Below are 57,671 nucleotides of genomic sequence, written 5' to 3'. Positions count from 1 at the left end.
CGCCGACCAGCCAGGCCGCCGCGTCCGCCGACCGGGCGAGCAGCGCCTCGGCGAGCGCGGCCGGGTCGTGGAAGTCCTCGCCGCGGAAGGCGATCGGACGGTGCGCGGGCGCGGCGGGCGGCGGTTCGGGCGCGGACGGCTGGGCCACCCGGTTGCGCACCACGTCCGGGCTGCCGCCGTTCAGCCACTCGCGGACCTGCGGCGCCGTCCAGCGGTCGGCCGGGTCCTTGGTGAACAGTCCCTGGAGCAGCAGCCGTTGGCGCGGGTCGGTGACGGCGGCGAGGTCCACCTCGTCGTCGATCAGCAGGCGCTCGTGCAGCGCCTCGTCGTTGACGAGGTCGCCGTCGGCGCGGCGGTAGCGGGTCTGACCGGTGAACACCTCGTAGAGGATGGTGCCCAGCGACCACCACGGGCCGGCCTGGTGGTTGCGTCCGATGAGCTGCTCGGGCGCCATGAAGGCGGCCGTGACCTGGAGGTCCATGAAGCTGCGGCTGGCGGTGAGCTTGGCGACGCCGCCGAAGTCGGCCACCACGAACTGGGGCTTCGCCGAACCCCGGGTGCGGACCAGGATGTTGGCCGGTTTGAAGTCCACCGGGTTGCGGTGGACGGTGTTCTGCCAGAAGTCCAGCAGGGCGACCAGTTCGCGGATGATCCGCTCGATCTCGCCGGGGCGGTCGAGCCGGCCGCGGTGGCGCAGCGAGGCGACGTGGTCGGCGAGGGTGACGGGGAGGTACTCCATCGCCATCCAGTCGCGGAGCACGCCCGCGTGTTCGACCCGGCCGTGGCCGAGGATCTCGGGGACGTGGCGGCGGAAGGCCGGGTCGCTGCCGAGGTGGGCGAGGAGTTCGGTGTCGGCCTCGACGCCGGGGTTGCCGACCTTCACGGCCGCGTCACCGACGGCGCCGGCGCCGTCGATGCGGCGGACGTGCCAGACGGTGCCCTCGCTGCCGGAACCGGCCTCGCCGAGGGGTTGGAAGCGGGCGGTGAGGGCGGTGGGGAAGGTGGCGGGGAGGCCGCTGCCGGGGGCGGGGGCGGGCGTGGGGGTGGCGGCGTTGACACGGGCGGTGGGGGGCGTCGCCGGGCCTGGGCGCTGGAGGCGGGTGCGGGGATCCGGGCGAGCGGGGGTGGCGGGGCCACGGGGGTTCTGGAGGCGGGTCGGCGGGCTGCCGGCGGGGGTGGTAGGCGCGGCAGGCGCGGGCGTGGCGTTCGCGCCGCCGGTGGCCGGACTGCCGGTGGCCGGGGCGCCGGGGCGCTGGAGACGGAGCTTCGCCCGGGACTTCGCCGGGCTGGAGTTCGCGGCAGGGGCCGGCGTGGGAGTGGCGGCACCACCGTTGCCGCCGGAACCGGTGGCGCGCTGCGCCCGGGTGGGCGGGCTCGCGGCGGGGGTCGCGCCGCCGTTCGTTCCGGGCTTCCTCGGTCCCTGGCTCGGGACCTGGCCCGCGCCCGAGCCCTGACCCGAGCCCTGACCCGTGCCCTGCCCCGAGCCCTGACCCGTTGCCTGGCCCGTGCCCTGGGCCTTCCCCGGTCCGCGTCCCTGCTTGCGGGTGGGCGGGCTCGGTTCCGGCGGTGTGTCGGCCATCGCGCCGTTCTCCTTCTCGCGCTCCCCGCTCACCGGGGAGCGCCGAACTCGTCTATCTCGATCACCTGGACGTCGATGTCCCGCGCGAACCGCAGCCGCTGCCCCGGTCCGACCCGGGTGGGGCCGGTGACCTGCACGCCGTCGACGAACGTGCCGTTGGTCGACCGCAGGTCCTCGACGTGCAGCTCGCCGTTGATCCAGCGCAGCCGCGCGTGGTGCCGGGAGAGCTGGTCGAGGCCGGCCAGGCCGGGGATCGCGGCGCAGTCGGGCTCGTCGCGGCCGATGGCCAGCCCGCCGCCGCCGCGCTGCTGCTCACCGCGAACCGGCAGCAGGGCCCCGGCGATCACCAGGGCGAGCCGGACCACCGGCTGACGGGACGGCTGCCGGGCCGGCTGCTGAGGCTGCTGCTGGGGCTGCTGCGCCGGCTGACCGGCCGGCCGCCGGGCCTGCGGTCGGCCCTGCGGCCCGCGCGGCTGCCCCTGCGAAGCCGCCGCGGGCGCGGCAGGCCCGGCGGACGCAGCAGGCCCGGCGGGCGTGACCGGCGTCGCCGGGGTCTCGGGCGGCGCGTCCTGGGCCGGGTCGTAGCGCTCCAGCTGCTCGAACACGTGCACCTGGCAGTACCCCCGGGTCGGGGAGGTCGGGCACTCCCCCGGGGCGCCCACCGGGCAGCGGTAGATCACGGTCGCCACGAGGTCTCCCGCAGGGTCACACCGCGCCGGACCAGCTCGCGTTCGATCCGGCCCAGGTCCCCGGGACGCGGCACGCCGATCACCCGGACCTCGCCCTCGGTCACCTGGACCTGGAGTTCCGGCCGCTCGGGCCGGTGGTCCAGGTAGGGCGCGTAGCGCTCGCGGCCGAGGGCCGTCCGCAGGTCGAGCCGCTGGTTGGCGGAGCCGCGCCAGGCGAGCCGGGTGGGCTGTCCGGCCCGGTAGCGGCCGGTGATCACCGCGTCGGCGCCATCCAGGGCGGACGCGGTCGCCGGGTCGGCGGCCAGCTCCTCCGGTTCCCAGCCGGTGTACACCAGCAGGTCGGCGGCCCGGGCGGCGGCCGAGCCCGCGCGCCGGCGTTCCTCGTCGGCGGCGGCGAGCAGCGCGGCGAGCGCGGGGGCCTGGGCCAGCGGTTCGCCGCCGCTGACGGTGAGGCCGTCGATGCCGTCGGCGAGCGCCGCCCGCCAGAGCTCGGCGAACCGCCCGACCGTCAACTCCCGCCCGCCGGCCGGGTCCCAGGTGTGCCGGGACATGCAGCCGGGGCAGGCCAGCGGGCAGCCCTGGAACCAGACGCCGAGCCGCCGCCCGGGGCCGAGCGAGGTCACCGGCCGGTACACCTGGGCGACCCGGGCGGCATCCGCGCCGCCGTTCAGCCCGGCCAACGCTCGACCTCCAGCCGGTAGCCGCCGCCGTCCCCGTCGCCCTCCACCGACAGCACCTCGATCCGCTCGCCGCGCCGGGGCGGGGTCCGGAAGACCTCCTTGGCCAGCGGGTTGACCAGGGCCGACTCGACGGCGGTCAGCACGCCGCGGCCGCCGTGGTCGAGCCGGCGGGTCGCCTCGACCCGCAGCACCTCCCAGGCGTCGTCGGAGAGCGTCAGCACGGCGCCGTGGACGTCCAGGAGCCGGCCCGCCACCGAGGCGATGGCCTTGTCCAGGATCTGCGGCACCCACTTGTCCTGCATGAAGTCCATCGGGATGAAGTTGTCGCCGAACCGGTTGCGCAGCTCGGGCCGCTTGATCTGGTCGTTGAAGAACAGGTCGAAGGCCTCGCGCAGGGCCTGACGGACGATCACCGGATCGTCGTGGCGAGTGAGTTGGCGGCGGCTCTCGCGCGGGGCCTCCTGGGTGGGTTCGGTGGCCTGCTCGACCGCCGGCCCGGCCGCCGTCGCTCCGGCGGCGTCCTCCGGCTCCGCGCGGGCGGCCTTCGGCGGGTCGCCCTTCACGGTGGCGGTGACGCCGAGGTTGGAGGTGAAGATCAGCACGCACTCGGTGAAGTAGACGGTGGCGCCGCGGCCGTCGGTCAGCCGGCCGTCCTCCAGGATCTGCAGGAAGAGGTCGAACAGCCGCGGGTTGGCCTTGTCGATCTCGTCGAAGAGCAGCACGCTCATCGGGTTGGCCCGCACCGCGTTGGTGAGTTCGCCGCCCGCGTCGTGGCCGACGAAGCCGGGCGGGGCGCCGATCAGCCGGTCCCGGGCGTGCTCCTCGGCGAACTCGCTCATGTCGAAGCGGATCGGCCGGGCGTCCTTGCCGAGGATCATCTCGGCGACGCCCTTGGCGAGTTCGGTCTTCCCGACGCCGGTCGGGCCGGAGAGGAAGAGGGTGCCGCGCGGGCGGCTGGGCGAGCTGGACGCCTGCGCGCCGTTCAGCCCGGCCGCCGAGCGCATGAAGATCTCCAGGGTGCGGCGGACGGCGTGCGGCTGCCCGATCACCTTGCCGTTGAGGAAGTCCTCGCCGGTCGCGATCCGTTCACGCAGCGCGGCGGTCGCCCACGGGTTGTCCAGCACGCCGATCCGGTAGAGGCGGGCCGCCTCGTCCAGCCGCTGGACCGGCAGGTTCCGGTCCAGGGCCATCCGGCCGATCGCCATCACCTCCGAACTGCCCATGCCGTGCGAGGAGTCGGCGAGCGCCTTGGCCGCCGCCGCGGTCTCGGCCCGGTCGATGGCCGGCCCTCCGGTCGCCGCCTGGTAGCGGGCCAGGCCGCCGACGACGTGCCGGGCGGCGGCCAGCCGCTGGTCGTGTGGCGGCTGCGGCACGTTGATCACCCGCACCGCGCGGCTGCCGACCGCGAACTCCCCCGGCAGCTCCTCCTGCCGCTCCACCACCCAGAACACCGTGTTGTACGGCGTCACGGCGCTCGCCCCGTGCACCGGGCGGGCGGTGTGGCCCAACTCCTCCGCGGCGGCGAACAGTCGGGCCGCCTCCCCGGCGACCGGGGCCTGCGGCGAGCCGAGCCGGCCGGCGTACGGGATGACCAGGCCGATCGGCGGGCCGGGGTGGCGGACCACGCCGACCATCGCGTCGCGCAGCCGGTCCAGCATGTCCGACTCGTCCTCGTCCGCGTCACCGCCGGAACCGGAGCCGGAACCGCCGCCGGAGCCGCCGCCGGAACCCGATCCGGAACCGCCCTCGCCGCCCCGGCGCCAGCGCTCGTCGCGCTCGGCGAACTCCCGGATCACCTGCGGGATCTGCTCGATCGTCGCGCTCAGCCGCAGCAGGGCGATCCGGTCGTTCACCTGGTCGTAGAAGGCCAGCGAGCCGTAGCCGCGCGCCACGCACAGCGACTCGATCACCCCGCCGAGGGTGTACGGCGCCACGGTGGTGCTGGTGCCGGCGGCGTGGTCGTCGGGCAGCAGGTACTGGTCGCGGACGTTGCCGGTGAGCAGCACCTGCGGGTAGACGGTGAGCGCCATGTCCAGTTCGCGGATCCAACTGGGCGTGGTGGGGGTGGGGTTGTCGTCGTCACCACCGGCGGCCGGCTGCTGGGCCGGGCCGTCCTTGGACATGTTCGGCTGCTGCGGCTGCTCCGGTTGCTCGGACTGCTTGGGCCGCCCAGGCTGCTGCGGTTGCTCATCGCTCACGTCGGCGCTCCTGCTGCTGCCTGGCGGCGGCGGTCGTGCCGCTGCCGCGCCGGTTCTTGCGGCGGCGCGGGGTCGCGGCGCCGGGCGGTTGCGGCCACGCGTCGCCCGGGACGAGGCCGGCGGCCAGCATGCCGGGCGCCATCGTGGCGGTCCGCTCCAGCCGGACGCCCTGCTGCCGGACGTCGTCCTCGATGGCGGGCAGCTGCTCCTCGCAGAACCACTGCTGGACCAGTTCGTCCCGCTCCTCGACGCCGTCCTCGTCGCCCTCCCCGCTCCCGGCGACGTCCGCGCCGTCGGTGCGCCGGACGACGGCGGTGGACAGCGTGGCCCGGTCCGGCGCGAGCACCAGGCGGAGCCCGTACCCGGCGGCCGGCGGTTCGCCGTCGGCCCTGCCGTCCGCCGCACCGTCCGCCGCGCCGTCCACCGCGCCCCGGCCGGGCTCCGGGTCGCCGAACGGCACCACCACCTCGCCCTCCTCGGCGAGCAGGTCCTCGAAGTCCTCGCCCACCAGGTAGTCCCGCTCGCGCAGCGCCTCGGCGAGCGCCGCCGCCACCGGCGCCCGGTTGCGGCGCGCGTCCGCCCGGGCCACCGCCGCCTCCACGGCGGGCCGCAGGTAGGCCGGGTCCTCGGCGGCGGCGAGGTCGGCGAGCAGCCGGTCCCGCTCGGCCGGCTCCGCCTCGCGGGCGAGTTCGGACAGCGCGGCCCGCAGTTCGGCCCGCTCCTCCGCGCGGGCGCGGCGCTGGACCGAGTGCTGGACCAGCGCGGCCAGGTCGGTGAGCGTCGTCCGCACCTCGGACACGGAGCCGGCCGCCTTCAGCGCGCGCACCAGCCCCGCCACCCGTTCGAGGTCGGCCGGGTCGCAGCGGGGCACGTCGCGGTCGAGCACGGCCTGCGCCTCGGCGAGCGCGCCGGAGCGGACCCGTTCGGTCCGTTCGACCCGCTCCGCCTCGGCGGCCTCGGCGACCTGCCGGGCCCGGTCGGCGGCCTGGGCGGCCGCAGCGCGCACGTCCGTACGCGCCGGACGCGGACGTTCCGGTTCGACCACCGCCTCCGGCAGCACCGCCGACCAGACGTCCTTCACCGCCTCCGCCAGCTCGCCGGCCGCACGCGCGTTCGCCGCCTTCGCCCGCTCCACCGCCCGCGCCAGCTCCGCCTCGTCCGCCCCGGCGGAGACGGTGACCGTCTCCACCGCGACCCGGGTCGTCCGGTACGAGCGGCGCAGCTGCTTCGCCTCGCCGCGCAACTCCTGGGCCTGCTCGTTCAACTCCCCGAGCCGGGCGCGCAGCTCGGCCCGCCGCTCCTCGGCCCGCCGCAGGTTCTCGGCCCGCTGGGCCTCGGCGGCCAACTGGGCGCGCAGCCGCCGACGGCGCTCGGCCTCCTGGTCGACATAGGTCCACCCGTATCCCGCGGAACTGCTCACCGGCCGCCTTCCGAGCGCGAGTCGTGACGTGGGGCGCCGACCGACCGGGAGTTACGGCACCGGTCCGGTACACCTCACGCGCGCCACCGGGCCGGTGCGGGCCGTGCCGACCGGCCGACCGCGTGCGATGAGCGCGCGGCACGACGACCGCGCGCGAAACCGGAACCGCCCCCGAGGTGCTGCTGAGCACCCATCATGCCGCAGATCACCGGCAGGCGTTCCACCTTTGCGAATCCGGGATCACCACCCACGGCGCGCCCCGGCACGCTACATTGACCCACGGCCGGACGGTACGGACCGAGGCGACCGAGGCAGGGGGGGTGACGGACGATGGCGTTGGCCGATCTGCTCGGCATCCTGTGGGAGCAGTGGGACGAGGTGCAGCAGTACCTCGACGAGCCCACCCGGGCCCGGATCCAGGAGCTGCTCGACGCGCCCGGCGCCGACCCGGAGCGGACCGCGCGCAGGATCGCCCGCCTGGTGAACACCGCCGTCCCCGAGGGGCACCCGATCCGGGCCGCCCTCGACGACTCGGTCCGCTACTCGCGCGGCTCGGCCGCCGCGCGGATCTCCCCGGACGACCTGGCACGGCGGATGCGGGCCCTCGTCGTGCCCGCTGCCGTTCAGGCATCCGACCCGCCCGTGACGCCGCCCGCCGACGCCGACGACTGGCTGCTCGACGCCGACCACGTCACCGCCGCCGACTACCGGGCCGACGGCCACGACCCCGCCGACCCCGACCTCATCCGGCTGACCGACCGCCAGGGCACCGTCCGCCTGCCGTCGTTCCAGTTCGACGGCGCCTCCGGCCGTCCGCTGCCCCTCGTCGTGGCCGTCAACCGGCTGCTCGACGCCGACGACGACCCGTGGGGCGTCGCCGACTGGTGGCTCGGCGCCAACGCCTGGCTGAACGCCGTCCCCGCCCGCCTGCTGGGCACCCCCGGCGAGCGCTCGCTGCTCGCCGCCGCCCGCGCCGAGATCGCGGAGTGGTGACCGCATGCCCGACGTGAAGGTCCCCGCCCCGACCGTGCGCGCCACCCCGCACCGCGAACTGCTGCCCGCCGGCACCGTGCTGTACCGGGTGTACTCCGCCGCCTACCCGGCCACCGCGTTCAACCCGAACCCCGCCGACGACCACTACCAGGGCGGCCGGTTCTGCTCCTACGAGGGCGACGGCGAGCGACTGCCCTACCTGTACGCCGGGTTCTCGGAGCGGACGGCCGTGCTGGAGACGCTGGTCCGCAGCCTGCCGTTCGACGACGGGGGCTGGCGACGGATCCGGCGGGCGGCCGTGCGCGGCCGGGTGCTGTCGCGGATCGAGACCACCTGCGACATCCCGCTCGTCGGCCTGCTGACGCCGGACCAGCTCGCCGCCGTCCACCAGGACGAGTGGCTGATCCACTGCACGCCCGACGAGTACCCGCGCAGCCGCCGCTGGGCGGCCTGGATCCGCGGCCAGGCGCCGTGGGCGCAGGGCCTGAAGTGGCCGTCCAAGCGGGACCTGGGGAGCCCGGCGTGCATCCTCTACGAGCGGGACGGCGCCGGCGCCCTCGTCAAGCCGGCCGGCCCCGAGCCCGTCCCGCTGGACACGGCCGAGGGTGCCGAGCTCCTCAACGGCCTCCTCGCCCCGCTCCACACCAGGGTCGACCCGCCGCGCCGGTAGGTCGGGCCCGGCCGTCAGTCCTGGTCCGGCTCCTGTTCCTGTCCCTACTCCTGCTCCGACTCCGCCGGTTCGTCGGCGCGCTGGTCCTCGGTGTGACCGGCCCGCCAGTAGCCCATGAAACAGACGGCCCGGCGGTCGAAGCCGCGTTCGCCGACGAGGTGGCGGCGGAGGGCCCGGACGGCGGCGGACTCGCCGGCGATCCAGGCGTACGGCGTGCCCGACGGCAGGACCGCCGCGCGGACGGCCTCGGGGAGGGCGAGGGCCCGCGGGTCGCCCCGGTGCAGCCAGCTGATCGTGGTCGCGGGGCGGTCGGCGGGCAGGTAGCCGTGCTCGCCCGGGCCGTCGACCTCGGCGAACACCCGGACGGGCAGGCCGGCGGGCAGTTCGTCGAGGATCGCGGCGATGGCGGGCAGGGCGGATTCGTCGCCCGCCAGCAGCACCCAGTCCGCGCCGGCCGGCGGGTGGAACTCGACGCCGCCGGCCTCCTCGATCGCCGGGCCGCAGACCGTCACCCGGTCGCCGGGGGCGGCCGTCATCGCCCAGCGGGAGCCGGGGCCGTGGTCGCCGTGGACGGCGATGTCGATGTCGAGCTCGTCCGGGTCGCGGCGCTGCGCGCGGACGGTGTAGGTGCGCAGCACCGGGCGGACGGCGGGGTCCATGGCCCGCCAGTTCTGGTACCAGGTGAAGTCCTCCTCGCCGTCCGGGACGAGCGGTTCGGTCTGTCCCGGCAGCGGGAGGAGGAGTTTGATCCGCTGGTCGAGGCCGCCGTTGACGAAGCCGGCGAGGCCGGTGCCGCCGAGGGTGACGCGGGCCATGTGCGGGGTGATCCGGCTGGTCCGCAGGACGTGGAGCGGGAAGAGCAGGAAGCGCGCGGGGGCGGCGGTGCTGGTCAGGGCCGTCTCCTCTCACCTTGGTCAGGTCAGGGCAATTTAGGTAAGGCTAACCTACCTGACGGGAAGTTCGCCCCCGTTCGACGGCCCCGCCGTCGCGGATGTGCAGGATCAGGTCCGCGCCGGCCACCGTCGCCTCGTCGAGCGGGAAGTAGCCCTGCTCGGGGGTGGTGTCGGTGCGGACGCCGCTCCGGGGGACGTCCGAAGCCGCCGTCAGGGACCAGCCGGGGTCCGCGTCCGCGTCGCGACTCTGCAGGAAGCCCTCGTAGGTGTCCGGGGCGGGGTCGGTGAGCCCGACGGCGTTGCTGCGTCCGAGACTCCCGGCCACGAACAGGTACTCCTCGCCGCCCGTCGCCAGGGCGGCCAGGATCCGGCCGGCGCCGTACCAGGTCACGTCCTGCTCCCCCATCGTCCAGACGGTCGGGTTGCGTTGGAGGTGGCCGTTGTGGGCGAAGACCAGGGTCCCGCCGCGCGCGGCCTCCACGCTCCTGATGTCGAGCAGGTTCCGGGCCATGAGCTCGTCCCGGACCGCCAGCAGTCCGGCGATCCGGGCGGGCAGCTCCAACGGGCGGGCGGCCTGCCGGTGGTAGCGGAGCAGCCCGATCCCCGCCGTCAGATGCGTCCTCGCCCGGAGCCAGCGCGCCCGCGAGGCGGCCGACTCGATCCGCTCCGGCGCGCGGGCGTGCAGCAGGCCGTCCAGGTCGTCGGCGAGCGCCCGCAGCCGGTCCGCCCCGGCCGTCGCGCCCGGGGACTCCGCCGCGTCCAGCACCGCCTCGGTGCGGCTCCACCGCTCGTCGTCCCCGGCCGGGCCCGCGAGGTCCAGGTCGAGCCCCAGGTAGTCGCGGACGTGTTCGAGGTACGGGCGCGGGGCGGGCGCGCGGTCCCACTCGGTCGGGGCGTCGAAGCCGTGGAACGCGACCCGCTCGGCCGGCGGCCGGTCCCGGTTGTGTGCGCGCAGCCAGGCGACCAGCCCTCGGTTGGCGTCCAGTTCCCCGAACTCGTGCGAGAAGCCCGTCCGCATCACCTCGTCGAGCGACCCCACGCCCTCCCGCACGTAGTCGTCGACGGCCAGCGCCGCCACCCGGTCGGTCTCCAGGGCGATCGACCGGAAGCCGCGCTCGACCAGCCGGGCGAACAGGTCGTTGCGCACCCACCCGAAGGCCGGCTCCCGGTGGGTCGGCTCACCGAACGCCACCAGTCCGCATGAGGAGGGCACGAGGTCTCTGCTGTCCTGAGTCATGAGGCTCAAGCGTATCCTTGAAAGACCGTTTGAGACTTTTCGAGTCTCGGCCCCGGGATCAGGGAGAAAAGTCTCAAAGTGGCTGACAGAGTGGCCGATGAACCGGTGGCGACCAGGCTGCGGCCGGCCGACCTCGCGCGGGAGCACGGGCTCTCCCCGCAGGCGGTCCGCAACTACGAGCGGGACGGCTTCCTCCCGCCCGCCGAACGCACACCCACCGGGTACCGGATCTACACCGCCGTGCACGCGGCGGCCCTGCGCACCTTCCTCGCCCACGTCCGGGCGTACGGGCACGCCACCGCCGGGGAGATCATGAACGCGGTCCACGACGGGCGGCTCGACGACGCCCTGACCGCCATCGACCACGGGCACGGGCGGCTGCTCCGCGACCGGGAGACCCTCGCCGCGGTCCGCAGCGCCCTGGACCACCTGCGGGACGCCGGGTCACCACCCCCGGCCGCCGGCGTCCTCCCCCGGAGCATCGGGGAACTCGCGCACCGGCTCGGCCTGACCCCGGCCACCCTGCGCACCTGGGAGGCCGCCGGCATCCTCGCCCCCGCCCGCGACCCCGCGACCGGGTACCGGGTCTTCCGCGCCGACGACGTCCGCGACGCCGAACTCGCCCACCTGCTGCGCCGCGGCGGCTACCGGCTGGACGCCATCGCCACCGTCGTCGAGCAGGTCCGGACCGCCGGCGGCACCACCGCCCTCACCGCCGCGCTCACCGACTGGCAGGCCCGGCTCACCGCCCACGGCCTCGCCATGCTCGACGCCGCCGCCCACCTCGGCCGCTACCTGAACCCGGCCTGACCGCGGCCCCACGACGGCCCGACCGCCCGACAGTCAGACCCGGTCCAGCGGACGGTGCGGCCCGTCCGGCAGCTCCACCTCGATCGCGTCGCCGGGGCGCACCACACCACCCGTCCGCACCACGCCCATGATCCCGGCCTTGCGGACGATGTTGCCCGCCCCGTCCCGCCCGACCACCTGCTTCAGCAGCCCGTCCCGGAAGGCGTCGATCTGCCGGCACGGGTTGCGCAGCCCGGTGACCTCCACCACCGCCTCGGCACCGATCCGCAGCAACGCGCCCACCGGCAGCCCCAGCAGGTCGACACCGCCGGTGGTGATGTTCTCGCCCAACTCCCCGGGCGCCACCGCGAAGCCCTGCTCCCCCACCTCCGCGAACAACTCCTCGTGGATGAGGTGGACCTGCCGCAGGTTCGGCTGCGTCGGATCCTGCGCCACCCGCGACCGGTGCCGGACCGTCACCCCGGCATGCACGTCCCCCTCGACCCCGAGCCCCGCGAGCAGCGTGATGCTCGCCCGGTTCGGCTTGGTGAACGCATACTCCCCGTTGCTGCTGACCGCCGTGACCGCGCCACCCATACCGCGCCAACCCCCCTGCTCGGAACGATGATCCACCTCACCACCCTAATCAGTCGGTGGACCGCTCCCGGTAGGGGCTGTGCATGATGAGCCGGCGGATCTCCAGATCCTGCTCCAGGTACTCCATCCGGCGCTCCCAGAAGTCGCGCAGGTGCGGCAGGGCGAGGTGGGCCTCCAGGTCCGCCTCGCTGCGCCAGACCTCGTAGAAGACGAAGACGCCCGGAGCGCCATGGTCCTCGTGGAAGTGGTACTCCAGACAGCCGGGCTCCCGGCGGGTCGGTTCGACGAAGGACAGCAGCAACTGCCGCAGGTCGTCGACGCGTTCGGGCTTGGGGCGGGCGGTCCCGACGAGGGTGAACGGCTGGTCCACGGGGATGTCCTTCCAGAGGTATGAGACTTTTCGTACCTACGGCACGCTAGGCCACCCCAGAGGTACGATGCAAGTCGTACCTAGGAGGAGGTGGTGGTGATGCCCGACGACGAGGGGCACCCGGACACGGCGGAGATCGAACTCGGCAAGGTCCTGTCCGCACTCGCCGATCCACTGCGGCGGCGCGTCGTGCGGGAGCTGGCGCTGGGGCCCGCCGACGACGCGCGGACCTGCAGTTCCTTCGCGCTGCCGGTCGGCAAGGCGACCGTCACCTACCACTTCCGCACGCTGCGCGAGGCCGGGCTGATCCGCCAGGTCCACCGGGGCAACAGCCGGATGGCCAGCCTCCGCCGCGCCGACCTGGAGCAGCGCTTCCCCGGCCTGCTGGCGATCCTGACGGCGGAGGACCGACCAAAGACGTAGGAAGACACCGGCCCGGCTCCCCCTGGTGGGAGAGCCGGGCCGGCACCGCACGGCTGTGGGTCACGGGGTCACGGAGCCGGGCTGAGCTTCTTCCACGGCCGGCCGCCGTTGGCCTCCGCCGTCCCGGGGGCGACCGTGGTGTACCACTGCGCGTACCAGTAGAAGCCCTGGTACTTCACGAACGCGGCCGTCGAGGCGGCCGGGTCGCCCGTGAGCAGGTGGGTCCCCCGGGTGGTGGCGCCGCCGGCGACCTCGATGTCGTTGCCGCCGGCGGAGCGCAGCTTGAACAGGCCGTTGTGCCTCGGTGCGCCCGGTGCCCCCTCGCTGCCGTTGTCGGCGATCGGGACGAGCTTCCACTTCTGCTCGTTCCGCCCGTCGCACGGGAGCGAGGCGAGGTCCTGCCGGGCGGCGGTCGCGGTCAGACACCGGCCGCCGCTGCCGACCGTGTAGAGCCCGCCGCCCGCCGGCTGGACGCGCCAGTACTGGTTGGGGTTCTGCTCCATCGCCTCCACCAGGTGCGCCCGGGACTGGTCGGGGTAGTTGTCGATCATCATGGGCTTCCCGGCCGGGCTGTCGCCGTACTCGAACTGCCAGCCCTTGTCGCCCTTGTCGTACATCCGCCACAGCCGTCCGCCGTCGGGCCGGTAGACCTGGCCCGGCCGCCAGTCGGGGGCCTGGCAGGAACTGCCCTCACCCGGGGCGGGCGGGGTGACGGTCCGGACGTCGCGGCGCCGGTCCCCGGTCGAGCCGAACTCGCGCCCGCCGATCCGGAAGGTGACGTTGGACGGTCCGGTGACCGGCAGGTAGTACTTCAGGTCGATGTCCCGGGACTTGCCCGGCGCCAGGTCCTCGCAGTAGCCGAGGGTGATGGTCAACCGGTGGAAGTCCCCCTTCAGCCCGCCCGCGTTGGGGCCGGTGTGACCGGGGACGAGGCCCTTCAGCGGCTTGTAGTCGTTGTCCTTGACCACCGGCGGCGTCGAGGTGGGCAGGTCGAACGTGATCTCGGTGCCCTGGGCGAGGGTGACCCCGCTGTCGTTGGTGATCCGCAGCTTCGGCTGGACGGGGTAGAAGTCGTCCTTCCCGGTGGGGAATTCCACCAGTTCCGCCTTGACGTCGATCACCTCCGCCGGCTGGGGCCGCCCGCCCGCCTTGGTGTTGCCGGCGGCGCCGGCGCCCTTGAGCGCGTCGTCCAGGCGGGTGGTCAGGTCGTAGCCCATCCCCCACTCCCCGCCGGGCCGTCGGGCGTAGTCGCCGGCGAGCTCCCAGATCATCGCGCCCCCGATGCCCTTGTCCACGATGTACTTCGCCTTGGCGTCGATCGACTTCTCGTTCTCGGTGGAGAGGAACACCTTCTTGCTGTCGTTCCACAGCCAGGACGCCTGCAGGGCGTCGGAGTACTTCTCGGCGTAGCCGCCGGTCAGCTGCCCGGACGGCAGGTTGGTGTCCACCCCGTAGGAGCGGAGGTAGCCGGGGGTGCGGCCGTCCTGGAGGTTCCTGGTGTGCCACAGCGGGTTGGACCCGGCGCCGACCTCGCGGCCGTTCTCCAGGTCGTGCCAGACGTTGTCGATGCCGACCGCGCCCAGCCCGCAGGACTGCGCGTTGGCGGGGCCGCGGCCGCCGGTGCCGAGCGGGCACTGCGACTGGTCCGGCATCGCGGCCGTCCCCCACAGCCCGTCGGTACCGCCCCGGACGTCACGCCAGCCGCGCGAGTAGTACGGGATGCCGAGGTTGATCCGGCCGGCCGGCAGGGCGCCGCGGTAGTAGTGGTAGGCCCAGTCGGTGTTGAAGTAGCCGGTCTTCTGGAAGTCCTTGGTGTTGGGGGCCTGGTCGTCGTAGATCCCGGCGTCCGCCAGCTCGTTGTCCCGCCCGTCGTCGTAGAGCGGGGCCTGCGGCCCAACGAACTTGTTCCAGGAGCCGTGCAGGTCGTAGCTCATGACGTTGACGTAGTCCTGGTACTGGAGGGCCTGCCCGGCGTCGAGCCCGCGCACCAGGTAGCCGGAGGCGGAGCCCGCCGAAGTCAGCAGGTAGTAGCGGCCCTTGTCCGCGCCCGCTCGGTCGAGGCGCTCGCGCAGGGTCTTCATCAGCGCGTTGTAGCCCTGCTGGAGGCCCTTGCGGCGCGGGTTGGAGACGTCCCAGTCCAGCGGGTTGCCGGTGTCGGGCAGCGCGGTCGGGTACTCGTAGTCGATGTCGACGCCGTTGAACCCGTACCGGTCCAGGAAGGCGGTGACGGAGTCGGCGAAGGCGTCGATGCCGGGCTGGTTCACCGATCCGTCGGCGTTGGTGGTCATCGTGTGGAAGTTGCGGGTGTCGGCCCAGCCGCCGACCGAGATCAGTGTCTTCACCGCCGGGTGCTTCTTCTTGTAGGTGTTCAGCAGGTTGAAGTGCCCCTTGTACGGGAGCGACGGGTCCATGGCGTTCTTCTCGCCCGGCCAGGTCATCCCGGTCGCGGGGTTCGCCGGATCGTTCGGGTCGCCGATGCTGATCCGGTTGTCCTGGACCTTGGCGAAGGCGTAGTTGACGTGGCTGACCTTCGACCAGGGGATGTTCGACACCAGGTACTTCGGGTCGCCGTCGGCGCCCGCCCGCCATCCGGTGAAGTAGCCCACCACGCGCCGGGTGCGGCCGTTGCCGACCCACTCGCGGCCCGCGCCGTCGTACACGTCGCAGTAGCGGGCCGAGACGCCCGCGGTGGGCGTCATGCCCTCAGGGCGGCAGTCGCCCGCGGCGGTCGGCTTGCCGCCGCGGTCGTCCGGGGCGGCGTCGAACGGGTCGCCCGCGTCGCTGCCGCCGGGCGTGCCCACCGGGCGGGCGGCCAGCCGCCACTGCTGGGCGGGGCTGGCGGCGCAGTCCGAGATCTCCAGCTGCCGGGTGGTGTCGGAGCCGGGGACGGTCAGGCACCTGCCCGAGTTGGGGTTCTTCAACTCCTGGCGCGCGGTGTAGATCCAGCGCTGCGCGGGGCTCGCGTTGCACGTGTACAGCTGGACGGGTGTGCCGTTGCCGGTGCGCCCGCCGTCGACGTCCAGGCACTTGGCCAGCGACTGCAGCGACCCGTCCGCCGCCACCGTCCACGCCTGGCCGTCGGACCCGGCGCAGTCCGCCAGCCGCACCGGCGTCCGGTCGTCCCGGGTGCCGCCGCGCGGCTCCACGCACTTGTCGCCCAGCCCGCGGATCGTGCCGGTCTCGGTGCCGGTCCCGGCGTCCAGGAACTTCCACTGCTGGGCCTTGCTGTCGGCGGCACAGGCGGCGACGACGAGTGCCGCGCCCGCGGCCCCGGCGGTCAGGCAGCCGCCGTCGGCTGCGCTGACCAGGGTGTACCAGCCGGTGCCGGTGCCCTTCGCCTGCCACACCTGGTTGGCGTTGCCCTCCTGGACCTCGACCAGGTGGGTGGTGTGCGGCCCGGGGTCGTGGTCGACGACCATGCCCGGGGCCGTCGCGGCCGCGAGGCGCCAGCTGCCGCCGCCCAGCGAGCGCGTCACCCAGCGCTGGGCCGGACCGCCGGTGGGCTCCCGGGCCTGGACGCTCGTCCCCGCAGTGGTGTCGCCGCCGCTGAGGTCCACGGCCATACCGGTACCCGAACGCAGCTCCATCTGCTGGCCCTCGCGCGGGTTCGTGGCGGCGGTGTCACCATCGGCGGGGGTGAAGACGATGCCCTCCTGGTACTCGATCTTCCAGGTCTGCATGTCCTTCATACGGTCCTCGGAGCAGCCGAAGACGCTGACCCACTTCCCCTCCGAGGTATCCCGCCCCGGGTCCTGCGTCAGGCACTTGGCGGAGTCGCCGATGGTCAGTCTGACCTTGCCGTCGTCCGTCGGGACCACGGTCCAGCCGGCTTCGGCGTCGGCCAGGTACGTCCAGGTGCTGGCGCGGCCCCGGTCCAGGAAGCCGCCGTTGCGCTGCGACTGCAACGAGATCTTCGAGCCCACGTTGTGGAGCAGCCACCGCTGGCTGGGCTTCCCGAGGTAGGGGTTGGTGAGGAGGTAGCTGCCGGAGGCCTTCCCCTCGTCGTCCAGCACCTCGTCCGTGCGGGTGTTGCGCAGGATGACGATGCCTTCGCGCCTCGCGGAGGCATCGGGGGTGACGGCCATGCCGTCACCCGAGCCGGCGCAGGTGAAGATGTACTCCTTGGAGCCGGACACCGCCCTCCCGAACTCGGTCAGGCACCGCGACAACGCCTGCTGCCCGAACGCGTTGGGGTGGATGGCCTCCTGGGCGTCGCCCTGCCGCATGGTCGCCCACTTCTCCCAGCCCGGCAGGTAGGGGACCCAGCGCACCCACTCGGCCTTGTCCGCCGGCAGTGGGGCGCCGTTGCCGTTCGCGCTCGTCGCCTGCTGCGCGGTGTCGGCGCACAGCTCGTGGCCGGCGAACGCGTTCTGCACGTCCAGGAAGCGTGCCCAGGTCATCCCGGCCGCCTGCCGCAGCATCTCGCTGATCCGGGGCACGACGGAGGTGTGGGCCCAGTCCGCGTCGACCTTGAGGAACGGGCACCCGCCCGTCACATAGCGGCTCCGGTCGACCGTCCCGCCTTCCGAGGTCTGACCCTCGCCGTAACGCAGCGCGTTCTTGCCGGGAAGCACGTTCGGGTAGGACTGGAGCACCAGCTCGTAGTTCGACTGCCGGGCCTGGAGCATCGTGGCTCGGACCGCGGTCAGCGTCTTGACGATCTCGGCCCGGACGGTGTTGAGCCTGCCCGCGAACTCGTCCTCCTTGGCCCGGGAGCAGGGCTGTTTCAGGGTACTGTCGGCGACGAAGTAGGCCACCCCGCAGTTCGCGACGATGCCGCTGAAGTCCAGGTCGTTGCCGCCGATGGACACCACGACCAGACGGATGTCGTAGACGGCGGCGAGGTCGGCCAGTTGCTCGACCTGTGGCTTCTCCCCCTTGAACCCGTCGGAGAGGATGTTCTTGGTCGTCGCCCCGGAGCAGGCGAGGTTGAAGCGCCGCTCCGGCGGGACGTCCGCGTACTCCATCCCCTTGATCGGCGCCACGTCCGAACGATCGCACCGGTTCCCGTTGAAGTCGTAGGACGTCGCGTCGTACACACAGTCCTTCCCCGCCTGACACCGCGACCGCCGGTCGGTCCCCCAGACATCCCCCTCCGGTCCCGTCAACGCGTTCCCGGCCCAGCGGCCGCCCTCACCGGAGATGTAGCTGTCGCCCAGCGAGACGATGGCCGCCGGTCTCGTCGGAGCACAGCCCACCGCAGACGTGGACCCGGCGGTGGGGGGGGGGCGGGGGGGGGGGGGGGGGGCGGCGGGGGGGGGGGGGGCGCCCCCCCCCGCGCCGGCCGCCCCGGGGGGGGCGGGCCCCGGCCGCGGAGGCCGCCCCCGACCTGGGTACGACTGGCGCCAGCACGGGGACCGGGGGACCTGGTCGGTTGCAGACCTGACCCCGACCGCGCGGGTCGACGGCGAAGGAGACGGGGTAGTGATCGGAGCTCTCCATATACGTGAGGCGGCGCGCCGCGTACTGATGGCCGGCTTGCAGCCCGTGGGCGACCATGTAGTCGTATTCCGACTCAGGGTTCGGTACCTCGTACGTCGGGAGTCCGGAGTCGATGATCTGAGTCCCCGGCCCGCCAAGCCCCAGCGGAAGTGTGTCGGGCTCCCGGTTGAAATCGCCCATCACCGTCCACGAGGCCGCCGGACCTGGATACTTGTTCGCAACGGCCTGAACCAGGCCAGGGGCATCCGGGCCTCTTGGGGAGTCCGCGTGGATGTTGTAGAACCAAGCGTCATCGCGGCGGATACCGAACGCGGGGCGGGGATTGGCAACACCCCCCACCGCCGGAAGCACACCGACTGCGGCTGCCGCCCGATCACTGACCGTCACCAGCGCCCGGCCATTTCGAGGGGTTTCCAGGTAGTAGACGTAGTAGACACGGCCGTTCCGCGGGTGGGTCCACTGGTACGTGACGACGCGGAACGCGCCGTCCGCGTCGTCGTTCCATCCGGGTGTATCGGTGTCGAACCCCGGACGCACGAACTTCACGTCCGTCTGCACCATGCCGGGCGGCACGGTGTCGGGATGCTCCTGCAACGCGACCACGTGGTACCGGTCCAAGAGGTGGGGCAGGTCGTCGGGGTTCGACCATTTCGCCGTGCCCCCTTGCATGTTCCACGTCGCCACCGTGACATCTGTGATAGCGGCGGAAGCAGGGGGTGCGAACGTCGGGAGTGTCTGCGCGAGCACGGCGATCAGGGCGAGCACCAGAACGACGGCTATGCGCGCCGGGAAGGATCGCGTCATCGGCGACCCTTTCATTAACTGTGAACGTAGTTGACGGTCAAGCATTCCGCTTCTCATATCTCACAGCGCCTCATCAGTAGACGGGGTGTCAAGTGACGATCGATCGAAGCAGCGGGCGGTATACGTCTCGTCAACACGGGGCGGAGCTTCAAGGAGGGCACCCGCTCCTCACAGCGGCAGTCGGACCGGAAGGTCGCTCCTGCCGACCCGGCCCCGGGCACTGCGCCGCCCCAGTGGACACCCTTACCTCTGTCTTGGTATCGCGGTCGGGGTCGGGCGACTCCTTCCACGTCTTGGTGCATTGAAAGGCGTCGCCGTGGTGGGCGAGCCGGCAGCGTAGCGCCGCACGGCCGATGCGGATCACACGGCTGTGGACCTCTCACCGGTAAGCGGCGAGTTCGCCGATGGACCAGCGGATGAAGGGTCAGCCGAGGCACAGGTGCGGGCCCAGGCCGGGTGCGGCCTGGGCCCGCTGGTCAGCCGTGGAAGGCGGGCCGCAGGAACGGGCGGTGTGCCGCGGCGGGGGCCGGTGTGGTCGGGAGGATGCGGCGGAGGGGGGACGGGGTGCCGCGTGGGGACCACTCGCGGGGGTAGCCGAGTGAGACCTCGTGGAAGGGGACGCCGTCGGTGCGGGTGGTGCGGGGAATGTGGAGGTGTCCGTAGACGACGGCGGCGGCGTGGAAGCGGCGGTGCCAGTCGGCGGTGCGCTCGGTGCCGCACCAGAGGGCGAACTCGGGGTGGCGCAGTACGTAGGTGGGGTCGCGGCGGAGCGGGAAGTGGTTGACCAGGACGGTGGGGAGGGCCGGGTCGAGGGCGGCGAGTCGGCCCTCGGTCAGCGCGAGTCGGGCCCGGCACCAGCTCTCGCGGTCGGGGAACGGGTCGGGGTGGAGCAGGAGTTCGTCGGTGCAGACCACCCCGGCGGCGTCCGCGGCGGCGAGCGCGGCCTCCTTGGTGGTGGTGCCGCGCGGACGGAAGGTGTAGTCGTAGAGCAGGAAGAGCGGCGCGACGGCGACCGGGCCGCCGGGGCCGGTCCAGACCGGGTACGGGTCCTCGGGGGTCACCACGCCGAGGCCGCGGCAGAGTTCGACCAGCGCCCGGTAGCGGGCGGCGCCGCGCAGTTGGACCGGGTCGTCGGGCAGGGTCCAGAGTTCGTGGTTGCCGGGCGCCCAGATGACTTTGGCGAAGCGGGAGTTGAGGAGTTCGAGGGTGCGGGCGACGTCCTCGAAGCGTTCGGCGACGTCGCCCGCGACGATCAGCCAGTCCTCGTCGGTGGCGGGGCGCAGGGCGGCGGCGACGGCGCGGTTCTCGGGGTAGCCGACGTGCAGGTCGGCGATGGCGAGCAGGTTCACGCACGCACCGCCAAGGGCTCGGTGGCGGCGAGGAGTTGGCGGGTGTAGGGGTCGGCGGGGCGGTCGAAGAGCCGGTCGGCTGGGGCGGTCTCGACGAGCCGGCCGTCCTTCATCACGGCGACCCGGTCGGCGAGGTGGCGGACCACGCCGAGGTCGTGCGAGATGAAGAGCAGGGCGAGGCCGAGGTCGCGGCGCAGGTCGGTGAGCAGGTCCAGGATCTGGGCCTGGACGGAGAGGTCGAGGGCGGAGACCGGTTCGTCGCAGACCAGCAGTTCCGGGACGGGCGCCAACGCCCTTGCAATGGCGACGCGTTGGCGCTGGCCGCCGGAGAGTTCGGTCGGCCGGCGGGTGAGCAGGGCGGTGGGCAGGCCGACCTGGTCGAGCAACTCGGCCACCCGGCGCCGCCGTTCGGTGCCGCGCGGCACGCCGGCGCGGGCGACGGCCTCGGCGACGACGCGTTCGACGGTGAAGCGGGGGTCGAAGGAGCCGAGCGGGTCCTGCTGGACGGCCTGGATCCGGAGCCGGTCGGCGCGGCGGCGGCGTTCGGTAAGTTCACTCCACGGGCGGCCGGCCAGTCGGACGGTGCCGGTGTCGGGGCCTTCCAGGCCGAGGACGATCCGGGCGGCGGTGGTCTTGCCGGAGCCGGACTCGCCGACCAGCCCGAGGGTCTCCCCCGGGTGGATCCGGAAGGAGACCTCGCGGACGACGGGGCGGCCGGCGTAGGACTTCCCGATCCGGTCGACGGCGAGGAGAGGGTCGGGGAGGAGGGGGTCCGGGAGGAGGGGGTCGGACCGCGAGTCGGATGGCGCCGGGGCGGGCGCCGGTTCGCGGACGGTGAGGGCGGCCGTGGCGGGGTGCCAGCAGCGCGCGCCGTGCGCGTCGACCGGGGGGAGGACGGTGCGGCAGGTCGGGTCGGCGGCGGCGCAGCGGGCCGCGTACGGGCAGCCGCCGGGTTCCGGGGCGGGCAGGCCGAGCGGTTCGGGGGCGAGCCGGGTGCCGCGGGTGCGGGCGCCGGGGACGGCGGCGAGCAGGGCGCGGGTGTACGGGTGGCGGGGGGCGGCGAGCAGGCGTGCGGTGGGGCCGGTCTCGACGATCCGGCCGCCGAACATCACCGCGACCCGGTCGGCGAGCCGGGCCACCACGGACAGGTCGTGGCTGATCAGCAGCAGGGCGGTGCCCTGGCGGCGGAGCTCGTCGAGCAGGTCGAGGACCTGGGCCTGGACGGTGACGTCGAGTGCGGTGGTCGGTTCGTCGGCGATCAGCAGGTCCGGCTCGGCGGCGAGCGCGGAGGCGATCAGGGCGCGCTGGCGCAGGCCGCCGGAGAGCTGGTGGGGGTACTGGGCGGCGCGTCGTTCGGGCTCGGGGACGCCGACGCGTTCGAGCAGCGAGCGGACCCGGGCGGGGGCCTCGTCCCGACCGGCCAGGCGGTGGACGCCCAGCGGTTCGGCGACCTCGGCGCCGACGGTGCGCAGCGGGTCGAGCGAGACCAGGGCGTCCTGGAGGACGAGCCCGATCCGGCGGCCGCGCACGCCCCGCCACTCGGTCTCGGTGAGCGCGGTGAGGTCGAGCCCGTCGAAGGCGAGCCGGCGGGCGGTGACGGCAGCGGGCGCGCGGCCGCCCGCCGCGGTGAGGCCGACCAGGGTGCGGGCGGTGACGCTCTTGCCGGAGCCGGACTCGCCGACCACGGCCAGGCACTCGCCCCGGTCGAGGGTGAGTGAGACGTCGCGGACGGCGTGCACGGGGCCGAAGCGCACGTCGAGGCCGTCGACGGCGAGCAGCGGCGTGGACGCGGCAGGGGTCGGCGACGGGAGCGACGGGGGCTCCGGGAGCGGCGGGGCGGCGGGCGTCATGCGTCGGTCCTCCGGGTGAAGCGGGCCTGGGCGCGGCGGCCGAGGACGTTGACGACCAGCGCGGTCGCGGTGATCGCGGCGCCCGGGAACACGCCGATCCACCAGGCGGTGGCGAGGAAGCGCCGCCCCTGGGAGAGCATCGCGCCCCACTCGGGGCTGGGCGGCTGCGGGCCGAGGCCGAGGAAGCTGAGCCCGGCCGCGGCGATCAGCGCGGTGCCGAAGCCGACGGTGGCGAGGACGAGCATCGGCCCGACGGCGTTCGGCAGCACGTGCCGGACGATCAGCAGCGGGCGCGGCAGACCGAGCCCGACGGCCGCCTCGACGTAGCCGGAGCGGCGGACCACCAGGGTCTCGGCGCGGACGATCCGCGCGTACCCGGGGACGAAGGCGATCGCGATGGCGAGCATGACGTTGAGCGATCCGGTGCCGAGGACGGTGACGGCGAGCAGGGCGAGCAGGATCGGCGGGAGGGCGAGCAGGACGTCGGCGAGCCGCATCAGCACCTGGTCGGCCCAGCGGCCGCCGAGGGCGGCGGCGAGGCCGAGCGCGGTGCCGCCGGTGATGGCGAAGGCGGTGGCGCCGAGGCCGAGCAGGAGGGAGGGCCGGGCGCCGTACAGGACGCGGGCGAGCAGGTCGCGGCCGAGCTGGTCGGTGCCGAACCAGTGCGCGGCGCCGGGCGGGGTGAGCGCCTCCACCGGGTGGGTGTCCACGGGTGAGGCGGAGGTGAGCAGGCCGGGGGCGAGGACGGCGAGCAGGAGCAGCGCGAGGGCGGCGAGGGCGGCCCCGAGCGCGAGGCGGCGGGCGAGCGGTGCACCGGGGCGGCGGCGGAGGAGCCGGGCGGGGTCGGCGGGCTCGGTGGCCTCGGTGGTAGTGGTCGGCTTCTCAAGGGTGGTGTGGGACATGGGAGTTCAGCCCGTCCTCAGTCGTGGGTCGATGACGAGGTAGAGCAGGTCGAGGAGGGTCGAGATCACCACGAAGACCAGCGCGGAGAGCAGCACCAGCCCGACCACCAGCGGCAGGTCCTTGTTGGTGGTCGCCTGGAGGGTGAGCGCGCCGATGCCGGGCCGGCCGAACACCGACTCGACCAGCACCGCCCCGCCGAGCAGCGACCCGGTGAGCCAGCCGGTCAGGGTGACCACCGGGACCGCGGCGTGCCGCAGCGCGTGCCGCCACACCACCGCCGCCGAACCGAGGCCCCGGGCCCGGGCGGTGAGCGCGAACGGCCGGCCGAGCGCCGCCTCCAGGCCCTCGCGGAGCACCTGGGCGAGCATCCCGGCCACCGGCAGGGCGAGCGTGACGGCGGGCAGCACGAGCGCGGCGAATCCGTCGTCCCCGGCGACCGGGAAGATCCGCAGCTGGAAGGAGAAGGCGGTGAGCAGCAGGATGCCGATCCAGTAGGAGGGACTGGAGACGGCGAGCAGTTCGGCGAACGAGCTGAGCGCGCGCAGGGCGGGCCGCCGGCCGGCCGTGGCGACGGCCGCGCCGAGCGCCAGCAGGACGGCCAACCCGAGCGCGGTGAGGCCGAGTTCGACGGTCGGTCCGAGCTGGTCGGCGATCAGGTCGACGACCGGGCGCTGGAGCTGGTAGGACTCGCCGAGGTCGCCGGTCAGCAGGTGGCCGAGGTAGGTCAGGTACTGGACGGGCACCGGCTGGTCGAGCCCGTACTGCTGCTGGATCGCGGCCTTCACCTCGGGGGTGGCGGCGGTGCCCGGGCCGAGCATGACGGTGACCGGATCGCCCGGGATCAGCTGGAGGGCGGCGAAGGCGACGGTGGCGGCGCCGAGCAGCACGGCGAGCGCGCCGAGCAGGCGGCGCACCGCCGCCCGCACCAGGCGGGCGGCGGTGGCCGCGCGGGCGGCGGTGGCCACCGGATCGGCGGCGGCCGGTCGAGCGCTGTCGGTGCTCACTTGGCGAGCCAGGCGCCGTGGAAGGCGAGCCAGGTGTTCGGGTCCGCCTTGAGGCCGCGCACCTTGACCGAGCTGCCGACCACGGCGGTCCGCACGTACAGCGGGACGATCAGGCCGAGCTCGATGGCCCGCCGCTGGGTCTTGGTGTAAACGTCCTGGCGGACGGCCTTGTCGAACGTCCCCTTGCCCGTCGTGGTCCACTCGTCGAGCTGGGCGTCCTGGTAGAAGGTGGCGTTCTGGCCGCCGGTGGAGGGCTTGCTGGCGCTGTGGAAGTACAGCCGCAGCACGTCCGGGTCGAAGCGGGCCCAGCTGTAGTCGGCGATGTGCTCCTTGCCGCCGTAGGTGTTGGCGATGAAGGTGCCGATGTCCAGCCGGGGCCGGGTCACCTCGACGCCGATCTTCTTGAGGTCCGCCTGGATGGCCTGACCGAGGGTCTCGCGCTGCTCGCGGACGTACTCGGCGGGCGGCAGCGGCCACTCCAGGGTGAGCCGCTTGCCGTCCTTCGTGCGGTAGCCGTCGCCGTCGCGCGCCGTCCAACCCGCCTCGTCCAGTGCCTTGTTGGCGGCCGCCTGGTCGTACGGCCAGGACTTCTCCAGCGACTTGTCGTAGTACGGGGTGCTCGGCCCGACCGGGCTCCAGGCGCGCTTGTAGACGCCGAAGTAGACGGACTGGACGTCGGTGTCGAGGTCGATGCCGCGCTGGACCGCCTTGCGCACCAGCGGATCGTCCAGCGGGGCCTTGCTGGTGTTGAGGACGAGCGCGTAGTTGGCACCGGGCGCGTCGGTGGCGATGGTGCGCAGCTTCGGGTCGCCCTGGACGGTGCGGACGTCGGCCGGCGGGATCGGCTCGGCCACCTGCACCTGGCCGCTGTTGAGCGCGCCCACCCGGACCGAGTCCTCGGCGAGGAAGCGGATGGTGAGCTTCTCCAGGTAGGCCGGGCCCTGGTGGTTGGCGGACGGCGGCGCCCAGTTGTAGTCGGGGTTGCGGGTGAAGACGGCGCTCTGCCCCTTGGTGTAGGAGCTGAACACGAACGGGCCGGTGCCGACGTCGGCCGGACCGCCGGCGCCGAGCTTGGTGCCGTTCTCCTTGATCGCCTTCGGGGAGTAGAAGCCCAGGTAGGCGGTGCTGGCGGCCTGAAGGAACGGCGCGAAGGGCTCGGCGAAGGACACCTTGACGGTGCGCGGGTCGATCACCTCCGTCCCGGTGTACGGGCCGAGCAGGCTGGCCGCGTACTGGGACTTGGTCTCCTTGGCCACGATCCGGTCGAAGTTCGCCTTGACCGCCTCGGCGTCGAACGGCGTGCCGTCGGTGAACTTGACGCCCTCGCGCAGGTGGAAGGTGTAGCTCTTGAGGTCCGGCGCGACCTCCCAGGAGGTGGCCAGCCAGGGCTGGAACTCCCCCTTGTCGTCCTGGTGGACGAGCGAGTCGAAGACGTTGCGCTGGATGGCGCCGGTGATGTCCTGCTGGCTGACGTGGATGTCGAAGGAGATCGGCTCGACGTCGGTGGCGTAGGTCAGCGCCCCGCCCTGGACCGGCTGCTCGGCGGTGCCGTCCTGGCCCGCGGTCGCGCCCGCTCCGGAGCCGGAACCGGGTCCGGTGCCGGTGCCGGTGCCGGAGCTGCAGCCCGCCAGGAGCAGCACCCCGGCGGTGAGGGCGGCGAGCAGCGGGAGGGGCCGGGGCCCGGTGATGGGCATGCTGGTGACTCCGTGATGGTGGGAGGGGGTGTGCTGGGAGGGATGCCGAGAAGGTATCGACGCCCCGGTGGCGGCGAACCCCTACCGGACCCCTAGCTCACCCTTACCGGGCGGCGGCGGGTGGCGGGCGTGGCGGACGGGGTCCGGCGGGCGGGTGACTGGTGCGGCGCTTGACGTCGGGCGGGCGGGTGACGGACGCGCGGTCCCGTGCCGTCAGAGCCCGGCGGCGAGCCGTTCGTAGCTGCGGCGGAGCACCTGGCAGGCGCGGCGGGCCGGGCCGGCGAAGGTGGGGTCGGTGGTCAGCGTCGACCAGTGGGCCAGCCGGTCCAGCGCCGCGCGGCGCAGTTCGGCGCGGCCGGTGCCCTCGGGCAGGCCGAGCCGGGCGGCCGTGCCGGTGCCGAACTCGCCGATCACCCGCCGCAGTTCCAGCCGGTCGGCCTCGGCCAGGTCGGCGAGCCGCCCGTCGTAGCAGTCGCGCAGCACGGTCAGCTCGCGGAAGGCGTGCTGCTGCACCTCCAGGTCGACGAAGCGGCCGACCGCCCGGTCGACGGCGGCCCGGAGCCGGGGGTCGGTCGCCCCGCCGGGTGGGAGCGTGTCGGGGAGGGTGCGGGCGCGGTCGACGATGCGGCGCAGCTTGATCAGGTCGGCGCGGGCCCCGAAGTGGTCGGCGAGCAGCCGGCGGAAGTCCGCGAGGCCGCTGCGCCGGTCGAGTTCGGCGCGCAGCTCGGGCAGGTTGTCGACGCCGTCCCGGATCAGCCCGCAGGCGAGCGTCAGGCCGTAGCCGGCCAGCAGCCCGAACAGCCGCTCGCGCCGGTCGGCCGGGACGGGCAGGTCCGGGTAGGGGCGGGTGGTGAAGTACGGGCCGCGGGCGGCGCGCCGGGCCAGCAGGACGGGCTCGACGGTGGCGAGCGCGGCGAGGTCGGCGTGGTCCGCCTCGGTGAGCTGTCCGGCGGCGGCACCGACCAGGCTGCACACCGGGCGCAGGTCGTACATCAGCCGGGTGCCGCCGGCGGCGGTCATCACCCGGTCGGCGACCCGGCGCCCCTCGGCGAGCGGGTCGGGGTGCTCGGGCCAGTACAGCTCGGTCTTGGTGAGGACCCCGACGGTGGTCAGCGCGCCGCCGGGGGTCCGGGTTCCGCCGGGGGCCGGGGTGCCCGGGCGGGGTGTGCCGCCCGGACCGCCGCCTGGGTCGGCACCCGGGCCCGTACCTGGGCCGCCGCCCGGGCCGAAGCCCGCGCCGGTGAAGTCGGCCAGCAGCTCCTCCTCGCCCTGCGCGAGGCCGCGGGCGAAGACCAGCACCAGGGCGTCGGCGCTGCCCGCGTGACCGAGCGAGTCGGCGCGTACGTCGTCCGCCGAACGCCCCAGGAACCGCAGGGTGTTGGCCGAGTCGACGCCGAGCACCGAGTCCAGGCCCGGGGTGTCCACCAGGTCGAAGGAGCGGAGGTAGGGGCTGGGATCGGTGACCACCAGGTGGTCGATCGCCCGCAGCCGGTCCCGGTCCGCGGGGTCCTCGTCGCCGCGCGCCCGGGCGGTGAGCGCGCGCAGCTCGTCCGGGTGGTGGCGGCTGACCGGGCGGCCGTCCTTGTAGTGGACGGTGACGGTGCGGTCCGGGCCGTGGGTGAGCCGGCTGACGTTGAAGGTCAGCTCCTCGGCGCCGGTCTCCACCCGGTGCGCCCCGAGCAGGGCGTTGACCAGGGTGGACTTGCCCGCGCTGACCCGGCCGACCAGGGCGACCCGCATCGGGCGGGCGGCCAGTTCGCGGTAGCCGTCGAGCGCGTCCAGGGCGGGGAGCAGGGCGTCCGGGGCCCGGTAGCGGGGGCCGAGCAGCTCGGCGGCCTCGGCGACGGCGCGCTCGGTGGCCTCGCGGACGGTGTGGTCGGGGGCTTCGAGGGTGGTGGGGTCGGGGCCAGGGTCGGTCGGTTCGGCGTCGGTGGGCGACGCCGGGCGTTCGGAGGCGGCGCGCGCGGGTGCGTGCCCGTCCGGCGGCAGGTGCGGTGGCGCGTGCGGCGGCGCGTGCGGTGGGGTCGGCTCGCCGCCGCCGCGTCCGAACCGCCACCAGCGGCCACGTCCGGCCGAGCCTGCCGGCCCCGCCGAGCCCGCCGAACCGGCCGGGCTCACCGGGCCTCCGCCAGCAACGCCGTCAGCCGCGCGCCCAGCTGCTCCACCCCCGCTCTGACCTCCGTCAACGGACGCCGCTCCAGGCCGAGTTCGGCGGCCCGCCGGGTCGCCTGCTCCCAGGTGGCGCTCTGCGCGGCCGCCAGCCGGGCCAGGGTGTCCCGGCCTGCGGCCTGTTCGCGGGCGATCCGGCTCTCCAGCTCTGCCCGCACCGCCTCCGCCAGCGTCCGCGTCAAGTCCCGGACGGCATTGGCCAGATGGGCGTACTGGCCGGCCCGCATCGCCTCCAGCTCGGTCCGCAGACTGTTCCGGCGGGCCGTCCGGTCGGCGATCTGCTGGTCCCGGACCGCGCCCCGGTACCCGGCCACCCCGCCGAACAGCGCGCCCACCACCGAGCCGATCGAGGAACCGATCTGGGCCCCCACCGCCGTCCCGGCCCCGGGCAGCACCAGGGTCCCGATGATCGCGCCGATCGCACCCGCCGCCAGCCCGCCCGCCGTCGTCCCCATCCCGGAGCCGGAGGACACCGCGCGCAGCCGACCACCGCCGCGCGCCGCACGTTCCCCCTCCCCCAGCCGCCCGGTCACCGCCAGCGCCGGCACCGGCGGCTCCGGCAGCCCGCCGGCCGGGCGGGCGTCCAGCTCCAGGCCGTTGCGGCGGGCGAAGTCGGCCTGGAGCTCCGCCGCCCGCGACCCGGCCAGCTCGCCGACCGTCCCGGTGACCAGTGCCGCGTCCGCCGCCAACTGCCCGACCAGCCGGTCCGGATCGGCCAGCATCGCCTCGTCGTAGAGGTACTCGGTGCGGAACCGGTGCCACACCTCGTCCAGTTCGCGCTGCGCCCGAGTGCCCAGCGCTCGCCCCAAATCAGCCACGGAGTCGACCAGTTCGCGGCGCCAGCGGGCCTCGGAGGAGGCCAGTTCGGCGATCCGGCGCTGCCGCTCCTCGGCGTCCGACCGGAGTTCGGCGAGCCGGGTGCGGGTCTCGTCGAGCAGGGAGTGCAGCTCGGCGTCGACCGGGGCGAGCATCGCCCGGGCCGAGGCCTCCAGTTCGGCCAGCGCCCCGCCCACCAGCAGCGAGGCCCGCCGCCGGGCCAGCGCCGACCAGAGCACCCGCTCGAACTCCTCGAAGTTGCTGATCTCCAGGTCCTCCGGGTCGCCGTCGGCCAGGAAGTCCAGCTTCGCCCGGGCCGAGACCGGCACCAGCGGGACCTCATCGGGGGCGAGCCCGGTGGCGGCGGCCAGCTTGGCGAGGGTGTTGGCCTGGATGGCGGTGTAGTCGCCGACCGTGTCGATCTTGGTCAGGGCGAAGACCAGCCCGTCCGTGCCGTCCAGCGCCCGGGACGCGGCCGCCGCCCGGGAGAGGAAGCGCAGCTCGCTCTCGGTCAGCGGCTGGGTCGCGTCGGCGACGAACACCAGCGCGTCCGCCTGCGGAAGGAACCCGGCGGTCACGGCGGTGTGCGCCTGGTAGACCGCCCCGACGCCCGGGGTGTCCACCAGCACCAGACCGGAGGCGAGCCGGGGGTTCGGCAGCCGGACGGAGATCAGCCGCGCCCGCTTGACGTTCCCCGGGTTGCCGGACTCGGTGGCGAACTCGGCGATCCGGGCGCGTGGGATCTCCACCTGCTGCGGCTCGCCGCCGACTTGGTCCTCGGGCGGGTCGAGCGTGACCACCACCCGCTCGACCGGGCCGTACGCGGCGGTGGTGACCAGGCTGGTGGCGAAGTAGGTGTCCCGGGGGAACAGGTCCGGCTCCTCCAGCAGCGCGTTCAGCAGACTGGACTTGCCGCGCTTGAACTCCCCGCACACCACCACCGTCAACGTCCCCTCGCGCAGCCGCCGTTCGGCCGCCGCCAGCCGCTCGGCGGTCACCGCGTGCCGCGCCGCGCCGGCGGCCGCGAGCGGGCCGAGCACGGCGTACAGCGCGAGGGTGTCGGCGCGCAGGGCGTCGAGCGCGCGGGCGGGGGAACGAGGGGCGGGGGAACGGGGAGCGGCTTCGGCGGAGGTCATCCGGATCCTCGCGGGTGCGGTGGGGATGTGTGGCGGGGTCAGATCTGGTCGGGGCCGATGATCCCGCGCAACTCGTCCTCCATCGAGGCGAGTTGCTCAGGATCGGCGTCGAGGATGGCGCGGATCAGGTCGGTCGGGTCGACCGCCGTCGGATCGACCGGGGCGGCGTCGGTGAGCAGCGGGTCGGGGTTCGGCGCCCCGCCGACCTCACCCGGATCACCGGCGGGCCCGAAGGCGTCGGCCTCGATGTCCTCCTCGGCGTGGAGGTCGAGCGCCTCGACCAGGTCGTCGACCAGATCGGTGACGAACTCGGCCGCCTCCTCGACGAATTCGACGACCTCGGCGAAGCCGTCGACCGCGTCCTGCTGGTCCGGCAGGTGCAGCGGGTCCCCGCCGCCCGGGTCGAACATCCGGTCCTCCTTCACCTTCCGCTCCGACGGGCCCGTCCGGTGACGCGCCGGAAGTACCAGAGCAGCCCGAGGCCGAGCAGCCAGATCCCGGCGGTCAGGAAGTGCCACCCGTCCGAACTCATCGACAGCGAGAACAGGACGCCGAACACCACCGCCGCCACCACCGCCGGAAGGGCCAGCAGCCGCGCCAGCGGGAACCGGCGGGTGCCGGTCCAGGCCAGGGCGACCAGCCCGGCGCCGGCGAGCACGACCAGCAGCAGGACGGCGGCGTTCCCGAGTTCCTGCCCGTATCCCACGTGTTCGTAGCAGTAGCCGTGGTAACTGCTCCAGTCGACGCACTCCTTGTTGGCGGCGGCGTTGCTGAACCCCCCGCCGATGGCGATCAGGCCCGCCGCGCCCGCCAGCCAGTCGTACCACCGCACCCCGCGCGAGCCGATGTCGACCGGCGCCGGGCCCGCCGCGACGCCCGCACCGCCCTCTTGCTCCACCGCGAGCAGCCACTCCCCCGCACTCACCGTCTCACCGGGGGCGCGGAGTTGGCGGACGACGCGGCCCGGGGCGGCGGCCGCCAGCTCCAGCAGCGCGCCCTCCGGGGTGCGCAGGGTCCCGAGGGCCGCGGCGGCCGGGTAGCGCGTGCCCGGGTGGACGTGCCACTCGGTGAGTTCGGCGGGTGCGGCGAGGTCCCAGGCGAGCGGGACGGCGTCCGGCTCGGTGGCGGTGGGCAGCAGGCGGCGGTCGGCCGAGCGGGCGGCCCAGGTGGCCGCTCCGTGCACGACGGCCAGATCCGGGTCCTCGACCAGCCGCAGCGGCCGCTTCAGCCGGTCGGCCAGCAGCGCCCCGACCGCCGGGATCCGCGTCGTGCCGCCGACCAGCAGCACCGCGTCGACATCCTTGGCCCGCACCCCGTGGTCGGCGAGCAGCTGCCGGCAGCAGGCCACCGTACGGTCGAGCAACGGCGCGATCAGCGCGTCGAGCCGGGTGCGGGCGACCCGGCTCGCCGGGGTGACGGGGGTGAAGTAGTCCTCCACCTCCGGGGCTTCGCTCAGCTGGTGCTTGATCCGGCGGACGAAGTCGCCGAGTTCGAGCCGGGCTCGGGTCGCCCCGGCGGCCATCAGCGGGTCCAGCCACTCGCGTGCGTCGGCGGCGATGCCCCCGGTGAGCAGCGCGTCGATGTCGCGGCCGCCGCAGTCGTCGAGCGCGGCGTGCCCGAGGACGGTGTGCGAGGCGCCGTCCGGGCCGATCCGGACCAGGGCCGTGTCGAAGGTGCCGCCGCCGAAGTCGTACACCAGCACCGTCTGCCCGGGTGCGAACGGTTCCCCCGCCACGGTGGCGTGGGCGGCCGCGACCGGCTCGGCCAGCAGTTCGACGCTGCGGAAACCCGCCTCCGCGCCGGCCGTCAGCATCGCCTCCCGGCGCGGGTCCACCGGCCCGTACGAGGCGGGCACCGTCACCACCAGCCGGTCCACGTCCCGGCCGATCACCGCCCGCGCCTGGGTCCGGAACTCGGCCAGCACGGCCGCCACCAGGCTGACCGCCGGGAAGAGCCGCCCGCCCAGCACGACCGGCGCGCGTTCGCCCAGGTCGCGCTTGAACTCGGTCCGGTAGGCGTCCGGTTCGGCCCGCTTGCGGCGCTCCGCCGCCGAGCCGACCAGCAGCCGCCCGTCCGGCCCGACGGACACCGCCGACGGCCAGGACAGCAGGCCGCTGGACGGCTCCTTCAGCGGCCGCTCACGCCCGTCCAGGACGACGGCAGCCGCCGAGGAGGAGGTGCCGAAGTCGACGACGAGCACGGGTTCGGTCACGCCGTACCCTCTCTTTCCGTTGTGGGTCCTGTGACGACCTATTGCGATCAGTTCTGCGGTGAGCTCTTGCGATGAGCTCTCGCGGTGATGACGGCCTATCGCAGGGGTTATCCGAATTGCGAACGTTAGAGGTTCTTACGCTGCCTACAGGGGATCGCGATGCTGATGTGGTGCTTCAGTCGCCGTGGCGGGCCAGGCGGACGGCCCAGCCGACCCCGCCGGCGGCCATGAGGTACGGCAGCACGACATCGAGGGCCCCGACGAACCTCCCGTCCGCCCGCACCATCGTCAGCACCACGGCGCCCGCGAGCGCGGCCACCGCGCCCAGCCCCAGGGCCGCACGAGCGCCGGCCGAGTACCCCCGGCCCCGGACGGCGGCGACCGCGCAGGTCACCGTGAGCGCGAGGAGGACGGTGGCGGCGACGACCACGACACCGGTCTCGCCGAGCAGCCAGGGCCCGCGGATCTCGGCGAGGTTCATCGGAGTGCCCCGTTCACCACGACCAGCCCGGCGAAGTACAGCGCACACCAGCTGGCCACCGGCAGGCCCGAGACCCGTTCGCCGAGCCGGTCGGCGGCGGCGAGCCCGAGACCGGTCACCCCGCCCGCGGCGGCGACCCCGCCCGCGAGGATCACGATCCACTCGCTGCCGGAGAACTCCCCGGCCCGGGCCGCGACCAGCGCCACCGCGCCCGCACCGAGCGCGAGGCCGGTCCAGAGCAGTGGCCGGGACCCGCCGGTGGCACCCCGCACGGCCAGCCCCCCGGCGAGCGCGGCGACCAGGCAGGGCAAGGCGACCAGGGGGAAGGCCACCGCGTCGAAGGCGTCGTAGCCCGGCCACGGCGAACCGGCCGCGAACCAGGTCGCTCCGACCGCGAGGACCGCCCCCAGCAGGCCGCGCAGCCAGGTCCGCCACGCCACCGCGTCGTCCCCGCGCCCGCGACGGCGAACCGACAGGGCGGCGGCGACCAGCGCGGTGCCGAGCAGCAGCGTGCCGAGCGTCTGGAGCTGGTAGCCCACCGGGCTCGCGTCGAACGGGAGCCGGATGTTCGGGCGGCGGTAGCTCGCGTCGGCGACCCAGCCCACCACCGCCACGGTCAGGGCGACGGCCGCGCCGACCGCGGGCCCGGCCGTCCCGGCCACTCCCCGGGCCGCGGCGGTGACCGCCGCCACCAGGGCGACCAGGGCCGCGTAGCCGAGCAGGAGGAACATGCCCTGCCCGGGGTCGACCTGGTCGAGGAGGCCGAGCAGTCCGTAGCCGAGAACGACCGCGCCGAACAGGGCGAGCATCGCCGTGCCGGTGCGGCCGCGCCAGACCGGACGGCCCGGAGGCGGCGCGGGCGGATAGCCGGGTGGATGGCTCAGCGGATGGCCGGGTTGGTAGCCGGGTGGTGCGTGGTAGCCAGGCGACGCCGCCGGGTCGGGCGCGCCGAGCGGCTGGACGGCGAGCAGCCACTCACCCGGGCCGACCGCGGTCCCCGGAGCTGCCAACTGCCGGACCACGGTGCCGGGTTCGTCGGCGGTCAGCTCCCAGAGGCTGCCGTCGGGCAGGCGGAGCGAGCCCAGGGTGGCACCGGCCGGATATGCGACGGCGGGCGGGACGGCCCAGTCCGCGAGTTCGGCCGTCGGGGCGGGGAAGCCCCAGGCCAGCGGCCGGTTGTGAGCAGGGAGGGCGAGCGGGCTGAGGCGGCGGTCGGCGGAGCGGGCGGCCCAGGCGGCGGCGCCGTGCACGACGGCCAGGTCCGGGTCCTCGACCAGCCGCAGCGGCCGGCTCAACCGGTCGGCCAGCAGCGCCCGGACGGCGGGGATCCGGGTGGTGCCGCCGACCAGCAGCACCGAGTCCACGGCCCGGGCCCGTACCCCGCAGTCGGCGAGCAGCTGTCGGCAGCAGATCACCGTCCGGTCGAGCAACGGGCCGATCAGCACGTCGAGTTCGTCGCGGGCGACCCGACTGGCCGGGCCGAGCGGGGTGAGGTAGTCCTCGACCTGGGTGGACTCGGTGAGCTGGTGCTTGATCCGGCGGACGAAGTCGCCGAGCTCCAATTGGGCCCGCAGCGCGCCCGCCCCGCCCGCACCGAGCAGCGGTTCCAGCCAGTCGCGCCCGCGTTCGCGGATCCGCCCGGCGAGCAGCGCGTCGATGTCGCGGCCGCCGCAGTCGTCGAGCGCGGCGTGCCCGAGCACGGTGTGCGCGGCGCCGTCCGCGCCGATCCGCACGAGGGCCGTGTCGAAGGTGCCGCCGCCGAAGTCGTACACCAGCACCGTCTCACCGGCCGCGAACGGTTCCCCCGCCACCGTGGCGTGAGCGGCCGCCACCGGCTCGGCCAGCAGTTCGACGCTCCGGAAACCCGCCGCCGCGCCAGCCGTCAGCATCGCCTCGCGGCGCGGGTCCACCGGCCCGTACGAAGCGGGCACCGTCACCACCAGCCGGTCGATGCCGCGGCCGATCATGACCTGTCCCTGAGCGCGGAACTCCGCCAGCACGGCGGCCACCAGGTCGGCCACCGCGTACTGCCGGCCCCCGAGCGGAACGGGCGCGCGTTCGCCCAGGTCACGCTTGAACTCGGCACGGTAGCCGGACGGTTCGGCCCGCTTGCGGTGCTCGGCCGCCGAGCCGACCAGCAGCCGGCCGTCCGGGTCGACGGACACCGCCGACGGCCAGGACAGCAGGCCGCTCGACGGCTCCTTCACCAGCCGCTCGCCCCGGTCCAGCACCACGGCCGCCGCCGAGGACGACGTTCCGAAGTCCACCACGAGCACCGGTTCGGTCACGCTCCACCCCCTGGACACACCCGGCCGGCGGTGACGGATCCGGCCCGGGTTCGCGGCGAGGATAGCAGCGGCGGATCTTCCGGTTCCGCCGCTTCGGGGCAGGCCGGGGACACCGATGCGATGTCGTGATGGACAGTCCACGGAGGGATGTTGATGGACCGTCAGGTTGTTGCGGAGGGATCGGTGGGGGTACCCGGACGGCCGTTCGGGCGCGCCGCCGCGGCACCGGTCGCGGGCGCCGCCGCGGGTGCCCGGCGCGGGGTGTCGGCGATCAGCCGCGGTGGTGGCGGTGGAGCGGGTAGCGGGGGACGGAACGACGGTGCGCGATCCGCCAGCCGTCCGGGGTGCGCGTGAACACGTCGAAGTAGTCGCCGTTGTGGACGCTGCCGTCCGGCAGGATCGCCAGGTAGCGGCTGCGGCCGCGGACGGTGCCGTCCGGGTCGACGGTGAGCACCGAGTCCACGGTCTGGTGATCCGGGTGCTCCGGGCCCAGATCGCGGGCGAACACCCGGATCTTCTCCAGTCCGGTGAACACCGCGCCGGTGCGGGCGAGTTCGATCACCCCGTCCTCGGCGAACACCCCCGCCAGCGCCTCGGCGTCGGCGTTGTCGAAGGCGTGGGAGAACCGGGCGAGCAGCTGGCGCAGTTCCTCGGCGTCGGCCGGGGTCAGGCTGGTGGTCATGCATGTGCTCCTGAGGGTTGGGCTGGGAGGGAACGGGCCCGGCCGCCGGCGGTGGCGGTCGGCCGGGCCGTGGTGGCTCCAGGTGGGTGGGACCGGTTGCCGTCAGACGGTGGCGGGGGCCAGCTGCTGGACGATGCCCAGGCGGTCCGGCAGCACGTTGTAGCGGACCACCTGACCGTCGCGGACGGTCAGCCAGCTGATGCTGTGGCCGACGAAGGAGCGCCCGGTGGCCGGCACGCCGAACACCGGCCCGACGTGCACGCCCTCGATCCGCCAGAAGGCGATCACCCGGTCACCCTCGGCCACCAGGTCCTCCACCGTCGCCTTGACGTCGCGGACGTTCTCCCAGAGCCAGCGCAGGTGCTCGCGGAAGTCCTCCCGGGTGCCGCTGCCGCCCGGGCCGACCCGGGTCTCATCGGCGGCGTCCTCGGCGACCAGCTCCTCCAGCAGCTCGATCCGCTGCTCGCTGACCAGCTCGTGGTAGTACCGCTCGACCAGGGCCTTGTTCGCCGCCAGGGTCGTCGTGGTGGGGGTGTCGGTCGTCTCGGTGCTCATCGTTCTCGCTCTCCTCGGTAGACGGGGACGGGTGGTTGGGGTTGCTTCGGTACTTCGGTGGTGCGGTACTTTGCGGTACTTCCGTGGTGCGGTACTTAGGTGGTGCGGTACTTCGGAACTGCATCCGGGGGCGGGTGCCCCGTCAGTGGCCCGGGGCCGCGGGCGGGAGCAGGATGCCCCCGTTGGCGCTCAGCCCGCCGTCCACCGGGACGGTGACCCCGGTGACGTAGGAGGCCGCCGGGGAGGTCAGGAACCAAACCACCTCGGCCTGTTCGCGCGCCTCGGCCCAGCGCTGGGCGGGGATCCGGCGGGTGATGAACGCCGAGAACTGCGGGTCCGCGACCTGCCCCGCCGTCAGCCCGGTGACGGTGCCGCCGGGGGCGATCGCGTTGATCCGGATCCCCTCGGCCGCGTAGTCGATGGCCGTGCCCCGGACCAGGTTGATCACCGCCGCCTTGGTCGCGTTGTACGCCCAGGTCCCCGGGTCCCCGCGCAGGCCGGAGACCGAGGAGGTGGCGACGATCGCCCCGCCCCCGACCGCCCGCAGGGCCGGCACCGCGGCCCGGATGCCGAGCACGACGCTGCGCACGTTGACGGCGAACAGGCGGTCGAAGCGCTCGACCGCGCCCGGCGCCTCCAGCGGGCCGCCGCCTCCGGTGCCCGCGTTCAGCACCGCCGCGTCCAGCCGCCCCCACCGCTCCTGCGCGAGGGCCACCGCCCGGACGTTGACCTCCTCCTGCGACACGTCGCCGGCCAGCGTCGCCACGCCCTCCAGCTCGGCGAGCGCCGCCAACCCCGCCGCGTCGATGTCCACCGCCACCACGCGGTGCCCGCGCTCCGCGTACAGCCGGGCCGTCGCCTCGCCGATGCCCGACGCCGCGCCGGTGACCAGCACTACCGGGTGGGTCATGCCACTTCCTTTCGCTCGTTCGAATCGTCCTGCTCGTTACTTCTCGGTGTTCTCGTGCTCGTGCTCGTGCTCGTGGTCCCGGTCGTTCTCTCGGTCGCTGCCGCGCTCGATGGCGTCGACCCAGCGGCGGACGGCGGCCGCGGTGGTCGGGGTGTGCTGCTCCAGGACGGTGAAGTGGTCGCCGGGGATGTCCGACACCTCGTGCGGCACCGGCCAGTAGGCCCGCCAGTCCGCATGTCCCGTCTCGTCGACGACCGTGCCGCGCAGCGGGGTGTCGGCACGCAGGGCCAGGATCGGCGCGGTGAGCGGACTGGGCTCCCAGCCGGCGAGGACGTTGTTGTAACCGCCCATCGCGGTGAGGCTGGCGTCGCTCCAGATCATGTCGTACTGCTCGATCCGGTCGATCATGCCGCCGAGCATCGCGTGCAGCCACCAGTCGCCCATGCCCTCGCGGGCCGCACTGTCCATCGGGTAGGAGTCGACCAGCACCAACCCCGCCACCGCCCGGCCGCGCGCCTCCAGCCGCTCGGCCACGGCGTGCGCGACGCAGCCGCCCATCGAACGGCCGATGATGACGAACGGCCGCTCCTGGCCGAGCAGTTCGAGCACCGTCTCGGTGTGCATGGTGAGGTAGGTGTCGAGGTCGTCGGGCAGCGGGTCGGACGGGTCCCAGCCCGGCGACGGCACCACAAAGACGTCCCGCTCCCCCTGGAAGGCGTGCCCCAGCCGGGCGTACTCGTGCGGTCCGGAGATCGCGCTCAGTGCGGGGAAGGCCACGATCGCCAACTCCCCGTCGCCCGAGGCGAGTCGGATCGGCTCCTGGACGTGCGCGGTCCGCTCCTCAGCGCCGAACCGAGAGCGCAGGTGGGACGCCACGCCGATCAGCGCGGACGCCTCCGGGAAGCTGCCCTGGGCGGCGAGGCGGCGGTAGAGCGTGGCGAGCGGGTGCCGGGGGTCGTCGGTGCCGGTGGCCGTGGTGCTCGCGGCGTTGACCGGGGCTGCCGCCGCCGGCTCGCTCGCCGCCGACGCACCGGTACCGCCCGGAATCTCCGCCTTGCCGATCAACTCGGCGACGTGCTGGGCGAGTTTGGTCGGGTCCGGGTGGTCGAAGGTGACCGTCGGAGGCAGCCGCAGGCCGGTGGCGGCGGTGATCCGGTTGCGCAGCTCGACGGCGCTGAGGGAGTCCAGCCCCAGGTCGTTGAACAGTCGCGCGGCCGGAACCGACCCTGACTCGCTGCCCAGCACCCCGGCCACCTCGACCAGGATCAACTCCAGCACTGCTGACGTTCGTTCCGCCTCGCCGAGGGCGGCGAGGCGGGGCAGCAGGGTGGACGCCCCGCCGCCGGTCGCCGCCGACCTAGCGGTCCGCCGCGCCGGCGGAACCAGCCCGCGCAGCAGCGACGGGACGCTCCGCTGCGCCCGGACGGCGGCCAGGTCGAGCGGCGCGGCCACCAGGTTGCCGGTGTTCACCCGGGCGGCCGCGTCGAACAACCGTGTGCCGTGCTCGTCGGAGATCGTCCGGATGCCCGCTCGGGCCGACCGGCGGAGGTCGGCTTCGGTGAGGTGTCCGGTGATGCCGCTGGCTTGGGCCCATTGGCCCCAGGCGAGGGATTGGGCGGGCAGGCCGATGGTGCGGCGGTGGGCGGCGAGGGCGTCGAGGTAGGTGTTCGCGGCCGCGTAACTCGCCTGCCCCGGGCCGCCGAGGACGGCGGCGACGGAGGAGTAGAGGACGAAGGCGGCGAGGTCGTGGCCTCGGGTGAGTTCGTGGAGGTGGCGGGCGCCGTCGGCCTTGGGCGCCCAGACGGTGGCGAGCCGTTCGGGGGTGAGGGCGGTCAGGACGCCGTCGTCGACGACGCCGGCGGTGTGGATGACCGCGGTGAGCGGGTGGGCGGTGGGGACGGCGGCGATCGCGGCGGCGAGCGCGTCGCGGTCGGCGGTGTCGGCGGCGGTGAGTGTGACGGTGGCGCCGAGCGCGGTGAGGTCGGTGATCAGGTCGGCGGCTCCCGGGGCTTCGGTGCCGCGGCGGGAGAGCAGGAGGAGGTGGCGGACGCCGTGTTCGGTGACGAGGTGGCGGGCGAGCAGTGCGCCCAGGGTGCCGGTGCCGCCGGTGATCAGGACGGTGCCGTCCGCTGCCCAGGGGCGGGCGGTGTCCACCTCGGGCACGGTCACCCGGGCCAGGCGCGGGATGCGGACGCGGCCTTCGCGCAGGGCGAGCTGGGGTTCGCCGGTGGCCACGGCCGCCGCCAGGGCTTGCTGGGAGGCGTGGGTGCCGTCGGTGTCGAGGAGGATGATCCGGTCCGGGTACTCCGACTGCGCCGAGCGCAGCAGGCCCCACGCGGGGGCGGTGGCCAGGTCCGGTGTCTCGGTGTCGTCGACGGCCACCGCGTTGCGGGTGAGCGCCACCAGACGGACGTCCTGGTGGGCCTCGTCCGCGAGCCAGTCCTGCACCGCCACCAGCGTCGACGGCAGGTCACCGTCCAGTGCCAGCGACTCCCACGCGAACCCGGGCTCGGCGCCTGCGGCAGGCGTCAACTCCGGCCACTCGACCACGAACAGAGCGTCGCGGTCCGCTCCGCCGGAACCGGCGGGGGCGAGCTGGTCGGCCGCGACCAGGCGGGCCCGGAGCGCCGCCACCGAGGCCACGGGCGCGCCCGTGCCGTCCGCGACCTCGACTGACAGCACCTCCGGCTCGGTGTACCGGAGCCGGACGCGCAGCTCGCTCGCGCCGGCGGCGTGCAGCCGGACGTCGCCGTAGGCGAACGGCAGCCGGCTCACCCCGGGCGGGCTGTCGACCAGGCGGTGGTGGACGGTGATGTGGACGGCGGCGTCCAGCAGCGCGGGGTGCAGGCCGTACCGCCCTGCGTCGCCGGCCGCCCCGTCGGGCAGCGCGACCTCGGCGTAGAAGGTGTCGCCGTCCCGCCACGCCGCGCGCAGCCCCTGGAAGGTGGGACCGTACGCGAGCCCGCCGGCGGCCAGCTCCTCGTAGAGGTGCTCGGTGTCCAGCGGGGTCGCGCCCGGCGGCGGCCAGGCGTGCAGGCCCTCGGGCTGCGCGGGGGTGGAGGAGGTGCTGAGCAGAGTGCCGGAGGCGTGCCGGGTCCACTCGCCGGGGCCGATGGGGGCGGGGGCCGCTGCGGAATATGTAGACCGGTCTAGAGAAGGTGCGGTCGAATATACCGACCGGTCTATAGATTCCTGGATATCGGGCGAGGAATATGTAGACCGGTCTACAGAAGCCCCGTCAGGGGCGGTCGATTCAGTGGACCGGTCTACATATTCGGTCCCGGGACGCGGCGCGGCCGGCCGGGAGTGGACGGTCACCGGGCGGGCACCCGCCTCGTCCGGCTCGCCGACGGCCACCTGCACGTGGACGGCACCACGCGAGGGGAGGACGAACGGCGCCTCGATGACCAACTCGTCGAGCGCGCTCGCCCCAACCTCGTCACCCGCCCGGATCACCAGTTCGAGCAGCGCGGTGCCGGGAACGATCACCGTCCCCTGCACCGAGTGGTCGGCGAGCCAGGGGTGGGTGGCGAGCGAGAGGCTCCCGGTCAGGACGACGCCCTCGCCGTCCGGCAGTGCGACCAGCGCGCCGACCAGCGGGTGGCCGGTCGTGGCCAGGCCGAGGCCGGCCGGGTCGCCGGTGCGGGCGGGCGGTTCGAGCCAGTAGCGGCGGCGCTGGAAGGGGTAGGTGGGCAGGGTGACCTTGGTCGGGCGGTCGGCGCCCAGCAGGGTGGTCCAGTCGACGTCGTGGCCCTGGACGTGGATCCGGGCGAGCGCGGTCAGCGCCGTCCGCTCCTCCGGACGGTCCCGGCGCAGCGCGGCGGTGGCGGAGAACGCCGGGGCGGCTTCGAGGATGATGTCCACGAGGCCGGTCAACGTGCCGTCCGGGCCCAGTTCGACGAACGTCCCCACGCCCTCGGCGGCGAGGGTGTCCACGACGTCCGCGAAACGGACCGGCTCACGTACCTGGCGCACCCAGTACGCCGGGTCCGTCAGCTCCGCAGCCGTCGCCACCCGACCGGTCACGTTCGAGACGACCGGGATCGACGGCGCCGAGAACGTGAGGGAACGGGCAACCGTGTGGAAGTCGTCCAGCATGCCGTCCAAGTGCGCCGAATGGAACGCGTGGCTCACCCGCAGACGGCGCGTACGACGATCCGTGAAGCGCTCGCGCACGGCCTCAACCGCCGCCTCGTCGCCCGAGATCACCACCGACGAGGGGCCATTGACACCGGCGATGTCCACACCGTCGACCAGCGCCGCACGTACCTCCTCCTCCGTCGCCTCCAGCGCGACCATCGCCCCACCACCCGGCAACGCCTGCATCAACCGCGCCCGCGCCGCCACCAACACAGCAGCGTCGGAAAGACTCAGCACCCCCGCCACATGAGCCGCCGCCAACTCGCCAATCGAATGACCGGCCACGAAGTCCGGCCGCACACCCCACGACTCGAACAACCGGAACAACGCCACCTCCACCGCGAACAACGCCGGCTGCGTCCACCCCGTCTCGTCCAACCCCTCACCCGAAGCGATCACCTCCGCCACCGGCACACCCAACGCCCCGACCACCTCATCGAACGCCGCCGCGAACACCGGCTGCGACCCATACAACTCCCGCCCCATCCCCACCCGCTGACTCCCCTGCCCCGAGAACAGGAACGCCAGCCCACCCCCACCCACCGAACCACCCACCGAACCCCGCACCACACCCGACCCATCCAAGTCGCGCAGCGCACCGGCATCACCCAGCACGACCGCCCGCTCCTCGAACGTGGCCCGGGTCGTCAGCAGGGCGCGCGCCAGCTCCAGGGGGTCGCTCTCGGCGGCCAACTCAGCCACCCGGGCTCCCTGTTCGCGCAGCGCCTCCACCGACCGCGCCGACACCACGAACGGCAGCAGGTCGGGCCCGACGGATGGCACCGGGACAGGCGGCAGCTCCTCGTCCTCCGCGTCGGCGACCACGGCGGGCGCCTGTTCGAGGATCACGTGGGCGTTGGTCCCGCTGGCGCCGAAGGCCGAGACGCCGACGCGTCGCGGGCCCGGCACGGACGGCCAGTCGCGTGCCTCGGTGAGCAGTTCCACCGCGCCGGAGGACCAGTTGACGTACGGGGTGGGCTCCTCGGCGTGCAGGGTGCGTGGGAGTACGCCGTGCCGGATCGCCTGCACCGACTTGATCACCCCGGCCACCCCGGCCGCGGCCTGGGTGTGGCCGATGTTGGACTTCAACGAGCCGAGCAGCAAGGGCTGTTCGGACGGCCGGTCCTGGCCGTAGGTGGCGAGGACGGCCTGTGCCTCGATCGGGTCGCCGAGCCGGGTGCCCGTCCCGTGGGCCTCGACCGCCTGCACGTCGGCGGCGGCGAGCCGGGCGTCGGCCAGGGCGGCGCGGATCACGCGTTGCTGGGCGGGGCCGTTGGGGGCGGTGAGGCCGTTGCTGGCGCCGTCCTGGTTGACGGCGGAGCCGCGCAGCACCGCCAGCACCTCGTGGCCCAACCGCCGTGCGTCAGAGAGTCGTTCGACCAGCAGCAGGCCCGCCCCCTCGGCCCAGCCGGTGCCGTCGGCCGCCGCCGCGAAGGCCTTGCAGCGGCCGTCCGCGGAGAGTCCACGCTGCCGGGAGAACTCCACGAAGCCCTGGGCGGTGGACATCACGCTCACCCCGCCGGCCAGGGCGAGGTCCGACTCCCCCGACCGCAGCGACTGCGCGGCCAGGTGCAGGGCCACCAGCGAGGAGGAGCAGGCGGTGTTGACGGTCACGGCCGGGCCCTCGAAGCCGAAGGTGTAGGAGATCCGTCCGCTGGCCACGCTGTCCAGTCCGCCGATGCCCAGGTAGCCCTCCAACTCGCCGGGGGCGTCGTGCAGTCGGGGCGTGTAGTCGGTTCCGGCGATGCCGGCGAAGACGGCGGTTCGGCTGCCGCGCAGCCTGGTCGGGTCGATGCCGGCCCGCTCGAACGCCTCCCAGGCGGTCTCCAGCAGCAGTCGGTGCTGCGGGTCGGTGGCGAGGGCCTCGCGCGGCGAGATGCCGAAGAACTCGGCGTCGAACTCGGCGGTGGTGTCGAGGAATCCGCCGTGCCGGGTATAGGAGGTGCCGGGACGGTCGGGGTCGGGGTCGTAGAGGGCGTCGAGGTCCCAGCCGCGGTCGGCGGGGAACTCTGTGATGGCGTCGACGCCGTCCGACACCAGCCGCCAGAGGTCCTCGGGCGAGCCGACGCCGCCAGGCAGCCGGCAGGCCATGCCGACGATGGCGATCGGCTCCCGCTTGGCTCGCTCCACCTCCTCCAGCCGCCGGTTGGCCTGGCGCGCGTCGGCCAGGGCGCGCTTCAGGTAGTCGCGGAGCTTCTGGTCGTTGGACATCGGTGCCTCTCACATCACGGTCGTTCGGGTGGTCGCGGGAGCCGGACGGTCACGGGGGCCCGGTCAGCCGGGGCCCGGTCGGCCGGGGGCCGGGCGGCCGGCCGTCGGAGCAGGTCCGACGGCCGGCGGCGCCGGGGACGGCGGTCTGCCAGGGACAGCCGGACGGCCGTCAGTGGGTGTCGGAGGAGGTCGTGCCGCGGTCCATCAGCGCGAACAGCTCCTCGTCGGTGGCGTTCTCCAGGTCGAGCTCGTCGAACTCCTCGCCGTCGCCCGAACCGCTGCCCGAGCCACTGCCCGAGCCCGCGGAGAGTCCGGCGTCCCAGCGGTCGACGAGGGCCTTCAACCGGGCGAGCACGGCGGCGCCGTCCACGGCCGGATCGTCCGCCGGACGGGCGAGGGCCCGTTCCAGGGCGGCCAGCGCGGCCAGCGAGTCGACCGGGCCGTCGGCCGCCGACTCGGCGCCCTCGGCGGGGAGTTCGGCCAGCAGGTAGGCCGCGACGGCGGCCGGCGTGGGGTGGTCGAAGACCAGCGTCGCGGGCAGCTCCAGTCCGGTGCCGGTGCCGATCCGGTTGCGCAGTTCGACGGCGGTCAGCGAGGTGAGCCCCAGTTCCCGGAAGGCCCGGTCGGCCGCGACGCCGGCGACGCCGCCGTGGCCGAGCACCGCCGCCGCCTCCCGGCGGACCAGGTCGAGCAGGGCCGCCTCGCGCGCCGCCTCGCCGTCCAGGTCGGCCAACCGGGCCACCCAGGGCGCCGGACCGCCGACACCCGGACCGTCGACCGCAGCACCGCCGGCTGCGGGCGCCGCGGCGGCCGACAGGGCGGCGGCCACCGTCGTGTTGGTGACGATCGCGTCCAGCCAGTACCGCTCCCGCTGGAACGGGTAGGTGGGCAGGGCCACCGGCCGCGTCCGGACGCCCGCGAACACGGCCGTCCAGTCCACCGGGACTCCGCGCACCCACAGTTCGGCGGCGGAGAGCAGGAACCGGTCCAGCCCGCCCTGGTCGCGCCGGAGGGTGCCGGCGACCACCGAGCGCCGCGCGGCACCGACCGACTGGAGGGTCTCCTGGATCGGCACGGTCAGCACGCCGTGCGGCGACACCTCGACGAACACCGTGTGCCCGTCCTCGGCGAGCCGCCGGGTGGCCTCCTCGAAGCGGACCGTCTCGCGCAGGTTGGTCACCCAGTACTCGGCGTCCAGCCCGGCCGTGTCGAACCAGTCGCCGGTGACCGTGGACAGCAGCGGGACGGCACCGGAGCGCGGCCGGACGGGCGCGAGCAGGTCGAGCAACTCGTCACGCAGACCGTCCACTTGGGCGGAGTGCGAGGCGTAGTCGACGGGGATCAGCCGGGCCCGGACGTCCTCCGCCCGGTAGGCGGCGACGAGTTCGGCCAGGGCCTCGGGCTCGCCCGAGACCACGGTCGCCGACGGGCCGTTGACCACCGCGACGGACAGCCGCTCGCCCCAGCCGGCGATCCGTCCGGCGACCTCGGCGGCCGGCAGCGCGACCGAGGCCATGCCGCCCGCGCCGGAGAGAGCGAGGATCGCCCGGCTGCGCAGCGCGACGACGCGGGCCCCGTCGGCCAGCGAGAGACCGCCCGCGACCACGGCCGCCGCGATCTCGCCCTGGCTGTGGCCGACCACCGCGTCCGGCCGGACGCCGTGCGCGCGCCAGAGTTCGGCGAGCGAGACCATCACCGCCCAGAGCACCGGCTGGACGACGTCCACCCGGTCCAGCCCGGGGGCGCCGGGCGCGGCGCGCAGGACGTCCGTCAGCGACCAGTCGGTGTGCGGGGCGAGGGCGGCCGCGCACTGCTCGATCCGCTCGGCGAACACCGGTGCGGTGTCCAGGAGTTCCACCGCCATGGCGGGCCACTGCGAGCCCTGACCGGGGAAGACGAACACCGTCCGGCCGGCGACGTCGGCGGTCCCGGCGACCAGCCCGGCGGCCGGGTCCCCGGCGGCGAGCGCGCGCAGCGCGGCCGGGTCGCCGACGGCGACGGCCCGCTCCTCCAGCGCGCCGCGGGTGGTGACCAGGGCGTGCGCCACGTCCGGGTCGCCCTCGGCGGACGGCAGCAGCTCGGCCACCTGGGCGGCCTGGGCGCGCAGCGCCTCGGGTGTGCGGGCGGAGACGAGGTAGGGCAGCACGGTCGGGAGGGTGAACGCGGCGGGCTCGGTGGACTCGGCGGGCCCGGGGGCGGGGGCGGGGGCCTCCGCATCCGGGGCCTGCTCGATGATCACGTGCGCGTTGGTGCCGGAGACGCCGAAGGAGGAGACGCCCGCGCGGCGCGGCCGCCCGTGCTCCGGCCACTCCCGGGCCTCGGTGAGCAGCCGCACCTCGCCGGCCGACCAGTCCACGTAGGGCGAGGGCTCGTCCACGTGCAGGGTCTGCGGCAGCACGCCGTGCCGGATCGCCTGGACCATCTTGATGACGCCGGCCGCCCCGGCCGCCGCCTGGGTGTGCCCGATGTTGGACTTCAACGAGCCGAGCCAGAGCGGTAGTTCGTCGGAGCGACCCTTGCCGTAGGTGGCGATCAGGGCCTGCGCCTCGATCGGGTCGCCGAGGGTCGTGCCGGTGCCGTGGCCCTCGACGGCGTCGACGTCCTCCGTGCCGAGACCGGCGTTGGCGAGCGCCTGGCGGATCACCCGCTGCTGGGACGGGCCGCTAGGGGCGGTCAGGCCGTTGGACGCGCCGTCCTGGTTGACCGCGCTCCCCCGGACCACGGCCAGCACCCGGTGCCCGTTGCGGCGCGCGTCGGAGAGCCGCTCGACCAGCAGCAGCCCCACGCCCTCGCCCCAGCCGGTGCCGTCCGCCGCGCCCGCGTAGGCCTTGCAGCGGCCGTCGGCGGAGAGCGCGCGCTGGCGGGAGAACTCGACGAAGGTGGTCGGCGTGGACATCACGGCCACGCCGCCGGCCACCGCCAGGTCGCACTCGCCGGAGCGCAGCGACTGGGCGGCCAGGTGGAGCGCGACCAGCGAGGAGGAGCAGGCGGTGTCCACGGTGACCGCCGGGCCCTCGAACCCGAAGGAGTAGGAGATCCGGCCCGAGGCCACGCTGCCGGCGGTGCCGTTGCCCAGCCAGCCCTCCAGTTCGGCCGGCACCTCGCGGACGCGCGGCGCGTAGTCGTGGTACATGACGCCCGCGAAGACACCGGTCCGGCTGCCGCGCAGGGCGGCCGGGTCGATCCCGGCGCTCTCCAGGGCCTCCCAGGTGGTCTCCAGCAACAGGCGCTGCTGGGGGTCGGTGGCGAGGGCCTCGCGCGGCGAGATGCCGAAGAAGGCGGCGTCGAACTCGGCCGGGCGGTCGAGGAATCCGCCGTGGCGGGTGTAGGAGGTGCCGGGGCGGTCGGGGTCGGGCGAGTACAGCGCGTCGAGGTCCCAGCCGCGGTCGTCCGGGAACTCGCCGACGGCGTCCCGGCCTTCGGCGACCAGCCGCCACAGGTCGTCGGGGGTGGCGACGCCGCCGGGCAGGCGGCAGGCCATGCCGACGATGGCGATCGGCTCGTCGGCCGGGTTCGCCGCCGGAGCGGAGGGTGGTGCCGCCGTCTGGTTCCGGGCTGCCTGGCCGCCCGAGGGCTCGACGGCCAGGGCGTCGGTGGCCAGGGGGTCGGCGCCGAGGAGCTCGGTCCGCAGGTGCTCGGCGAGGGCGGCCGGGCTGGGGTGGTCGAAGACCAGCGTCGCGGACAGCCGCAGGCCGGTGGCGGCGGCGACCCGGTTGCGCAGTTCGACGGCGGTGAGCGAGTCCAGGCCGAGGCTGGTGAACGAACGCTGGGCCCCGACCGATTCGGCCTCGCTGCCCAGCACGGTGGACACCTCGGCGCGGACCAGCCGCAGCAGCGCCGCCTGCCGCTCGGACTCGTCGGGCAGGGCGGCGAGCCGCTGGGCGAGCGTGCCCTCGGTGGCAGCGGCCGACGCGCCGCCGACGGGGGTGGCGCCGGCGGTCGCGGCGCGCCGGGTCGGCCGGACCAGGCCGCGCAGCAGCACGGGCACCGGTCGGCCGCGCAGCGCGGCGAGGTTCAGCGGGGACGGCACCAGGGTCACCCGGTCCGCCGACCGCTGGGCGGCGTCGAAGAGTCGGATGCCCTCGGCGGAACCGATCGGCCGGATGCCGAACCGGGCCAGCCGGGCATGATCGGCTTCGGTGAGGTGTCCGGTGATGCCGCTGGCTTGGGCCCATTGGCCCCAGGCGAGGGACTGGGCGGGCAAGCCGATGGTGCGGCGGTGGGTGGCGAGGGCGTCGAGGTAGGTGTTCGCGGCCGCGTAGCTCGCCTGCCCCGGGCTACCGAGGACGGCGGCGACGGAGGAGTAGAGGACGAAGGCGGCGAGGTCGTGGCCTCGGGTGAGTTCGTGGAGGTGGCGGGCGCCGTCGGCCTTGGGCGCCCAGACGGTTGCGAGTCGCTCGGGGGTGAGGGCGGTCAGGACGCCGTCGTCGACGACGCCGGCGGTGTGGATGACCGCGGTGAGCGGGTGGGCGGTGGGGACGGCTGCGATCGCGGCGGCGAGCGCGTCGCGGTCGGCGGTGTCGGCGGCGGTGACCGTGATGGTCGCGCCGAGGGCGGTGAGCTCGGCGATCAGGTCGGCGGCTCCCGGGGCGTCGCTGCCGCGGCGGGAGAGCAGGAGGAGGTGGCGGACGCCGCGTTCGGTGACGAGGTGGCGGGCGAGCAGCGCGCCCAGGGTGCCGGTGCCGCCGGTGATCAGGACCGTGGCGTCCTCGGCCCAGGGGCGGGCGGTGTCCACCTCGGGCACGGTCACCCGGGCCAGACGCGGGATCCGGAGGCGGCCTTCGCGCAGGGCGAGCTGGGGTTCGCCGGTGGCCACGGCCGCCGCCAGGGCTTGCTCGGAGGCGTGGGTGCCGTCGGTGTCGAGGAGGATGATCCGGTCCGGGTACTCCGACTGCGCCGAGCGCAGCAGGCCCCATGCCGGGGCTGTGGCCAGGTCCGGCGTCTCGGTGTCGTCGACGGCCACCGCGTTGCGGGTGAGCGCCACCAGACGGACGTCCTGGTGGGCCTCGTCCGCGAGCCAGTCCTGCACCGCCGCCAGCGTCGACGGCAGGTCACCGTCCAGTGCCAGCGACTCCCACGCGAACCCGGCCTCGGCGCCTGCGGCAGGCGTCAGCTCCGGCCACTCGACCACGAACAGGGCGTCGCGATCGACGACGGGGGCGGTGCCGCCGCCCAGTTGCTCGGCGCGGACCGGGCGGGTGACCAGCGAGGCGACCGAGATCACGGGCCGGCCGGCCGGGTCGACGGCCTCCAGGGCGTAGGAGTCCTGGCCGGTGACGGTGACGCGGACGCGCAGCTCCGTGGCGGCCGAGGCGTGCAGGGTGACGCCCCGGTACGCGAAGGGGAGCCGGTGGACGGCGCGCGCGGCACCGTCCGTGGCGTCGCCGGCGGTAGCGGCATCGGCGGCGGCGTCGGTACCGGAGAGGGCGGGCAGCTGGGCGGCCGCGTCCAGGAGGGCCGGGTGCAGGCCGAACCGGGCGGCGTCGCCGGTGAGCGCCTCGGGCAGGACGGCGTGCGCGTAGAGCGTGGAACCGTCCCGCCACACCTCGCGCAGGCCCCGGAAGGCCGGGCCGTAGTCCAGGCCGGCGGCGGCCAGTTCCTCGTACGCGTCCTCGGGGGCGAGCCGCTCGGCGCCGTCGGCCGGCGGCCAGGCGAAGGTCTCGGCGGCGAGGACCGCCGTGGAGAGCAGGCCGGTCGCGTGCCGGGTCCACTCTCCGGAGGCGGGGGCGGGGGCGGGGGCGGGGACGGCGGTCGCAGCAGAATATGTAGACCGGTCTAGAGAGGCAGGGGCCGAATATACCGACCGGTCTATAGATTCTGGGGCATCGAGCGAGGAATATGTAGACCGGTCTACAGAAACCTCGTCAGGGGCGGTCGATTCAGTGGACCGGTCTACATATTCGGTCCCGGGACGCGGCGCAGCGGGCCGGGAGTGGACGGTCACCGAGCGGGTGCCCGCCTCGTCTGGCTCGCCGACGGCCACCTGGATCTGCAGCGCGCCGTGCGCGGGGAGGACCAGCGGGGCCTCGATGACCAGTTCGTCGAGGACGCTCGCCCCGACCTCGTCGCCCGCCCGGATCGCCAGCTCGACCAGGGCCGCGCCGGGTGCCAGCACGGTTCCCAGGGCCACGTGGTCGGCGAGCCACGGGTGGGTGGCGAGCGACAGGCTGCCGGTGAGCAGCACGCCGGCCGAGTCGGCCGGGGTGACCGCCGCGCCCAGCACGGGGTGCGTGAGGGCGGACAGGCCCAGGCCACTCGCGTCGACGGTGGTGCGGGCGGCCGGTTCGAGCCAGTAGCGGCGTCGCTGGAACGGGTAGGTCGGCAACGCCACCCGGGGGCGGCGCTCGCCCCCGAACAGGGCGGTCCAGTCGACGTCGTGGCCCTGGACGTGGATCCGGGCGAGTGCGGTCAGCGCCGTCCGCTCCTCCGGACGGTCCCGGCGCAGCGCGGCCGTGGCGGTGAACGCCGAAGCGGGATCGAGGATGGTGTCTACCAGGCCGGTGAGGGTGCCGTCCGGGCCCAGTTCGACGAACGTCCCCACGCCCTCGGCGGCCAGGGTGTCCACGACGTCCGCGAAGCGGACCGGCTCGCGCACCTGGCGCACCCAGTACGCCGGGTCCGTCAGCTCCGCAGCCGTCGCCACCCGACCGGTCACGTTCGACACCACCGGGATCGACGGCGCCGAGAACGTGAGGGAACGGGCAACCGTGTGGAAGTCGTCCAGCATGCCGTCCAGGTGCGCCGAATGGAACGCGTGGCTCACCCGCAGACGGCGCGTACGACGATCAGCGAAAAGGTTGCGGATGCTCTCCACCGCCGCTTCGTCGCCTGAGATCACCACCGACGAGGGGCCGTTGACAGCGGCGATGTCCACACCGGACACGAGTACCGCGCGCACCTCCTCCTCCGTCGCCTCCAACGCCACCATCGCCCCACCCCCCGGCAACGCCTGCATCAACCGCGCCCGCGCCGCCACCAACACAGCCGCATCAGGAAGACTCAGCACCCCCGCCACATGAGCAGCCGCCAGCTCGCCAATCGAGTGACCGGCCACGAAGTCCGGCCGCACACCCCACGACTCGAACAACCGGAAGAGCGCCACCTCCACCGCGAACAACGCCGGCTGCGTCCACCCCGTCTCATCCAGACCCTCACCGGAAGCGATCACCTCCGCCACCGGCACACCCAACGCCCCGACCACCTCATCGAACGCCGCCGCGAACACCGGCTGCGACCCATACAACTCCCGCCCCATCCCCACCCGCTGGCTCCCCTGCCCCGAGAACAGGAACGCCAGCCCACCCCCACCCACCGAACCACCCACCGAACCCCGCACCACACCCGACCCATCCAAATCGCGCAGCGCACCGGCATCACCCAGCACGACCGCCCGCTCCTCCAGGGCCGCACGCCCCGCCGCCAGCGACTGCGCGACATCCACGGCGGAAGCACCGTCGGCGATCAACTCGGCCACGAGCGCGCCCTGTTCACGCAGCGCCTCCACCGACCGAGCCGACACCACGAACGGCAGCACCGCGGGCGCGGTATCAGCGACGACAGGCTCAACGACCGGCGCCTGCTCGACGATGACGTGCGCGTTCGTCCCCGACACGCCGAACGCGGAGACGGCGGCCCGGCGCGGACGCTCCACGGCCGGCCACTCCCGCTCCTCCGTCAGCAGCCGCACCGACCCCGCCGACCAGTCCACGTGCGGCGACGGCTCGTCCACGTGCAGGGTGCGCGGCAGCACCCCGTGCCGGATCGCCAGCACCGACTTGATCACCCCGGCCACCCCGGCCGCGGCCTGGGTGTGCCCGATGTTCGACTTCACCGACCCCAGCCACAGCGGGCTCGCCTCGCTGTGCGCCGCGCCGTACGTCGCGATCAGCGCCTGCGCCTCGATCGGGTCGCCCAGCGTCGTCCCCGTGCCGTGCGCCTCAACCACGTCGACGTCACCGGCGGTCAGGCCCGAGGCCGCGAGGGCGGCACGGATCACCCGCTGCTGCGCGGGGCCGCTCGGGGCGGTGAGACCGTTGCTGGCGCCGTCCTGGTTGACGGCGGAACCGCGCAGCACCGCCAGCACCTCGTGGCCCAACCGCCGCGCGTCCGAGAGCCGTTCGACCAGCAGCAGGCCCACGCCCTCGGCCCAGCCGGTGCCGTCGGCAGCGGCCGCGAAGGCCTTGCAGCGGCCGTCGGGCGACATCGCGCGCTGCCGGGAGAACTCGACGAACGTGGTCGGCGTGGTCATCAGCAGGACGCCGCCGGCCACCGCCAGGTCGGACTCCCCCGACCGCAGCGACTGGGCGGCTAGGTGAAGCGCCACCAGGGAGGACGAGCAGGCGGTGTCGACGGTCACCGCCGGGCCCTCGAACCCGAAGGTGTAGGAGATGCGGCCCGAGGCCACACTGCCCGCGTTGCCGATGCCGAGGTAGGCCTCCAACTCCTCCGGGACCCGCTGGGCGCCGCTCGCGTAGTCGCGGCCGGAGATGCCGGCGAAGACGCCGGTCCGGCTGCCGCGCAGCCTGGTCGGGTCGATGCCGGCCCGCTCGAAGACCTCCCAGGTGGTCTCCAGCAGCAGGCGCTGCTGCGGGTCGATCGCGGGTGCCTCGCGCGGCGGGATGCCGAAGAACTCGGCGTCGAACTCGCCGATGCCGTCGAGGAATCCGCCGTGCCGGGAGTAGGAGGTGCCGGGACGGTCGGGGTCGGGGTCGTAGAGCGCGTCGAGGTCCCAGCCGCGGTCGGCGGGGAACTCGGTGAGCGCGTCGACGCCGTCCGACACCAGCCGCCAGAGGTCCTCGGGCGAGGCGACGCCGCCGGGGTACCGGCAGGCCATGCCGACGATGACGATCGGGTCGTCGTCGACGGACGCCCGCCCGACGCCCGCGCCCGCAGCCTCGCCCGCAGCGACCAGCGAAGCGTCCGCCGGACCCCACAGCTCCTCGGCGAGCCAGTCGGTGAGGGCGGCCGGCGTCGGGTGGTCGAAGACGGCGGTGGCGGGCAGCCGTCGGCCGGTGACCGCGCCCAGGCGGTTGCGGAACTCGACGGCGGTGAGCGAGTCGAAGCCCTGCTGGCGGAAGGCCTTGGCGGGGTCGACGGCCTCGGCCGAACGGTGTCGCTGCACGGCCGCCGCCTCGCCGCGGACCACGCCGAGCAGGCTGCGGCGCCGCTCGGCGGCGGGCAGCGCGCCGAGCCGGGCCAGCAGCTCGGCCTGCCCCTCGGCGGACGGGGTGCCGGGAGCAGCGGGACCGGGAGCAGCGGAACCGGGAGTGTCGGCTCCGGTGCGCGGGAGCAGTTCGGCGGCCAGCGGGTGGAAGCGGTCGCGGTAGAGGGCCGACCAGTCGACGTCGGCGACGACCAGGTGGTTCTCGCCGTGGTCGAGCGCCTGGCCGAGCAGTTCGACGGCCTGGGCAGGCGGCAGCGAGGCCAGGCCGTGCCGGAGCAGCTGTTGTTCGGCGCCGTCGGCGGCGATGCCCGCGCCCGCCCAGTGGCCCCAGGCGATCGAGGTGGCGGGCAGTCCGGCCGCCCGGCGTTCGGCGGCGAGGGCGTCCAGGTAGGCGTTGCCGGGCGCGTAGTTGGCCTGGCCGGGGATGCCGGCGACGCCGGCCAGCGAGGAGAACAGGACGAACGCGGACAGCGGGTGCCCGGCGGTCAGTTCGTGAAGCAGCCGGGCGGCGCCCGCCTTGGCGCGCAGGGCGGCGGCGAGCTGAGCCGGCGCGAGGGTGGGAACGAGGCCGTCGTGCAGGGCGGCGGCGGTGTGGACGACGGCGGTGAGCGGCAGGTCGGCGGGGATGTCGGCGATGACGGCGGCGATCCGGTCGCGGTCGGCGACGTCGGCGGCGGCGAAGGTCACCCGGGTGCCGAGGGCGGCGAGTTCGGCTTCCAGGACGGCGGCCTCGGGGGCGTCGGCGCCGCGTCGGCTGACCAGCAGCAGGTGTTCGGCGCCGCGCCCGGCGAGCCAGCGGGCGACGTGTCCGCCGAGGGCGCCGGTGCCGCCGGTGACGAGGGTCGTGCCGCTCGGCTGCCAGGGTGCCGCCGCCGGGTCGGCAGAAGCGGAACCGGCAGCCGGGGCGGAAGCGGGAGCCGGGGCGGCCGGGACCAGGCGGCGGGCGAGGGCGCCGGACGGGCGCAGGGCGAGTTCGACCTCGCGGTCCGGCGAACGGTCGGCGAACAGGGCGGCGGCCTGCTGCCAGGCGTGCCGGTCGGGGGTGGCGGGCAGGTCGAGCAACCCGCCGAAGAGCGCGGGCTGTTCGACGGCGAGGATGGCGCCGAAGCCCCAGACGAGGGCCTGCTCGGGGTCGGTGACAGGGTCGGTGACGGGGTCGGTGACAGGGTCGGCGGGGGAACCAGCGGCCGATCCGCCGACGGGACCGTTCGGGTCGGTGCTGACGGCCCCCCGGGTGAGGTACCAGATCGGCGCGCCGAGGGCGGCGTCGTCCAGGGCCTGGGCCAGGGTGACCTGGGCGGCGTGCGCCCACGGGAGGTCCTCGTGCTCGGCGTGGCGTCCGGCCCGCAGGCCGAGCAGCGAGACGACGCCGGTGGGCGGCTCCGCCTCGTCGCCGGCCGCCCGCAGCCGCTCGGCGAGCGCGGCCCGGTCGGTCCCGCCCGCGAGCACCTGCACGGTCGGCGCGCCGAGCGCGGTGAGCGCCTCGCGCAGCCCGTCCGTCCACGCGGACACGTCCGCGCCGTCGTCCACGACCCCGTCCGGCACGACGATCAGCCAACGCCCGTCCAGCCGCGCCCCGCCCCCGGCCCCGCCGCCCGGCACGGTGACCGGGCGCCAGACCAGGCGGTGCCGCCAGCCGTCGGCGGCGGTGGCGGCCCGTCGGCGGTCCCACCAGGAGGCGAGCGCGGGCAGCACCGGGACCAGCCGGTCCCCGTCGACGCCGATCGCCTCACCGAGCCGGCCGGCGTCCTGCCCGCTGACCAGCTCCCAGAACAGGCTGTCCCCGGCCGAGGCGGCCGACCCGGCCGATGCAGCCGACGAGCCCGAGCCGGTCAGCTGCTCCGGCGAGCGGGTGGCGTCCAGCCAGTACCGCTGCCGCTGGAACGGGTAGCCGGGCAACTCGGCGTGCGCCGGACGGGTGCCGGCGAAGGCGGCCGTCCAGTCCACCGCGACGCCCCGGACGTACAGTTCGGCGACGGAGGCGAGCCAGCGCTCCCGGCCGCCCTGCCCGCGCCGCAGCGAGCCGGTGACGACGGCGCCGCCCGCGGCACCGCCGGGGCCGCCGGGGACGGCGGGGACGGCGAGGGCGTCGACGGTGTCCAGGGTGTCCTCGATCGCCCCGGTGAGCACGGGGTGCGGGGAGACCTCGACGAACACCGTGTGCCCGGTCTCGGCGAGCCGCCGGGTGGCCTGCTCGAAGCGGACGGTGTGGCGCAGGTTCCGGTACCAGTAGCCGGCGTCCAGGGTGGCCGTGTCCTGCCACTCGCCGGTGACCGTGGAGAGCAGCGGGACGGTTCCGGCGCGGGGCCGCAGGTCGGCGAGCAGGGTGAGCAGTTCGTCGCGCAGTTGCTCGGTCTGGACGGAGTGCGAGGCGTAGTCGATGTTGACCGGGCGGACGGTGGCGCCGTCGGCGGTGTAGGCGGCGGTGAGTTCGGCGAGGGCGTCGAGGTCGCCGGAGACGACGGTAGCCTGCGGGCCGTTGACGACGCCGATGGAGAGCCGGCCGGGCCAGGCGGCGATCCGCCGCTCGACCTCGGCGAGCGGGCGGGAGACGGAGACCATGCCGCCCCGGTGGGAGATCCGGGCGAGCAGTTTGGCACGCAGGGCGACGATCCGGGCGGCGTCCGCGAGGTCGAGTCCGCCGGCCACGTAGGCGGCGGCCACCTCGCCCTGGCTGTGGCCGACGACGGCGTCGGGGCGGACGCCGTAGGCCTGCCAGAGTTCGGCGAGCGAGACCATCACGGCCCAGAGCACGGGCTGGACGACGTCGACGCGGTCGGGGTCGGGGCCGTCGGCGGCGCCCCGGACGACGTCGAGCAGGGACCAGTCGGTGTGCGGGGCGAGGGCTTCGGCGCAGCGGGTGAGGGCTTCGGCGAAGACGGGTTCGGTGGCGAGGAGGCCGGCGGCCATGCCGGTCCACTGGGAGCCCTGGCCGGGGAAGACGAACACCGTCCGGCCGGGGGTGGTGCCGGCCCGGCCGCGGACGACGGCGGGGCCGTCGAGGGTGCGCAGGGCCGTCGCGGGGTCGTCGGCGGTGACCAGGACGGCCCGCTCGTCGAGGGCGGCCCGGCCGGTGGCGAGGGTGTGCGCGAGGTCGACCGGGCGGGTGTCCGGCAGCGCGCCGGCGACCCGGGCGGCGTGCGCGGTGAGCGCCTGCGGGGTGCGGGCGGAGAGCACGTACGGCAGTACGGCGGGCGCGGCGTCCGTCGGGTCCGCCGGCTCGACGGCGGGCGCCGGCTCGGCGACGGGCGCCTGCTCGACGATGACGTGCGCGTTCGTCCCCGACACGCCGAACGCGGAGACGGCGGCCCGGCGCGGACGCTCCACGGCCGGCCACTCCTGCCGCTCGGTGAGCAGCCGCACCGACCCGGCGGACCAGTCCACGTGCGGCGAGGGCTCGTCCACGTGCAGGGTGCGCGGCAGCACGCCGTGCCGGATCGCCAGCACCGACTTGATCACCCCAGCCACCCCGGCCGCGGCCTGGGTGTGCCCGATGTTGGACTTCACCGACCCCAGCCACAGCGGGCTCGCCTCGCTGTGCGCCGCGCCGTAGGTGGCGATCAGCGCCTGCGCCTCGATCGGGTCGCCGAGCCGGGTGCCGGTGCCGTGCGCCTCGACCAGGTCGACGTCACCGGCGGTCAGGCCGGAGGCGGCGAGGGCCTCGCGGATGACGCGCTGCTGGGAGGTGCCGCTGGGGGCGGTGAGCTGGCTGGAGCGGCCGTCCTGGTTGACGGCGGAGCCGCGCAGGACGGCGAGCACGCGGTGGCCGTTGCGGCGGGCGTCGGAGAGCTTCTCCAGGACGAGCAGTCCGGCGCCCTCGCCCCAGCCGGTGCCGTCGGCGGCGGCGGCGAAGGGCTTGCAGCGGCCGTCGGGTGCCAGGCCGCGCTGGCGGCTGAACTCGATGAACAGGCCGGGTGCGGAGAGCACGGTGGCGCCGCCGGCCAGGGCGATGGAGCACTCGCCGGAGCGCAGCGAGCGGGCGGCCAGGTGGAGTGCGACCAGCGAGGAGGAGCAGGCGGTGTCGACGGTGACGGCCGGGCCCTCCAGGCCGAGGGTGTAGGCGATCCGGCCGGAGGCGACGGAGGTGGTGGTGCCGGTGAGCACGTAGCCGTCGGTCTGTTCGGCGGGCAGGTGGTGCATGCTCGGCCCGTACTCCTGGGCGATGACGCCGGCGAACACGCCGGTCCGGCTGCCGCGCAGGGTGGCGGGGTCGATCGCGGCGTCCTCCAGGGCCTGCCAGGCGGTCTCCAGCAGGAGGCGCTGCTGCGGTTCGGCGGCGAGCGCCTCGCGGGGCGAGATGCCGAAGAACTCGGCGTCGAACTCGCCCGCGTCGTAGAGGAATCCGCCTTCGCGGGCGTAGCTTCGGCCGGGCCGGTCGGGGTCCGGGTCGTAGAGGTGGTCGAGGTCCCAGCCGCGGTCGGCGGGGAACGGGCCGACGACGTCGCGCTCCTCGGCGACCAGCCGCCACAGGGCTTCGGGGGTGTCGGCGCCGCCGGGGAAGCGGCAGGCCATGCCGACGATGGCGATCGGCTCCTCGGCGCCGTGGTCGGTGTCGGTGGCGCGGGCCTCGGCGTCGCGCAGCCGTCGGCGGGTCTGGTGGAGCTCGGCGGCGACCTTGTTGAGGTAGTCGCGGAGCTTCTGCTCGTTGGTGCTCATCTCTGCGTTCGCCTCTCTCAGGAAATGCCGAGCTCGTTGTCGATGAAGTCGAAGATGTCGTCGTCGCTGACGTCGGTGATGCGGGTGGCGAGGTCGTCCTCGCCGGCTGCCGGGGTGTCCGGGGCCGGGGTGTCCGGGGCCGGGGTGTCCGGGGCCGGGGTGTCCGGGGCGGCCAGGCCGGCCAGCAGTGCGGTGAGCCGGTCGACGGCGTCCGCGCGGGCGCCTGGGTCGCCGGCGAGGGCGGCCAGGGCGTGCTCCAGGCGTTCGAACTCCTGTGATATGTGCACTGGTTGGGCCGGCGGCGCCGCCTCGGGGAGGAGGCGTTCACGCAGGTGGGCGGCGAGGGTGGCCGGGGTGGGGTGGTCGAAGAGGGCGGTGGTGGGCAGTCGCAGGCCGGTCGCGGTGTTCAGCCGGTTGCGCAGTTCGATCACGCCGAGGGAGTCGAACTCGCCGTCCATGAAGCCGATGTCGCTCTGGATGGCGGTGGCGTCCGGGTGGCCGAGGACGGCGGCGGCGGTGGTGCGGACCAGGGCGAGCAGCTGCCGTTCCTGTTCGGCGGGCGGCTGTCCGGTGAGGCGGGCGGTGAGGGCGGCGGGCCCGTCGGCGGCCGGGTCACCGGCCTCGACGTCGGCGCCGACGACTACCTCGCCAAGCCCTTCGAACTCGAC

Annotated in this window: 31 protein-coding genes and 1 pseudogene (1 of these 32 running past the window's edge); 4 read left to right on the top strand and 28 right to left on the bottom strand. The window is 74.7% G+C overall.

Going from position 1 to position 57,671, the window contains the following annotated elements; translation table 11 throughout:
- The 5 genes in view from AB0N76_RS20765 to AB0N76_RS20745 are tightly spaced (at most 29 nt apart) and all read right to left on the bottom strand, a layout consistent with a single transcriptional unit that may run on beyond the window.
- Positions 1–1,579 carry the beginning of a hypothetical protein gene (locus AB0N76_RS20765; RefSeq protein WP_363558958.1) on the bottom strand. Its footprint begins 1,850 nt before the window's first position, so 1,579 of the gene's 3,429 nt are visible here — the first part of the coding sequence; it begins with the start codon at positions 1,577–1,579; its stop codon lies beyond the left edge, outside the window.
- Between the two features lie 29 nt (positions 1,580–1,608).
- Positions 1,609–2,268 carry an FHA domain-containing protein gene (locus tag AB0N76_RS20760; protein WP_363558957.1) on the bottom strand — a complete coding sequence of 220 codons (660 nt, stop codon included), beginning with the start codon at positions 2,266–2,268 and terminating at the stop codon, positions 1,609–1,611.
- On the bottom strand, positions 2,256–2,948 hold the full coding sequence (locus AB0N76_RS20755) for a 4Fe-4S cluster-binding domain-containing protein (protein ID WP_363558956.1): 693 nt from the start codon (positions 2,946–2,948) through the stop codon (positions 2,256–2,258). The genes AB0N76_RS20760 and AB0N76_RS20755 overlap by 13 nt, the downstream gene beginning before the upstream one ends.
- Complete coding sequence (locus AB0N76_RS20750; RefSeq protein ID WP_363558955.1) at positions 2,936–5,146, bottom strand: AAA family ATPase; 2,211 nt, start codon at positions 5,144–5,146, stop codon at positions 2,936–2,938. Before AB0N76_RS20750 ends, AB0N76_RS20755 begins: the two co-directional genes overlap by 13 nt.
- Complete coding sequence (locus AB0N76_RS20745) at positions 5,136–6,566, bottom strand: hypothetical protein (RefSeq protein WP_363558954.1); 1,431 nt, start codon at positions 6,564–6,566, stop codon at positions 5,136–5,138. The genes AB0N76_RS20750 and AB0N76_RS20745 overlap by 11 nt, the downstream gene beginning before the upstream one ends.
- A gap of 330 nt (positions 6,567–6,896) precedes the next feature.
- On the opposite strand from AB0N76_RS20745, the gene AB0N76_RS20740 reads away from it, so the two are divergent.
- Both AB0N76_RS20740 and AB0N76_RS20735 read left to right on the top strand, forming a co-directional pair.
- Positions 6,897–7,559 carry a hypothetical protein gene (locus AB0N76_RS20740; protein ID WP_363558953.1) on the top strand — a complete coding sequence of 221 codons (663 nt, stop codon included), beginning with the start codon at positions 6,897–6,899 and terminating at the stop codon, positions 7,557–7,559.
- 4 nt (positions 7,560–7,563) lie between these two features.
- Positions 7,564–8,229: an RES family NAD+ phosphorylase gene (locus tag AB0N76_RS20735; RefSeq protein WP_363558952.1), complete on the top strand. Its 666-nt coding sequence runs from the start codon at positions 7,564–7,566 to the stop codon at positions 8,227–8,229.
- Positions 8,230–8,273: 44 nt separating this feature from the next.
- Here AB0N76_RS20735 and AB0N76_RS20730 read toward each other — a convergent pair whose 3' ends face one another.
- Positions 8,274–9,071 (bottom strand): siderophore-interacting protein, encoded by a 798-nt coding sequence (locus AB0N76_RS20730; RefSeq protein ID WP_363558963.1) that lies wholly within the window; start codon positions 9,069–9,071, stop codon positions 8,274–8,276.
- Between the two features lie 97 nt (positions 9,072–9,168).
- A complete protein-coding gene (locus AB0N76_RS20725) occupies positions 9,169–10,359 on the bottom strand; it encodes an erythromycin esterase family protein (RefSeq protein WP_363558951.1) in 1,191 nt (396 codons plus the stop codon).
- 78 nt (positions 10,360–10,437) lie between these two features.
- Between AB0N76_RS20725 and AB0N76_RS20720 the strand changes: the two genes are divergently transcribed.
- Positions 10,438–11,169, top strand: a complete 732-nt coding sequence (locus AB0N76_RS20720) for a TioE family transcriptional regulator (protein WP_363558950.1) — start codon at positions 10,438–10,440, stop codon at positions 11,167–11,169.
- Between the two features lie 33 nt (positions 11,170–11,202).
- On the opposite strand, the gene AB0N76_RS20715 is transcribed toward AB0N76_RS20720, so the two are convergent.
- Positions 11,203–11,745, bottom strand: a complete 543-nt coding sequence (locus AB0N76_RS20715) for an MOSC domain-containing protein (RefSeq protein ID WP_363558962.1) — start codon at positions 11,743–11,745, stop codon at positions 11,203–11,205.
- Between the two features lie 49 nt (positions 11,746–11,794).
- Positions 11,795–12,115, bottom strand: coding sequence for a putative quinol monooxygenase (locus AB0N76_RS20710; RefSeq protein WP_363558949.1), 321 nt, complete (start codon positions 12,113–12,115; stop codon positions 11,795–11,797).
- A 99-nt stretch (positions 12,116–12,214) separates the two neighbouring features.
- Between AB0N76_RS20710 and AB0N76_RS20705 the strand changes: the two genes are divergently transcribed.
- Positions 12,215–12,538 (top strand): helix-turn-helix domain-containing protein, encoded by a 324-nt coding sequence (locus tag AB0N76_RS20705; protein WP_363558948.1) that lies wholly within the window; start codon positions 12,215–12,217, stop codon positions 12,536–12,538.
- 68 nt (positions 12,539–12,606) lie between these two features.
- On the opposite strand, the gene AB0N76_RS20700 is transcribed toward AB0N76_RS20705, so the two are convergent.
- The 19 genes and pseudogenes from AB0N76_RS20700 to AB0N76_RS20610 all read right to left on the bottom strand — a co-directional run bounded on the left by AB0N76_RS20700 (position 12,607) and on the right by AB0N76_RS20610 (position 57,533).
- Positions 12,607–17,577 (bottom strand): glycosyl hydrolase family 18 protein, encoded by a 4,971-nt coding sequence (locus AB0N76_RS20700; RefSeq protein ID WP_363558947.1) that lies wholly within the window; start codon positions 17,575–17,577, stop codon positions 12,607–12,609.
- Positions 17,578–19,031: 1,454 nt separating this feature from the next.
- Positions 19,032–19,223, bottom strand: a pseudogene (locus tag AB0N76_RS20695) (IS630 family transposase); the annotation flags it as partial.
- A 37-nt stretch (positions 19,224–19,260) separates the two neighbouring features.
- On the bottom strand, positions 19,261–20,133 hold the full coding sequence (locus AB0N76_RS20690; protein ID WP_363558946.1) for a metallophosphoesterase: 873 nt from the start codon (positions 20,131–20,133) through the stop codon (positions 19,261–19,263).
- Positions 20,130–21,983 (bottom strand): ABC transporter ATP-binding protein, encoded by a 1,854-nt coding sequence (locus AB0N76_RS20685; RefSeq protein ID WP_363558945.1) that lies wholly within the window; start codon positions 21,981–21,983, stop codon positions 20,130–20,132. Before AB0N76_RS20685 ends, AB0N76_RS20690 begins: the two co-directional genes overlap by 4 nt.
- On the bottom strand, positions 21,980–22,885 hold the full coding sequence (locus AB0N76_RS20680; RefSeq protein WP_363558944.1) for an ABC transporter permease: 906 nt from the start codon (positions 22,883–22,885) through the stop codon (positions 21,980–21,982). Before AB0N76_RS20680 ends, AB0N76_RS20685 begins: the two co-directional genes overlap by 4 nt.
- Before the next feature lie 6 nt (positions 22,886–22,891).
- Positions 22,892–23,890 carry an ABC transporter permease gene (locus AB0N76_RS20675; protein ID WP_363558943.1) on the bottom strand — a complete coding sequence of 333 codons (999 nt, stop codon included), beginning with the start codon at positions 23,888–23,890 and terminating at the stop codon, positions 22,892–22,894.
- The gene (locus AB0N76_RS20670; protein ID WP_363558942.1) at positions 23,887–25,584 is read right to left on the bottom strand and encodes an ABC transporter substrate-binding protein; all 1,698 of its coding nucleotides are present in this window, start codon (positions 25,582–25,584) and stop codon (positions 23,887–23,889) included. The genes AB0N76_RS20675 and AB0N76_RS20670 overlap by 4 nt, the downstream gene beginning before the upstream one ends.
- 213 nt (positions 25,585–25,797) lie before the next feature.
- The gene (locus AB0N76_RS20665) at positions 25,798–27,702 is read right to left on the bottom strand and encodes a dynamin family protein (protein ID WP_363558941.1); all 1,905 of its coding nucleotides are present in this window, start codon (positions 27,700–27,702) and stop codon (positions 25,798–25,800) included.
- A complete protein-coding gene (locus tag AB0N76_RS20660) occupies positions 27,699–29,705 on the bottom strand; it encodes a dynamin family protein (RefSeq protein WP_363558940.1) in 2,007 nt (668 codons plus the stop codon). The genes AB0N76_RS20665 and AB0N76_RS20660 overlap by 4 nt, the downstream gene beginning before the upstream one ends.
- A gap of 38 nt (positions 29,706–29,743) precedes the next feature.
- On the bottom strand, positions 29,744–30,115 hold the full coding sequence (locus tag AB0N76_RS20655; RefSeq protein WP_363558939.1) for a hypothetical protein: 372 nt from the start codon (positions 30,113–30,115) through the stop codon (positions 29,744–29,746).
- 11 nt (positions 30,116–30,126) lie between these two features.
- Positions 30,127–31,917 (bottom strand): Hsp70 family protein, encoded by a 1,791-nt coding sequence (locus AB0N76_RS20650; RefSeq protein ID WP_363558938.1) that lies wholly within the window; start codon positions 31,915–31,917, stop codon positions 30,127–30,129.
- A gap of 175 nt (positions 31,918–32,092) precedes the next feature.
- Positions 32,093–32,398 carry a hypothetical protein gene (locus AB0N76_RS20645; protein ID WP_363558937.1) on the bottom strand — a complete coding sequence of 102 codons (306 nt, stop codon included), beginning with the start codon at positions 32,396–32,398 and terminating at the stop codon, positions 32,093–32,095.
- Positions 32,395–34,686, bottom strand: coding sequence for an Hsp70 family protein (locus AB0N76_RS20640; protein WP_363558936.1), 2,292 nt, complete (start codon positions 34,684–34,686; stop codon positions 32,395–32,397). The genes AB0N76_RS20645 and AB0N76_RS20640 overlap by 4 nt, the downstream gene beginning before the upstream one ends.
- A gap of 271 nt (positions 34,687–34,957) precedes the next feature.
- Positions 34,958–35,368: a nuclear transport factor 2 family protein gene (locus AB0N76_RS20635; RefSeq protein ID WP_363558935.1), complete on the bottom strand. Its 411-nt coding sequence runs from the start codon at positions 35,366–35,368 to the stop codon at positions 34,958–34,960.
- 102 nt (positions 35,369–35,470) lie between these two features.
- Entirely contained in the window at positions 35,471–35,923 is a 453-nt protein-coding gene (locus tag AB0N76_RS20630) for an ester cyclase (protein ID WP_363558934.1), read from the bottom strand.
- A 142-nt stretch (positions 35,924–36,065) separates the two neighbouring features.
- Positions 36,066–36,833, bottom strand: coding sequence for an SDR family oxidoreductase (locus AB0N76_RS20625; RefSeq protein ID WP_363558933.1), 768 nt, complete (start codon positions 36,831–36,833; stop codon positions 36,066–36,068).
- A 36-nt stretch (positions 36,834–36,869) separates the two neighbouring features.
- Entirely contained in the window at positions 36,870–43,184 is a 6,315-nt protein-coding gene (locus AB0N76_RS20620) for an alpha/beta fold hydrolase (protein WP_363558932.1), read from the bottom strand.
- Positions 43,185–43,353: 169 nt separating this feature from the next.
- Positions 43,354–57,003 (bottom strand): type I polyketide synthase, encoded by a 13,650-nt coding sequence (locus tag AB0N76_RS20615; RefSeq protein WP_363558931.1) that lies wholly within the window; start codon positions 57,001–57,003, stop codon positions 43,354–43,356.
- A 17-nt stretch (positions 57,004–57,020) separates the two neighbouring features.
- Positions 57,021–57,533, bottom strand: coding sequence for an acyl carrier protein (locus AB0N76_RS20610; RefSeq protein ID WP_363558961.1), 513 nt, complete (start codon positions 57,531–57,533; stop codon positions 57,021–57,023).
- Between the last annotated feature and the right edge of the window lie 138 nt (positions 57,534–57,671).

The organism is Kitasatospora sp. NPDC093806 (assembly GCF_040683335.1).
In the GTDB taxonomy this organism is placed as follows: domain Bacteria; phylum Actinomycetota; class Actinomycetes; order Streptomycetales; family Streptomycetaceae; genus Kitasatospora.
Note: the sequence above shows the minus strand (reverse complement) of the source record. Positions and strands in the feature narration are given on the sequence as shown.

Excerpts from the sequence above, each read along its gene's own strand:
- AB0N76_RS20740 (WP_363558953.1), top strand. The coding sequence starts at position 6,897 with ATGGCGTTGGCCGATCTGCTCGGCATCCTGTGGGAGCAGTGGGACGAG.
- AB0N76_RS20735 (WP_363558952.1), top strand. The coding sequence starts at position 7,564 with ATGCCCGACGTGAAGGTCCCCGCCCCGACCGTGCGCGCCACCCCGCAC.
- AB0N76_RS20725 (WP_363558951.1), bottom strand. The coding sequence starts at position 10,359 with ATGACTCAGGACAGCAGAGACCTCGTGCCCTCCTCATGCGGACTGGTG.
- AB0N76_RS20715 (WP_363558962.1), bottom strand. The coding sequence starts at position 11,745 with ATGGGTGGCGCGGTCACGGCGGTCAGCAGCAACGGGGAGTATGCGTTC.
- AB0N76_RS20705 (WP_363558948.1), top strand. The coding sequence starts at position 12,215 with ATGCCCGACGACGAGGGGCACCCGGACACGGCGGAGATCGAACTCGGC.
- AB0N76_RS20685 (WP_363558945.1), bottom strand. The coding sequence starts at position 21,983 with ATGACGCCCGCCGCCCCGCCGCTCCCGGAGCCCCCGTCGCTCCCGTCG.
- AB0N76_RS20680 (WP_363558944.1), bottom strand. The coding sequence starts at position 22,885 with ATGTCCCACACCACCCTTGAGAAGCCGACCACTACCACCGAGGCCACC.
- AB0N76_RS20670 (WP_363558942.1), bottom strand. The coding sequence starts at position 25,584 with ATGCCCATCACCGGGCCCCGGCCCCTCCCGCTGCTCGCCGCCCTCACC.
- AB0N76_RS20660 (WP_363558940.1), bottom strand. The coding sequence starts at position 29,705 with ATGACCTCCGCCGAAGCCGCTCCCCGTTCCCCCGCCCCTCGTTCCCCC.
- AB0N76_RS20655 (WP_363558939.1), bottom strand. The coding sequence starts at position 30,115 with ATGTTCGACCCGGGCGGCGGGGACCCGCTGCACCTGCCGGACCAGCAG.
- AB0N76_RS20645 (WP_363558937.1), bottom strand. The coding sequence starts at position 32,398 with ATGAACCTCGCCGAGATCCGCGGGCCCTGGCTGCTCGGCGAGACCGGT.
- AB0N76_RS20635 (WP_363558935.1), bottom strand. The coding sequence starts at position 35,368 with ATGACCACCAGCCTGACCCCGGCCGACGCCGAGGAACTGCGCCAGCTG.
- AB0N76_RS20630 (WP_363558934.1), bottom strand. The coding sequence starts at position 35,923 with ATGAGCACCGAGACGACCGACACCCCCACCACGACGACCCTGGCGGCG.
- AB0N76_RS20625 (WP_363558933.1), bottom strand. The coding sequence starts at position 36,833 with ATGACCCACCCGGTAGTGCTGGTCACCGGCGCGGCGTCGGGCATCGGC.
- AB0N76_RS20620 (WP_363558932.1), bottom strand. The coding sequence starts at position 43,184 with ATGTCCAACGACCAGAAGCTCCGCGACTACCTGAAGCGCGCCCTGGCC.
- AB0N76_RS20615 (WP_363558931.1), bottom strand. The coding sequence starts at position 57,003 with ATGAGCACCAACGAGCAGAAGCTCCGCGACTACCTCAACAAGGTCGCC.